The sequence below is a fragment of the Lederbergia sp. B243.17 genome (assembly GCF_057657925.1).
In genome coordinates, this window is record NZ_JBWBKF010000036.1 from 1 (window position 1) to 56767 (window position 56767).

The following is a 56767-nucleotide window of genomic DNA, read 5'->3' on the forward strand; positions in this document are numbered from 1 at the left end:
CAATAATATCTTCTCCATCTCTCCAAGCCCCCAGCTAAGTTATCTTGAAGCACAAGCATAACTTAACAGGAGTGATATTTGATAGAAGAGTGTTTATTCCTGTTTAGCAAGAACTGTTAACTTTAGTTTAGCAGTCACAAAGGGGGAGTCAACGTGTTTTCGTTCATCATAGATAAAGAAATATCCATTGATCTATTACAGCAGCACAATAAGGAAGAGTTATTTGAACTGATTGATGCAAATCGTGAACATCTGAGAAAATGGTTATTGTGGGTTGATAAAAGAACATCAGCGGAAGATTTCGAATCGATCATTCCTATCTGGATACAAAACTACGCAGACAACAACGGTTTTGATGCCGGCATTAGATACAACGGAAAACTGGTTGGAATGGTAGGACTTCATTATATTGATTGGAAAAATAGTTCAACAAGCATTGGTTATTTTCTTTCTGAAGAAGCTCAAGGCCAAGGCATCATGACGAGGTCAATCTCGGCATTGCTGGATTATCTATTTGGAGCGTTGGACATCAATAGAGTCGAAATTCAATGCGCAATAAATAATCAAAGGAGTATAGCGATTCCAGAAAGATTAGGTTTTGTGAAAGAAGGAATCAAAAGGGATGGTCAATGGCTATATGACCATTACGAAGACTTGGTTACGTATAGCTTATTAAGAAAGGAGTGGAATAATAAATAATAAAGCTCATCTCTTGAGGAGTATTTGAATAAAAAAAGAGTGACCGCACCGCGAGAGACTTGATGTAGATCTCCTATCGCCTACTAGGAGAATAAAAGCATAAGGGGGAGAAGGGATGGAAACAACAAATTGGCAACGACAAGATGTAACACAGCATTACCTGGAACAGGTTCGGGGTGGAATCCCATTTGGGGCTGAGCAAGCAAAAATCATGCTGCAAGTGATTAACCATTTTATCCGAGAACCAAAAAAAATTATGGATCTGGGATGTGGAAACGGTTTTTTAGCGGAGATTTTGCTTACATCCTATCCAGAAGCTTCCGCTGTACTACTGGATCATTCGGAACCAATGATTCAACATGCACGTGTCCATATGAAAGATTATATAGATCGTTGTGAAATTAATCTTGATGATTTTAGTCAAGGCATTGGGAAGTATGTTGAACCTGGGACAGTGGACTGCGTTGTTTCTGGATTTGCTATTCACCATCTTTCGAATCCGAAGAAAAAGAAATTGTATCAAGAAATATACGAAATCTTAGCTCCAGGCGGCATTTTCATAAATATTGAACATACGGCCTCAGCCTCACCGGAATTGGAAAGATTGTATGATGAACTTTTTATAGACCATCTTTCCATGCATAACAAAAAGGACAGGCAAGAAGTAGCTTTGGAGTATGATAATCGGTCAGATAAAAAGGATAATTTGCTAGAGAGGGTTGATATACAGGTCAATTGGCTGAGGGAAATCGGTTTTAAGCATTCGGATTGTTATTTTAAGTGGATGGAACTTGCCGTTTTTGGTGGGGTGAAATAATAGAATAAGGGAGGGCGCTGTTATGAGAAAAAAACTCGGGTGCTTGCACGCACATTATACGAATATCGAACACATAGAAGCTGCATTTTCCTCCTATGACATTGAACTGATTCACTTTGTCGATCCTGCGTTAATGGCTCGGGTATTGGCTGACGAAACCTTTCATGAGCAGGATGCTCAAACTAAAGTTAAAGAGCAAATCGAATGGATCGCCCAATCTAATGTTGATGCGATTCTCATAACATGCACAAACTATATTGCGCTTCTACAGAAAGGGCAGCTCCCTGGATCAGTCCCGATATTTAAAATCGATGAACCTTACTTTGAGGCAATAAGCAGCATCGAAAAACCGCAAAAACTTCTCTTTACGAATCCGGCAACTGTCAAAGGAACGATGGAACGGCTGCGGAACTATGCGCAAGCACGCGAAAAGTCACCGGAAATAGAGACGGTTGTGATCGAGAATACGTTTGAATTGATCATGCAAGGACAGCAGCAAGAATATAACGAAGAACTATACATGTATCTTCACCGCCTCATGAAAAATGAAAAAAGGATCGTTTCTGTTGCCCAGTTGTCCATGGTGCAGGCTTCACGCCAAGTTGCGGAGAATATATCTACTCCCATTTTAAACCCGCTAGACCCATTAGTGGCTTCCATCGTGAATGAATTAGATCTAGATAGGCTTTAGTATGCTAGCGGGATCCTCTCTAGCTTCAAAAGGTCAGTGCTTTGAGCAATCAAGGCATTGGCCTTTTTCCCCTCGAGAAGAGATAAAGTATAGATTTATCGAAACAAGAAATTTTAATGGGGGAGGGATAATTAAATTCTGTCAGCAATGCTTCTGCCAAAAAGGTGTTTTCTTTACATAGTCTTTAGCGGGGCGAAAGAATAGAATAAAGCCATAGGACATTTATCATAGATTATTTGAGAGGGGAAGAGTTCTATGGCAGAAAAAGGTTTTCGTGCCAAGGTTCAAAAGTTTGGCAGCTATTTGAGCGGTATGATCATGCCGAATATCGGTGCGTTCATCGCTTGGGGTATCATCACAGCTTTATTTATCCCTGATGGGTATTTACCGAATGAGCATCTAGCGTCGCTTGTCGATCCGATGATCAAATACCTGCTACCGCTATTGATTGGTTTTACGGGCGGCCGTATGGTGTATGACATTAGAGGTGGCGTAATCGGTGCAACGGCAACGATGGGGGTAATCGTCGGTGCTGATATTCCGATGTTTTTAGGCGCTATGGTAATGGGACCGCTTGCCGGTTATTTGATTAAGCAAATTGACAGATTGTTTTTGGATAAAATCCGTTCCGGCTTTGAAATGCTCTACAATAACTTCTCGGCTGGAATTTTGGCGGCCATCCTTGCCATCATTGCTGCGCTCGGAATCGGTCCGGTCGTGGAAGCGCTAAACCAGGCGCTTGCAGCGGGTGTACAGGCAATCATTGATGCACATATGCTTCCGCTTGCCAATATCATCATCGAGCCCGCTAAAATCTTATTCTTGAACAATGCGATCAATCATGGTATCTTGAGCCCGATTGGCATTGAACAAGCATCTCAGACAGGGAAATCAATTCTATTCCTTTTGGAAGCAAATCCTGGGCCAGGTTTGGGCATCTTGCTCGCCTTTGCGATTTTCGGAAAAGGCATGTCCAAAAGTTCAGCATCCGGTGCTGCTGTCATTCATTTTCTCGGGGGTATCCATGAAATTTACTTCCCGTATGTGCTGATGAAACCGGCACTGATTCTTGCAGCGATCGGCGGCGGTATCAGCGGAGTGTTCACACTCAACCTTTTCCATGCCGGTTTGGTTGCTCCTGCTTCGCCTGGAAGTATCCTTGCCGTTCTGGCAATGACTGAAAAAGGAAGCTATGTCGGCGTCATTGCTGGAATTTTGGTTGCGACGATCGTTTCATTCGTCATCGCGGCGATTATTCTTAAATCCAGCAAAGAGACAGAAGAGGACTTGACTGCAGCAGCTGGGAAAATGGAAGAAATGAAGGGTAAGAAAAGCTCGGTTGCGGAGACACTCACTGCAACTCCGTCTCAATCAGTACCAGTAAAAAGCAATGATGAAATACAAAAAGTTATTTTCGCCTGTGACGCTGGTATGGGATCAAGTGCGATGGGCGCTTCATTGCTGAAGAATAAATTCAAGAAGGCTGATATTGATATATTTGTTACAAATAAAGCGATCAACGACATCCCGGACGATGCCGATATCGTTATCACCCATAAAGACTTAACAGATCGTGCGAAGGCAAAACTGCCAACAGCCGAACATATTTCTGTTGAGAATTTCTTAAACAGCCCTAAGTACGACGAATTGGTGGAGCGGCTAAAAAAGTAAACGGCTAACGGCCTTTTGGTAAAGAGGTGAACAGTTTGTACTTATCTGCCCGTCAACGAAAGATTCTGGAGCTGCTTCTTCCCGAATATGCCGAGTCGACAATCAAGGAAATAGCCGAACTCCTTAAAGTCAGTGAGCGGACGGCACATCGCGATATAAATGGCCTCGAAAAAACGCTGGAGCCGTTCCATCTGAGTTTGGAACGGAAACCGGGGGTCGGCATCAGGATAACAGGCAGCCATGACAACCGAAGAAACTTGAAAGAGTGCATGTCTTCGGTTGTCCCGACGGATTACACACATGAAGAGCGGCAGGCGGTCATTTTATTATCGCTTTACGAAGCGGCGGATCCAATCAAACTGTTCACCTTGGCAAGTGAATTAAAGGTAACTGCCGCAACCATCAGCAATGACCTCGACCATTTGGAAAGCGTCATTGCCGCTTATCATCTTCATCTAAGCCGGAAAAGAGGTTCGGGAATTGCACTGGTGGGCACAGAGGCGAACAAACGGCGTGCCATCAGCCAGCTCATAACGAATCATGTCGATCCTTATGAATATGTTTCACTCGTTAAAGATCAATCGGGGAATGAGCAGCAGCCGATGAATATCGTTTCCGAGCGATTATTGAGCCTTGTTGATCCTGACAAGCTCTCGATCATCGAGAGCAAAGTAAAGCTCGTCCGTGATGAACTGCCGCATGATTTGGCTGACAACGCGTATATCGGGCTGATTGTCCATTTGGCACTTGCGATCGAACGGATACAAAATGGCGACAGGATCAAGTTCGATGAAGAATATCTCGAACAGCTTATTCTCACGAAGGAATATGCCGCAGCAAGCCGGCTAATAAAAGAGCTGGAAAAGGCATTTGCGATTGATATCCCTGATGATGAAGTCGGCTATATCACCATGCATCTTATCGGATCTAAGCTTCAGGTGAATGAAAACTATGTGATTGAAGAATCGAGTGTGGATACGGCTCTTCAGGCAAAGGAATTGATCTATTATGTGGAGCGGCAGCTGCATGTTGATCTAAGTGGAAATGCGGCGCTGCTGAACGATCTGGTAGCACATTTGAAACCTGCAATCTATCGGCTCCGCCAGGGGATGGTAATCCGGAATCCCCTTTTAGAAGATATTAAGCGGGATTATAACGACCTGTTTGAAATTCTCAAAGCCGGGGTGAAAGAGGCATTTCCGGATTTATCTTTTCCGGAGGACGAGATTGGCTATCTTGTCCTCCATTTTGCCTCAGCTCTTTTGAATGATCAGTCGAATATGAATGCCAGGGTTCTGGTGATTTGTTCCAGCGGGATTGGAACAGCCAAAATTTTGGCATCACGCTTAAAACAGAAATTTCCTGAGATCAACCAAATCGAGAATCACTCTTTATTTGAGCTGGAAAAGGTACAGGATCAATACGATCTGGTCATTTCGACCATCCCATTGCCCCGCTATCCCGGCAGATATGTCCGTGTTTCTCCGATGCTGACGGATTCGGAGGAAGAGCAGGTGAAAAATGCATTGCGTCATCTTCGGTTGACCCGCCAGCTGCAAAATTGGAATGCGAATTTGCCTGACGATCATATCGCGGAAAGCCAGGATTTTGTTGTGACATTGAGATCGATGCATGAGCAGCTCAGAATCTTTTTGAATGTGCTTGCCTCTTTTCGTGTCACGAAAGTCATAGGGCGCAAGCCGATGAAAAGGATACTAATGGATGCCTGCATGGAACTAAAATCAACGAACGTCGTCTTCGATGCTGAAAATGTATATAAAAGTTTGGCAAAAAGGGAAGAGATAAGTGGACTTGGCATTCCCGATTCCTCTATTGTGTTTCAGCATGCACGATCGGAGGATGTGCGGCTGCCGTTTTTCTCCATTTATTCGTTGGAACACAGTTTGTCTGTACTGGGCATGGATGGGCAGACGATGGATGCTGATACTGTGCTATTGATGCTCGCCCCTGCTGACGCGGACGAGGCAACGATCGGCGTGCTGAGTTTTCTTAGCAGCATGATCGTACAAGATGAAAAAAGCATCAAGCTATTTGAAGAGGCCGATGAAAAAGCGATTAAACAATATCTCTCTGAACAGTTTTATAAGCAAATGAATCAAAATGCGTAATAAAGGAGTGCATCTAGTGATGGCAAAAGAAATACTTAGCAAAGACAATGTAGTATTACATGCAGCGGTAAAAGGAAAAGAAGAGGCAATCCGGTTCACGGGTGATATTCTTGTCCGAAACGGTTATGTGAAGGAAAGCTACATTGAAAAAATGCTTGAACGGGAAACCATCACATCTACTTATATGGGGAATCATGTGGCCATCCCGCATGGTACAGAAGATTCCAAGCAAGAGGTAATCGAGACAGGCCTTTCCGTTGTTACGGTTCCGGATGGAGTCGATTTCGGGAACGGAAATATTGTAAAGGTATTGATCGGGATTGCCGGAAAAGGCGATGATCATTTGGAGATCCTCTCGAAGATCGCTATCGTCCTGTCAGAGGAGGAGAACATCGAGAAGATTGTCAGCAGCACGTCCAAGGAAGAAATCCTCAGCATTTTTGAAGAGGTGAACTGAGATGTTGGCAGTCCATTTCGGCGCTGGCAATATTGGGCGCGGCTTTATCGGCAATTTGCTTTATGAGTCCGGCTACCATACGACGTTCATTGATGTGAATGAAAAAGTGATCGAAGCATTGAATGAACGCCGGCAATATAATGTGGTCCTTGCTGCGGAAAACAGTGAAACGATCACCGTGAAGAATGTGTCCGGCATTAACAGCATGAACGATCCAGACAAAGTGGTAGAAGCAATTAAGGAGGCGGACATCGTCACGACAGCGATTGGTCCCAATATCCTGCCGGTTATTTCTGGATTGCTGGCGAAAGGGCTACGTGCACGACTGTCCGCAAATGATTCCAAATTAAACATCATTGCTTGTGAAAATATGGTGGGCGGCAGTTCCCTGCTAAAAGAGAAGGTGTACGAGCATCTTTCCGAAGACGAAAAGCAGCTCTTTGACGAGCGTTTCGGTTTTCCGGATGCAGCGGTGGACAGGATAGTACCGAATCAGACGAATGAAGACATTCTGCAGGTTTCCGTCGAGCCGTATTACGAATGGGTCGTTGAAAAAACCGCAATGAAAGGAAACATTCCTGAAATCGACGGCATCACATATGTAGACGATTTGAAACCGTATATTGAACGGAAACTGTTCACTGTCAATACTGGCCATGCGGCAGCCGCCTATATCGGCCGGTACCTAGGCTTCAGCACGATTGATGAGGCGATGAAGGACGAGCGGGTGGAGCGGATCATTCAAGGGGCACTCCAAGAATCCGGAGATGCACTGATCGAGACGTATCACTTTGACCGGGAACAGCACCAGAACTATATCAGCAAAATTATCGGGCGTTTTAAAAACCCATACATCTCCGACGAAGTGACAAGGGTAGGAAGAGGGCCAATCCGAAAACTCGGAAAAAATGACCGCTTGATTCGTCCGGCCACTATGTATAATGAGGCGACAGGAAAACTTCCGCATTATTTGGCAAAAACGATTGCCGCTGTTCTGGAGTATCAGAACCCAGAAGATGAGGAAGCAGTCAGATTGCAAACAATGATTAAGGAAAAAGGGGCTTCCGCTGCATTGCAGACGGTTGCCGAATTGGACGCTAACAGTCCTTTGATAACTATCGTTCAGGAAGAAACAGCAAAACTCAACGAACTTAAGTGATCAGAAGGAGTTGGAAAGAGTGAACAAAGAGGGCCAGGAAAAGTTTGCCGAATTTATTCTAAACAGGGTACAGGAAGGCAAAGAAAACGAAGCAAAAGAAATACTGGCAGAAAACTTCAGGAAGCAAGATGAAGGCCGGTTTACAAAAGAAGACATCGAGCAGTTTGTGCCCAAAATGATGGGCATTTTGAAAGAGGATAAGATAGAAGAGGTAATAGCGGTGTCGAAGAAGTTTTCCGGAGATTTCTCACAATCATAAGTTCGTACATGAGCTAACAAAAAGTCACCTTGGAGACCAGGGTGACTTTTGCTTTGTTCATTTTAAAAACATCTTAATCTTTTTCAGTGCACCCTTCGTATTCGGATAGCGAAACGGGATATCAAATTTGGTTGTTTGCTTGAGGACGCTTTTTTGATGGGAAAAAGTATCAAAGCTGCTTTTCCCATGATAGGATCCCATCCCGCTATGGCCGACGCCGCCGAACGGCAGATGGGGCGAGGTGAAGTGGTAGATCGTATCGTTAATGCAGCCGCCGCCGAAGGAAACAGTTTGGAGAATTTCTTCTTCTAACTTTTTGTTGCTCGTAAACAGATAGAGGGAGAGGGGCTTTTGCTGGCTTCTCACCTTATCGATCACTTCTCGGCTTTCCTTGTACTCAAGCACTGGGAGGATAGGCCCGAAGATCTCTTCCTGCATGATCGGCGCGTCCCAGGTGATGCCGGTCAGTACAGTTGGTGAAATGGATAAGCTGCTTGTGTCATGCTGTCCGCCTGTCGAAATATTTCCATCCGGAAGGAAAGAGATGAGGCGCTCAAAATGCGGCTTGGAGATAAGATGGGTATAATCCGGATTGACAAGCGGGCTCGGTCCATACAGTTCCATGATCGCTTTGTTCAGTTCTTGCAAGAACTGTTCTTTGCAGTTTTTGTGGACATAGACATAATCCGGTGCAATGCATGTCTGGCCAGCGTTGGTGAATTTTCCCCAGGCGATTCGTTTTGCAGCCAGCCCCATATTGGCATCCTCATGAACGATGCATGGACTCTTTCCGCCCAGTTCGAGCGTGACAGGAGTCAGGTGCTTGCTGGCAGCTTCCATTACGATCTTCCCGACGTTGACACTGCCGGTGAAGAAAATATAATCAAACGGCTGCTGTAAAAGTGCCTGACTCGTCTTCGCATCTCCTTCAACGACAGCAATGTACTCCTCCGGAAAGGTCTCCTTCAGCATGCGGGAAAGAAGGGCAGACGTAGCAGGTGTCAGCTCCGATGGCTTGATGACAGCGCAGTTGCCGGCAGCGATGGCACCGATCAACGGCGCTACCGCCAGCTGGAATGGATAATTCCAGGGTGATATGATCAGTGAAACCCCATATGGCTCTTTATACAATAGGCTTTTGGAACCGAGGTGGGTAAGCGGGGTCCGTACTCTTTTCGTCTTGGCCCATTTTCGCAAATATTTCATGACATAGCGGATTTCAGCAAGCATGATTCCGATTTCTGTTGTATACGCTTCGAATTCGCCTTTATGCAGATCGCTATAGAGCGCTTTGATCAATCCCTGTTCATGCTTCTCGATCACCATGCGCAAATCTGAGAGTGACTTTAAACGGAAGTCGATATTTTTTGTTCGGTTTGTCAGGAAAAATTTCTTTTGGGCAGAGACGATTTCGGAGCATTTATGCATCTGGTTCACCTCTCTACAGCTTGTAGTTCACTAAAATTCTTTTGAAAAGGCAGCCTTTCCAAAAGAAAGAGCTGCCTTTTCCATAGATGGAGCAGTGACGGACTCGCACGCTAAAAGTGTCTTTTTTGCCTTGGCTATGGTTGGTCATCGGTCATGGATAACAAGGTGAACGGGAAGCGGTGATCGGTTTGGCTTCTCATTGTAATTTTGTTTCCGCTCCATGCTATGCCTTGGAAAGGAGTCTCACCTTTCCAAGGTTAAAAATATTTTTCATCATCAAAGTCCAATGTGATCGAGTAATTGCGGGCGTTGATCAGGTTGGAAAGCTTATTCGCCTCTTTTTCCAGCTGAAGAGAGGCCTGACGGTATTCCTCCGGTTCAAACATCGCCACTTGATAGAAGGTCGATTTATCGCTGTATCCATACTGGATCTCTTCTTTCTTCGCAGCTCCCAGCTCCTTATACAGCCGGGCTTTTGCCCGCAGCTGTGAAGCGAGTTCAATGGCCTCAACAATGGGCAGCTCTTCCTGTTTGAAAATGATCGTATGGTCGATGTTGGCACGATACATCAATTTATCGAGTGTCCGGGAGTCCAATCTCACTTCCTCCAGCTCGCTTTCCACTTGGGGAAGTGTTCTTGCGCCTGTTTTCGGTTCCTCCCCCTTCTCGATAATGACAAATGCGACTCGATGGATCTCTTCTTCCAGCTCGCGGATTCTTTTTGTGAGAATGCTTTTGAGCTTAACGGCTTCCGCCAAGGTGATTTTCGCCATTCTAACCTTCCTCCCTTGGGCTGCAATCTAGTAAAATAAGTATACCATGATTTTGGCGGGTGGAAGGGAACAGGCTTGGCTTTCTCTCTTATGAACATTTTGTGACATATATTGACGAAGTACATGCTTTTTTATATACTTATCAAGTCGAATTTTTTAAGCGGGTGTAGTTTAGTGGTAAAACCTCAGCCTTCCAAGCTGATGATGTGAGTTCGATTCTCATCACCCGCTCCATTACATACCTTTATGATCCCAACGCAGTACTTCGGACGTCCGTTTCCGCAGTGCTGCGTTTTATTATGGATTCATCCCGCCGGAGGCACGGATGATGGCCTGCTCGCTATATCCGCCGTTGATTTGTATGAACATCTCGGCCAGTGAACTAAGAAGTTTCTCTCCTTTGTCGGCAGGGAAGCCGGGTGGAAGGAAAACAACCTGGATTACATCTTTTGCTTCGGTGTCAACGAGCGTTTGAGATGAGTCCGCACTAGGAGAGCCGACTACACCTTGATGATCCGTCAGGACGATCAGGTTTTCCGCATCTATTTCTGTTTCTTCAGAGGATAGATAGACTTCGCCCGGTTTGCCTTTTCGTACGAGGAGTTGATTTCCTGCAACTTTTGCCCTATCATAGAGGCCGATTGGCAGCCTGTAGGTCAGGGAGAAGAAACGAGTAACATCTGCTGCGGAATGGAGCGGCGTTAAATAGGTCTGCTGTTCAATCCTTTTTAATAATGATTCAGCCATCGGCGTAGAAGAGGCAGGATCTGCGCCAAGCTCTTTATAAATTTCTCGCCACTCGATGATTTCAGGAAACTGCTCTGCTCCTTTTTCTTCAAGATCAAAATAAAGCAGCTCCTGGAAAAACTGCAGTCTTCCTTTCAGCATTTGCGGGGATTCCTCGACCGTAATTCCTTCATAAATAAGGAGGCCGAGTGTTAGCTGGGGGAATTCAGCTTCGAGCTGCGGATCAAATAAAATTTCCATTGACACATCACCTCCGTAGTAACTTAAAATAGTTTAACATAAGGGGAGGACAACCGGCAGTTTGGACACTGAAGGAGGATCAGCAATGAATTATGACAGATTGAAACAAGAGATACTTTCATACGCCAAAGAAATCGGCATTGATCAAATCGGCTTTGCCGGGGCCCATCCTTTCAGTGAAATGAAGAATTTATTGCTCCGGCAGCAAGCATTAGGATATGCGTCAGGCTTTGAGGAAAAGGACATTGATAAGCGGACAGATCCCGCTCTCATTTTCGATGGTCCGCGCTCGATCATCGCGATTGCTCTCGCCTACCCATCGAAAATGAAAAACGCACCACAAGGAAAAAGGGGAGAGCGCCGCGGCATTTTCTGCCGGGCATCCTGGGGCGTCGATTACCATGTGCTTGTAAAGGAAAAACTCGAGCTGCTTGCTGCGTTCATTGACAGCAAAGTCGAAGGTGCACGTTTCAAAATCATGGTCGATACGGGAGAACTGGTGGACCGTGCCGTTGCTGAACGTGCGGGGATCGGCTGGAGCGGGAAAAACTGCGCGATCATTTCTCCGGAGCTCGGTTCTTATATGTATTTGGGGGAAATGATTACGAACCTTCCGTTTGCCGCTGATGAACCAATTGAGGACCAGTGCGGTGAATGTACAAAATGCCTGGATGTCTGCCCGACAGGCGCACTTGTACAGGGAGGCCAGCTGAATGCCCAGCGCTGTATTGCCTTTTTAACGCAGACGAAGGGTTTTCTGCCGGATGAATTTCGGACAAAAATCGGCAACCGCGTATACGGCTGTGATACATGCCAGACGATCTGTCCAAAAAATAAGGGGATTGATTTTCACAATCATCCGCAGATGGAGCCGGATCCTGAAGTGGTTAAGCCTCTCTTGCAGCCATTGCTTACGATTACGAACCGCGAGTTCAAAGAAAAGTATGGGAAGCTTTCAGGCTCCTGGAGAGGGAAAAAACCGATCCAGCGGAATGCCATCCTCGCCCTTGCCCACTTTAAGGAAAAGGAGGCGGTCCCTGATCTGATTGGCGTGCTCCGGGAAGACGTCCGCCCTGTAATCAGAGGGACGGCAGCTTGGGCGCTCGGTAAAATCGGGGGCCAGGAAGCTGAAAAAGCTTTATTGGCCGCCAAAAAGGTGGAGAAAGAGGAAGAGGTCCTTGAAGAAATCGACAAAGGACTGGCATTCTTCAAAGTGAACGCATAAAAACAAGCCTCCTGGAATCAGGAGGCTTGTCCGTTTATATTAGTCGTTTTCGCGTTGTTTCGCTCTAGCTTCTCCGCCTTTTTCACCAATTTCTTGGTAAAATTCTTTGTCATGATTTTCAGCGGTAGCTTCTCCGCCTTTGCGGCCGATTTCTTCGTAAAATTCTTTGTCATGGTTTCTTGCAGTTGCTTCTCCGCCCTTGCGTCCTGCTTCTTCTACCGTCATTTTACCGTTATTGTTTTTGTCAGCCATTTCGAATTCCTCCTTGTGAAATCTGTTTTGTATGTCGTGCATAGTTATGTGTTCCCGCTCTGCAGAGTTTAAAACATCTGCGCTCGATCGGGATGGAATACAGCCTGATTTCTGCATATGCATAAGAGGGAGGAGGGAGCGATTTTGAGAAAACAGTTGCTGGAGATGGCGGAAGAGAGGGTCGCTCAGCTGACCGGTGAAAAGAGCGCAAAGGAAGAGAGGATAATCAGAAAGCTTGATTCGCTTGGAAAGCGGAAGGCGGAAATTGTAAAGGCGGCTGCTGCCGGAAGGGTAAGCGGAAGCAAGAGCAGCGGCAACACGACGGATCTCCGTTACCATGTACATTATCAATACATCATCAAGCAGGGGGAGCAGATCTATATAGAGGAAGAGATAGAAGAGCGCCTCGCATCTTATGAAAATGGGCTTCTTATTAAAGACTTCGAGGTCATGCCGGTTGCTGCGGCAAAAGTAAATCTCTTGGAGCATGACTTTGAAAGATCAGAGAGCACTCGTGTGCAGTATGTATATGATAGGCTGAGGGCTGTCCAATACGCTGAAAAATGGTGGAATGATTACAACCCGGCATACGTAAAATTCGATGTAGACTGCACCAATTATATTTCTCAATGTCTTCATGCAGGAGGAGCCCCAATGACAGGGTACCCAGCAAGGGGAAAGGGCTGGTGGATCCGCAATAAAAACTGGAGCTACAGCTGGTCGGTTGCTAACGCCCTGAAAACCTATCTTCAGCAAGCGAGTACAGGCCTGCGGGCAAGGCAGGTTGACAATCCGCAAGAACTGCAGCTCGGGGATGTCATCTGCTATGATTTTCAAGGGGATGGTCGCTTTGACCATAACACGATCGTAACTGCAAAAGATGCGGAAAGTATGCCGCTTGTCAACGCTCACACGACAAACAGCAGGATGCGATATTGGGCCTATGAGGACTCAACCGCTTATACACCTAATATCCAATACCGCTTTTATTCCATCGTAGATGACAGCTGAACTTTTGGTGTATAATGGCACGGTGGAGAAAAAAGAGGTGAACAAACATCATGCCAAATCACATCGTCCTGTATCAGCCGCTTATACCGGCGAATACGGGCAATATTTCACGGACTTGCGCAGGAACGGGCACGACGCTGCACTTAATCCGTCCGCTCGGCTTTTCGACGGATGACAAGATGCTGAAGCGGGCTGGCCTCGATTATTGGGAGCATGTCCATATACAATACCATGATTCACTCGAGGACTTCTTTAAGGAGACGGAAGGCGGGGAGTATTACCTGATCACCAAATTCGGGGAGAAGTACTATGACTCGTTTGATTTTGCCGACTCTGGGCGGGACCACTATTTCATTTTCGGAAAAGAAACAACTGGCCTCCCGGATGAGCTGGTTGAGGAAAAGGCGGATCGCTGTCTCCGGATCCCGATGAACGATCATATCCGTTCATTGAACCTGTCCAATACGGCCGCGATCCTTCTATATGAGGCGCTCCGGCAGCAAGGATTTTCCGGACTTCATTAATCAAAGTAAAAAAATCCCCCGGCAACGAAGCCGGGGGATTTTTTTGATTATTTTTTGTAGACACCAGGCTTATCTTCACGGCCGGAAGTGAAAATGGCTGACAGAAAAGCGATGCAAACACCTATAACAAGGATCGTTCTCATTTGTATATGTAAGCCTCCTTTAGTTCAATCGGACCTAACGCGGCCACAAAGCGTGGTCCGGATTTAGTTTGTTCGGATGTTGTCCTGCTCTTCATTATAGCCCATTTTTTTAGAAATGTGAACGAAGTGCCGCGAGATTCGCTAAAAATATGGCGGCAGCGTGAAAGTATGTTGCCGTTCTTTACTGGACAGGGATCCGCGGAATCATTCATGTTTGGTTGTCCACCTGCATAATGTTAATTAAACATCTCTCCAACCAGAGATCAGGGAGGTTCCTATGGATATCTTAAAAAGAATTGAACAATATCGCACAGAAGAAGAGCAGATGAAATGGGAAGGCACTTTTGCTGATTACTTAAACATGCTGGAAGAAAAGCCATGGGTCGCTCAATCTGCCCACTCTCGGATTTACCAGATGATCAAGGATGCAGGTGTGGAAGAGGTGAATGGCAGAAAAACATACCGCTTTTTTAACCAAGAACTGTTTGGCCTGGAAGAAGCACTTGAAAAGCTGGTCGAGGAATACTTTCATCCTTCCGCCAAAAGACTGGACGTCCGCAAACGGATTCTGCTTTTGATGGGACCGGTCAGCGGGGGAAAGTCGACCCTTGTCACAATGCTGAAACGAGGCCTTGAGGCATATGCCCGAACTGAACGGGGAGCCGTATACGCCATTAAAGGCTGTCCGATGCATGAAGACCCGCTTCACCTGATTCCGCTTCACCTACGTGATGAATTTCACCGGCAATACGGTATCCGGATTGAGGGCAACCTGTCTCCGCTTAATACGATGCGGCTTGAACAGGAATACGGCGGGAGACCGGAAGATGTTCTGGTTGAGCGCATTTTTTTCTCCGAAGACAAACGGGTCGGAATCGGCACGTTCAGCCCATCTGATCCGAAGTCCCAGGATATAGCCGATTTAACTGGAAGCATCGACTTTTCGACGATAGCCGAGTACGGCTCTGAATCGGACCCTCGGGCATACAGATTTGACGGGGAATTGAATAAAGCGAACCGCGGCCTGATGGAGTTTCAAGAAATGCTGAAATGCGACGAGAAATTCCTCTGGCATCTCCTGTCACTGACACAGGAAGGGAATTTCAAAGCCGGACGCTTTGCCTTGATTTCAGCCGATGAGCTGATCGTCGCCCATACGAACGAAACGGAATACCGCTCTTTCATCTCCAATAAAAAGAACGAGGCGCTTCATTCGAGAATTATTGTCATGCCCGTTCCCTATAATTTAAAGGTCTCCCAAGAAGAGCGGATTTATGAAAAAATGATCCAGGAGAGCGATGTTGCAGATGTGCATATCGCGCCTCACACACTGCGGGTCGCTGCGATGTTCACCATCTTGACGAGGCTAAGAGAGCCAAAGCGCGGGGATATAGATCTGCTGAAGAAAATGCGCCTGTACGACGGGGAAAATGTCGAAGGCTTCAATTCGGCTGATGTGGAGGAGTTAAAGAAGGAATATCAGGAAGAAGGGATGAGCGGAATCGACCCGCGCTATGTGATCAACCGAATCTCTTCAACGATCATCCGCAAGGAAATTACATCGATAAACGCGCTGGACGTATTGCGCTCGCTGAAAGAAGGTCTTGATCAGCACCCGTCCATCACCCAAGAGCTGCGTGAAAAATATTTAAACTATATTTCACTTGCCCGCAAGGAATATGATGAAATGGCGAAAAAAGAAGTTCAGAAGGCGTTCGTCTACTCCTATGAGGAATCCGCTAAGACACTGATGGACAATTATTTGGACAATGTCGAGGCTTACTGCAATAAGTCAAAGCTTCATGATCCGCTTACAGGTGAAGAAATCAGTCCGGACGAAAAACTGATGCGCTCCATCGAAGAGCAAATCGGCATTTCGGAAAACGCCAAAAAGGCGTTCCGCGAAGAGATACTGATCAGAATTTCAGCACTCGCGCGGAAAGGGAAACGCTTTGACTACAGATCCCACGATCGGCTGAGGGAAGCAATCCAGAAGAAATTATTCGCCGACTTGAAAGACGTCGTGAAAATCACGACATCCGCGACAACACCGGATGAGCAGCAGCTGAAAAAGATCAACGAAGTGGTTGCCCGCCTGATTGATGAACATGGCTATAATTCAACTTCGGCAAACGATCTGCTGCGGTATGTCGGCAGCCTGCTCAATCGCTGAAATCAAAAAGCGAGTATGGAATCCCGCTGGATTTCATGCTCGTTTTTCTTCCCGGAAGCTTGTCCGGTATGTAAATTATTTGTACATTTCCAACCGCTCATGCATAGGATAAAGTAAGGCAAGCAAGGTTGGTACAAAAGGAAAACAGCCGTCGCCTCATCGTATGCTGAAATACAGGAATGGGTGACAAATTTTATTAAGGGGGGCGTGAGGATGTCGGATTCAAAAAAGCACCAGTTTGTCATATCCCAGGATGATTGGTCCCTCCATCGAAAAGGGCATGATGATCAGCAGCGTCATCAGGAAAAGGTTCAGGAGGCAATCCGCAATAACCTGCCCGACTTGATCACAGAAGAAAGCATCATCATGTCTGACGGCCGGGACGTTGTAAAAATTCCGATCCGATCACTGGATGAATATAAAATTAGGTACAACTATGACAAAAACAAGCATGTCGGCCAGGGAGAAGGGGACAGCCAGGTCGGCGATGTGGTGGCAAGGGACGGATCTGAGCAGAAAGGGCCTGGAAAAGGGCAAGGTGCGGGTGACAAGGCAGGAGAGGATTATTATGAAGCGGAAGTCTCCTTGCTGGAGCTCGAGGAAGCGCTGTTCAAGGAATTGGCATTGCCCAATTTGAAAAGAAAAGAGCAGGACGCAAACCAGGTCGACCATATTGAATACAATGATATCCGAAAAACGGGGCTGATGGGCAATGTCGACAAAAAACGGACGATGATGTCAGCTTTCAAACGTAATGCCATTTTGGGAGAACCAAAATTCCACCCGATTTACCCGGAGGACTTGAAATTCAGGACCTGGAATGAAATCCAAAAACCGGAATCAAACGCTGTCGTCCTCGCAATGATGGACACGAGCGGATCGATGGGGCTTTGGGAAAAATACATGGCCCGCAGCTTTTTCTTTTGGATGACTCGGTTCCTGCGGACGAAATATGAGCGGGTATCGATCGAGTTCATCGCCCACCATACGGAGGCGAAAGTTGTTTCCGAGGAAGACTTTTTCTCCAAAGGCGAAAGCGGAGGAACGATCTGTTCTTCTGTCTACAGAAAGGCCCTTCAGTTGATTGAGGAAAAATACGATCCTTCCCGCTACAATATCTATCCTTTCCACTTCTCCGACGGAGACAATCTGACGTCCGACAATGCAAGATGTGTGAAACTCGTCAAAGAACTAATGGATGTTTCCAACATGTTCGGTTATGGCGAAGTGAACCAATACCAGCGAAATTCCACTTTAATGTCAGCCTACAAACATATTAAAGATGAGAAATTTTATTATTATATCCTTAAACAAAAAGCAGACGTTTTTCATGCGATGAAAAGCTTCTTCCATAAAGAAACAGACCGCCGTGTCGTTTAATTTGAATTGAGCCGGAGCTGCAAAGCCGGGCTCTTTTTTTTGTGCACTAATTAAGAAAAAATGTTACGTAAATATTCGGAATTCGGACTTGACAATAGGAAAAAGAATCAGTAAAGTTTGAATTAATATGACGGGTTTCCACATCATCAACGATTTATCGTCATACAATAGGAGAAAGGAGCCGGGTAAAAATTTTTTAAATTGATTCGTAAGCGCTTTCATTATTTAAGGAAGGTGATAGCATGCTGAATGCGGTTGGACAATTTTCTGCCGAAGAAAAACTGCAGTCATTCATGGAGAGAATCGAACGCGGGGAAAAAATCGAAGCGGATGATTGGATGCCTGATGAATACCGTATGGCCCTGATCAAGTTGATTTCCATGCACGGAATCAGTGAAATTATGGGGGCTCTCCCTGAAAAAGAGTGGGTGCCGAAAGCTCCGACGCTCCGCCGGAAACTTGGAATAATGGCTAAGGTACAGGATGAAATGGGGCATGGGCAGCTGCTTCTGCGGGTCGCAGAAGACTTGATGGCACCGCTTGGGAAAGACCGGGAGAGCCTGATTAGCGATCTGCTGAATGGAGATTTAAAGTTTCATAATGTATTCCATATGGAAGCAAAAACATGGGCGGATGCCGGGTTAATCGGATGGCTTGTTGATGGTGCAGCGATCATGACGCAGACAAACATGCTTGGGGCGTCTTATGGACCATATGCTAGGGCACTGCAGCGGATATGTGCAGAGGAAGTGTTCCATGCCCAGCACGGTGAGTCGATTATCATGGCCTTGGCCGAGGGAACGGATGAACAGCGGGCGATGATTCAGGATGCGATCAATCGCTGGTGGCCTTCCCTGCTAATGTTTTTTGGACCGGCTTCGGCAGCGACAACTGGTTCTTCCAAGCAGGATATCACAATTAAATATAAAATCAGGACAAAGACGAATGAGGAGCTCAGGCAGGATTTTCTTTCAAAGTATTTGCCGCGGGTTTTTTCCCTTGGCCTGACTGTGCCGGATGATTCACTCCGTTTTGACGAAGAATCAGGCAAATGGAAATACCGGGAGCCGGACTGGGCGGAATTCAAGCAGATCATTTCCAACAACGGCCCGAAATCCAAGAGCAGGCTGGCGTTGAGGAGGATTGCGTTTGAGCATAACGCTTGGGTGCGGGAGGCGCTCGGGACTTGATGGGGAAAGGAGAGGAGGATATGGAGGAAGCACAGGGACGGGGGTTTTACGAAGTCTACGAAGTGTTCAGCAAGCGGAATTATAAAAATGATTTCCAGCACCAGTTCAGCCTGCTGGCTCCGAATGAGGAGATTGCTTTCGTCATGGCACAGGAGAACTTCCTGAGAAGGGAGCCTGCAGTTGACATATGGGTGGTGAAACGTTCGGATATCAGAATGGCTTCGCCTGAAGAGCGGCAATCCCTGGCGAGACTGGACAATAAGGAATACCGGCTGACGAAAGGATACGGCTATTTGAAAAAGAAGTGGAGGAAATACGAGCAAGGGATGCTTGATGAAAAAGAAATCATGTCATGGGGTGATCATCAGGATGGAAAAGGTCATGTCGCCGCTGGAGGCAAACAAGAGAGCTGACTATCGTACCGCGCTTGTTGAACTGCTGTATCAGCTCGCTGATGATGATTTCCTTATCTCATTCAGGGGTTCGGAATGGCTCGGGCTTGCACCGCATATTGAAGAGGATGTTGCATTCTCCTCCATTAATCAGAACACGATGGGCCATGCGGCGATTTATTATAATTTGCTGGAGGAACTTGGGGAGGGGGATGCAGATTCGCTTGCGCACGGCCGGTCTGGCAAGGTTCGGAAAAACGCAATCCTCACAGAGCTTGTGAACGGTACCGGAACGTATCTTGAAGAGCCGCGGTTTGATTGGGCCTTTGCTGTTGTCCGTCACTTTTTCTATGACCTGCAGAAGAAGCGGAAGCTTGAAATGCTGAAGAACTGTTCATATGAACCGCTCGCCCAGGCGGCCGTCAATATTAATATGGAGCAATACTACCATGTCATGCATTGGCGCGTTTGGTTTGAACAGCTGGCAGCTGGCAAAGGAGAGGCAGGAACAAGGATGGAGAAAGCGGTGGCAAGGGTATGGCCGCTGCTGGATGACCTGCTGTCTTTCGGCCCGTACAGCAGAGAAATGGCTGATGCGGGTCTGATCATAGGCGAAGAACCGCTGCGTTCCTCGTTTGAAGCGGAATGCAAGCGGATTTTTGAAGAAGCGGGCCTTCCGGATCCCGGGCCGTTCACATTCACTGCCGAAAAAGGCAGAGAAGGGAAGCACACGAAAGACCTGGAGGACGCATTGCTGACACTTGGCGAAGTGTACCAGTCTGATCCGCTGGCAGCATGGTAAAGGCGGTGAACATCATGGAGACAATCAATAAGGAAACAGTCCTTGCAGCATTGTCGGGCGTTAAGGACCCGGAAATTCCATCGGTCAGTATTGTAGATCTTGGAATGATCGAGAGAGTAGAAGTCGAAGAGAGTCATATCCACATTCAAGCGCTCCCAACTTTTATGGGCTGTCCGGCACTGGATATTATCCGGAATAATATGGAGGAGGCGCTTAAGGAACTAGCTCCGGCGTATGAAATACAGGTTGATTTTGTCCTGCATCCGCCTTGGACATCCGGAAGAATCAGTGAGGAGGGGAGGCAGAGGCTGAAAGAATTCGGCATTGCCCCGCCGCCTGTGTTTGAAACAGAACTGGAACTATGGCGTGTCGAGTGTCCATATTGTGCTTCGCCTTATACAACGGTGGAGAATCTATTTGGTCCGACAGCCTGCAGAAGCATTCTATACTGCAAATCTTGCAAAAATCCATTTGAAGCGATGAGGCCGGTTTCCGACCTCATGTAGAGAGGAGAGCAAGCACTGATGTACAAAATGATCGCATTGTTTAAAAAACCGGAGGATCCGGAAAAGTTTGATGAACATTATTTCGGCACTCATATGCCGCTGACAGAGAAGATTCCGGGCCTCCGGGAAGCGAGGGTGACAAAATTCACCGGGGATAGTCCCTACTACTTGATGTGTGAAATGGTGTACGACAGCAAGGAGGCATTCAAAGAAGCATCCAAAACGGAGGAATCGAAAGCTTCCGGAAAAGATGTAATGCAGTTTGCTGGAAAATTGGTTACATTCCTGTTTGGCGAAGAGGCAAATGGCTGAGTATCGGTTTATCGAATCGGAGACAAAGGACGGAATCGGTTTCGTCCGGCTGAACCGGACCAAGGTGCTGAATGCGCTCAATCGGGAGATGGTCAGCGAGGTGCTTCATGCTTTTGAGAATTTTGACCGTGATGAGAGAATCCAGGTTATCGTCCTTTCGGGCAACGGGAGGTCATTCGCTGCAGGTGCTGATATCGGCGAGATGGCAAAAGATACGCCCGTTAAAATGGAACGACTCAATCAATTTGCCGATTGGGATCGGCTTGGTCTGGTAAAAAAACCGGTTATCGGTGCAGTCCACGGCTTTTGCCTTGGCGGCGGTTTTGAACTGGCACTCGTCTGTGATCTCCTGATCGGCGCTGAAGGGACAAAATTCGGTTTTCCTGAGGTCAATCTTGGTGTCATGCCTGGAGCAGGAGGAACGCAAAGGCTGACAAGGCTGATCGGCAAGACGAAAGCACTTGAATGGCTATGGACCGGGGAAATGAAAAGTCCGGAAGAAGCTCTGGCAGCAGGTATTCTTCTGAAAGTTGTACCTGAGGAATTGCTGATGGAGGAAACGATCCGCTTTGCCGAAAAGCTGATGAAGAAGCCGCCGCTTTCCCTGCGGCTGATCAAAGAAGCGGTATTGAAAGCGGAGGATGTTTCTTTATTGGAAGGGATGCAATTCGAACGGAAGAATTTTTATCTATTGTTTTCCTCAGAGGACCAAAAAGAAGGCATGAAGGCATTTATGGAAAAGAGAGAGCCCAGGTACAGCGGGAGATAAGGAGGATGGCCATGTATGAGACGATTCAATATGAAGTCAAAGGGGGAAGGGCGATCATCACCCTGAACCGGCCGGATTCCTTGAATGCGTTCAACCGGGACATGGGAAAGGAACTGCTTTCCGGACTGAAAGCGGCAGGTAAATCGGGTGATGTGAGGAGCATATTGCTGACTGGAGCAGGCAGGGCCTTCTGTGCGGGCCAGGACCTGGAGGAAGTAACCGAGGATATGGACCATGGCCAAGTGTTGCGGGAACAGTATAATCCGATCATCCAGGCAATGGCCGAGATGCCGAAACCGATTGTCGCAGCAGTAAATGGAGCTGCGGCAGGTGCAGGCTTCAGCCTCGCGCTTGCCGCCGATTTCCGTCTTCTATCAGAGCATGCGAGTTTCGGTTGTGCATTCATCCATATCGGTCTTGTGCCGGACTCTGGCAGCTTCTATTATCTGCCGAAATTTCTCGGTTATGCTAAAGCACTCGAAGTCATGATGCTCGGCGAACGGATCAAGGCGGAGGAAGCGCTGAAGCTGGGATTGGCGACAAAGCTAATTCCAACTAAGGACTGGGATACCGAAGTTGCCGAATTTACAGAACGGCTGGCGGCTATGCCGACGAAAGCACTCTCTTTGATCAAGAAAAACATGCAGAAAACATGGGCAATGCCACTTGGAGATGTACTTACTGAAGAAGCCTATTCCCAGCGGACCGCTGGATTAACGGCAGACCACTATGAGGGGGTAGCGGCATTTCTTCAGAAAAGGGCGCCTGTATTCCGCGGGGAATAAACAATATCGGGGAGGGGGCGAAGGCTTGGAAGTTGCTGTGATCGGCGCCGGCCTAATGGGCAGGGGTATCGCATATGCCGCTGCTGCAGGGGGAATGAAGGTAAGCTTATTCGATCTTCATCCGGAAGCGCTTGAAAAGGCGAGCCAAGAAATCGGCATGCTTTTCAAAAAAGCGGTCAGCCGCGGGAAGATGGATGAAAATGAGGCCAAAGAGGGTATGGGCCGGCTCACCTTCACGTCCGGATTGGAGGATGCTCTGCGAGGAGCAGTACTTGCGATTGAGGCGGTGCCGGAAAGGTTGGACATAAAAAGGGACGTTTTTGAAAAGATGGACAGAGCGGCGGAGAGTGATTGCATATTTGCGACAAACACTTCAACGATGAGTCCGACTGAAATCGCGTCTTTTACAAACCGTCCTGAGAAAGTGATTGCGATGCATTTTTTTAATCCAGTCCATAAAATGCCGCTCGTTGAAATTGTAAAAGGCCTGTCGACGTCCGAGGAAACGGCTGAGACTGTCAGGAAGGCGGCAACACAAATGGGCAAAGAAACAGTCGTTGTCAATGAATTTCCGGGATTTGTAACGAGCAGGATCAGTGCATTGGTCGGGAACGAGGCATTTCATATGCTGCAGGAAGGGGTAGCTTCTGCTGAGGAAATCGACAAGGCGGTGAGACTCGGGCTGAACTATCCGATGGGGCCGTTTGAGCTTGGCGATCTTGTCGGCTTGGACACGCGGCTTCATAACCTACAATATTTGCATCGCACGCTCGGAGAAAAATACCGCCCGGCGCCTCTGCTTATACAGTATGTAAAGGCGGGGTTGCTCGGCAGGAAAACCGGCCGGGGCGTCTATGATTACTCGGCTGAAGAAGGTAGTGAACAGGGGTGAATACATGCGGGATGCAGTCATTGTCGACGCAGTAAGGACGCCGATCGGCAGATACAACGGCCAGCTGAAAGAGATCAGGCCGGATGACCTGGGGGCTGCCGTGATTCGTGCGCTCATCAACCGGAATCCCCAAGTTCCGCCAGAGCAGATAGAGGATGTAGTTCTTGGCTGTGCCAACCAGGCAGGTGAAGATAATCGGAATGTGGCCAGGATGTCGGCATTGCTTGCAGGCCTCCCGGTCGAAACAGCAGGAACGACAATCAACCGCCTATGCGGTTCGGGGTTGGATGCAGTCATTTACGCGGCAAGGGCAATCAACGGAGGGGAAGGCGACATCTTCATAGCGGGTGGAACAGAAAGCATGACGCGTGCACCTTTTGTGATGGGCAAGCCCGGTACCGGCTTTCCGCGCGGCAACCAGGAATTATTTGATACGACCATAGGATGGAGATTCATCAATCCTCATCTGCAGGAGCAGTACGGCACGGATTCGATGCCGGAAACCGCGGAAAATGTCGCCGGGCGATACAGAATTTCACGAGAGGAGCAGGATGCCTTTGCGTACGGCAGCCAGATGAAAGCGAAAAACGCGATCGATCTGGGCTCTCTTTCTGAAGAAATTGTTCCTGTCTCATTTAAGGACCGAAAGGGAAGGGAAGTGATTATCGACAAAGATGAGCATCCCCGACCCGATACAACAATGGAGAAGCTGGCCTCATTGAAGCCGCTTTTCAAAGCTGGCACCGTGACAGCGGGGAACGCAGCTGGTATCAATGATGGCGCTTCGGCCTTGCTGCTGATGAGCAAAGAAAAGGCGGAGGAGCTTGGCCTTGTACCTTTGGCAAGATACAGGACGTCCGCAGTCTCAGGCGTTGAGCCGGCGGTCATGGGAATCGGCCCTGTGGCTGCAGCAAGGAAAGCGCTGAAGCGTGCTGGTCTGGAGGCAAAGGATCTCGATCTCGTCGAACTGAATGAAGCCTTTGCTTCACAAGCGATTGCCTGTATACAGGAGCTCGGCCTTGACCCTGCTCGCGTCAATGTGAATGGCGGCTCCATTGCATATGGCCATCCGCTAGGGGCAAGCGGTGCTAGAATTTTGACTTCTTTGGTCTACGAAATGAAAAGAAGAGGTGCAAAGCGGGGAATGGCCACAATGTGCATTGGGGTTGGCCAAGGAATCGCTTTGATTGTTGAAAACATAGAGGAAAGAACTGACTTTCGCCGCTAACAAGATTACAATCGAAACAGAAGCGAAAGGCAGGGGGAAAAATGAACAGCGGACCAAATACGAGATCAATGATTTTTACCTTATTCGGTGATTACATCAGGCATTATGGAGATGAAATTTGGATTGGAACATTAATCAGGCTGCTTAAGGAGTTCGGCCATAATGAGGCGTCCGTCCGGGCAGCAATCTCCAGAATGTATAAGCAAGGGTGGCTGGAATCGCATAAAGAGGGCAACAGGAGCTTCTATCGGTTGTCCGGACGCGGCAGGGAGAGGATGGCGGAGGCTGGAGAGCGGATATTCAAGCTCCATCCAGAAGTATGGGATGGCAAATGGCGGATGCTTCTTTACTCCATTCCCGAAAAGAAAAGGAAGTTCCGTGATGATTTGAAAAAGGAGCTGGAATGGAGCGGTTACGCTCCGTTATCATCGGGTTGCTGGATTTCTCCCAATGACTTGACGGCCAGTACAACGGCTCTGGTAGAGAAGTATGGGATCCAGCCGTATGTACATCTCTTTACAGCAACTTATGAAGGGCCGGGGGAGAATGAGGACATGGTCAGAAGGTGCTGGGATCTTGAACAATTGTCCCTCCGGTATGAAGGCTTCCTTCAAGAATTCGGCAGCAGATTTGAGAAAACGAAAGAAGACATTGCTGCCGGGAAAGCGGGCAAAGCAGAATGCTTCGTTGAGAAGTCGATGCTTGTCCATGAATACAGGAAGTTCTTGTTTATCGATCCGGGCCTGCCAGCGGAGCTCCTTCCCGCTAGTTGGGCAGGAAATGAGGCGTTTGAGTTATTTTCCATCTATTACGATGTGCTCGCAGAACCTGCAGTCGCCTTCTATGAGGAGATTTATGCGGAAGGCAACCTTCTGAGAAAAGAGGAAAGGGGCGCTGACGTATTGCGCCATCCGTTCATGGAATCAGAAACCGAAGGAGAAAAGGTGCATGAATAACCGTTTGACAGAACTTCTCGGAATTGAGATGCCGATTCTGCTGGGAGGCATGGGCAATATTAGCTCACCTGTTTTGGCCGCAGCTGTTTCCAATGCCGGCGGTCTTGGGACGATCGGGGCCGGGACGAGGCGAGCCGAGGAAGTCCGTCCACTTGTCACGGAGCTGAAAAACAGCACAGAGCGTCCGTTCGCTCTTAATATTGCCCTCAGTGTGAATGATGACACAGAACGACTGCTTGGGATGGCAGTAGAGCTTGAAGTTCCCGTCATTTCCTTGTCTGCAGGGAACCCCGCACCGTATGTTGCCAAACTACAACAGCATGGCATAAAAGTGCTCGCAGTTTGCGGCACGGTCAGGCATGCCATGAAGGCGGAGCAGGCAGGCGTTGATGTTATAGTGGCCGAAGGTGTGGAAGCAGCAGGCATCACTGCCCCCCATGAAATTACTTCGATGGCTCTTATTCCACAGGTTGCCAAGGCTGTATCGATTCCAATCGTCGCCGCAGGAGGCATAGCGGACGGTAAAGGGATGCTCGCTGCCATGGCGCTCGGAGCGGATGGTGTACAGATGGGGACGAGGCTCGTCGCCGTGAAGGAATCGCCGGTATCGGAAGTGTATAAACGAAGACTGATAGAAGCCAAGGATACAGACACCGTCCTTGTTGGCAGACCGTTTGGTACTGCCAGAAGAGTATTAAAGGGTTCTTACACGCAAACCTTATTACAGCTTGAATCCCGTGGGTACACACAACAGCAATATAATGAAGCGACAAGTGAATTGATACATTGGCGCGGAGCTATGGAGGGAGATGAGGCAGCAGGCTTCATGAACGGGGGGCAGATTGCCGGCCTCATATCTGACATTCCGTCTGTAAGCGAGCTTTTCAGTGAAATGGCCAGTGAATGCAAGAGCCGATTGGAAACTATTAGCCGCATGCTGTGAAGAAGTATTGAAAGCGCTTCAATTATCAAAACATTTAAAACTTATTGACTATGTCCTTTGGTCAGTGTACCATTACGATAAAATATGGCCGGAAAATATCGAAAAATCCGGCATGTATATTAAAGGGGGAAAATGTAATGAGGATCAGTTGGAGAAAAAATGCTATTGCAATCCTAAGCGCGGCCATGCTGCTCGCAGCGTGCGGTACCTCTTCATCAGGCGGAGACACTGGACCAAAGAAGTCAGGAAGCGAGAGTGACCCGGTGTCGGAAGCAGCAAAAAAGTATAAAATCGGCGTGACGCAAATTGTCGAGCATCCTTCCTTGAATGCAGCTTTCGATGGTTTCAAAAAGGCATTGGAAGAGGCAGGGTTGGAAGTGGAGTATGATGTTCAGAATGCACAGGGCGATAACTCGCAAAATACGACTATCGCAAACAATCTTGTCAGCTCTGGGGTGGATTTGATCTTTGCAAACTCAACACCGAGCGCTCAGGCGGCAGCCAGTGCTACAAGTGATATCCCGATTATTTTTACGTCCGTGACTGATGCGGTCGGAGCAGAACTTGTTAAATCGAATGAAGAACCGGGAGGCAATGTTACCGGAACAGTCGATACGCATCCGGACGCAATTCCGAATACGATGAAATTCCTGAAAGACGAACTTGGAGCAAAAAAGGTCGGCATGGTTTTCAACTCGGGTGAGCAAAATTCACGCACTCAGGTTGATTCGGTCAAGGAATTGCTCGGAACGATGGATATGGAGGTAGTGGAAGCCTCGGTCGCTTCGTCCGCAGACGTAAAGCAGGCAACTGAATCACTTGTAGGCAAGGTTGACTCGTTGTATATCATTACCGATAACACGGTCGTATCTGCATTGGAATCAGTCGTTTCAGTCGCAAATGACAACAAGCTGCCGATGATGGTCGGCGAATTCGATTCCGTGAAGCGAGGCGGCTTAGGGGCTTATGGATTTGAATATTTCGACATCGGTTATGAAGCCGGACAAATGGCTGTTAAGATTTTGAAAGGTGAAAGCAAGCCTGCTGACATGCCTGTCCAAAACCCGCAAAACTTGAAACTTGTCATGAACGAAGAAACAGCAAAAGCACTCGGTCTTGAAATCAAAGAAGGCTGGAATGCTGAACTAGACTAAATAGGAGATGATCCCAGATGTTTGCAGCTGTGTTCGGCTCCGTTGAGCAAGGAATCATCTATGCAATCATGGCTCTTGGAGTATACTTATCATTCCGGGTGCTAGATTTCCCAGATCTGACAGTGGACGGAAGTTTTGTCACAGGGGCTGCTGTAGCTGCCACGATGATATATTTCGGATATCATCCGGCAGCTGCAACAGCAGCAGCTCTAGTTGTCGGGTTTCTGGCAGGCAGTGTGACAGGGTTGTTGCATACGAAAGGCAAGATTAACCCGCTCCTGTCCGGTATTTTAATGATGATTGCCCTCTATTCCATCAACCTGCGGATTATGGGCTTCACGTCGGAAAACTCCGTCGGGCGCCCGAATATTCCGTTGATGAATGCGGAAACACTCTTTTCAAAATTCAATGCCTTTTGGAGTTCACTTGGCATCGACCAATCAATCAATTCCTTTTTGTCGATGATCGGAATCCAGTTCCTTCCTTCAACATGGGGAACGTTATTCTTGATGCTAATCATCACTATACTTATTAAATTGGCGGCAGACTGGTTTTTGCAGACGGAAGTTGGGTTGGCCATCCGGGCAACAGGCAACAACAAAAGGATGATCAGAAGCTTCTCTGCGAACACCGACACGCTTGTTATTTTGGGCTTGGGAATATCAAACGGCCTTGTCGCTTTCTCAGGAGCATTGATCGCCCAGTACGGAAAGTTTGCCGATATCGGACTCGGAATCGGGATGATCATCATTGGGCTAGCCTCGGTCATTATCGGAGAAGCCATTTTCGGTACGAAAACAATCATGCGTACGACGCTGGCTGTCGTGACCGGTGCGATTATTTACCGGATTATCCTTGGGCTGGCACTAAGGATCAAACTGCTCGATACAGGCGACATGAAATTGATAACAGCCGTCATTGTCATCTTTGCTCTCGTTGCACCGCAAATCATCGATAAGCGGCGGGAGAAAAGAAGAAAGGCGAAGCGGCATGCTGAAAGGCTCGCTGCGATTGCAACAGCCGGAGAGAAGGATGGTGAGCCGATTGCTCAAGCTCGCGCAGATTAATAAGGTTTTCAATGAATTTACACCTGATGAAAAAATAGCCTTGGATCATATCAATCTCGAATTAGAGAAAGGCGATTTTGTCACAGTAATCGGGAGCAACGGGGCGGGGAAATCCACGCTTATGAACATGATATCCGGAGCGCTGACCCCTGATGCGGGTACGGTTGCGATTGATGGCAGCGATGTAACAAAACTGCCCGAATACAAACGATCCATGCTGATCGGCCGCGTATTCCAGGACCCGATGGCAGGCACGGCTCCATCCATGACAATTGAGGAGAACCTGGCCATCGCCTATTCGAGGAAAAGAAAGCGAAGCCTGCGGATCGGCGTCGATAAAAAGCGCCGGGAATTTTTCAAGGAGTCGCTGGAAACACTTCATCTGAACTTGGAAAACAGGCTTAATGCCAAAGTCGGCATGCTTTCAGGCGGAGAACGCCAAGCGCTGTCCCTGCTGATGGCGACCTTCACCCAGCCGTCGATTCTGCTGCTGGATGAGCATACTGCCGCACTCGATCCGTCCAGGGCTGAGCTGATCACCAATCTGACGGAACAGCTCGTGAAAAAGGATGGCTTGACGACATTGATGGTTACGCACAATATGCAGCAGGCGCTTGACCTTGGCAACCGCCTGATCATGATGGACAAAGGGCAGATCATCTTGGAAGTGGACGCAAAGGAGAAGAAGGATTTGACGATAGCTAAATTGATGGCTGAATTCCAGAGGATCCGCGGCGAAAAACTGAACAGCGACAAAGCCTTGCTATCTGTTTAGCCCGTTAACGTGGAGGTGCATCAGATGAAACCAGGAATGGAGATCGGGCAAACTTCCGAGATTCGGATTCGAGTGACGCCCGATATGTTTGCCCAGTTTGAAGGCAATGTTATCCATGAAGCTTATTCTACCGTGTCAATGGTTTACCATATGGAGTGGGCTGCCAGGCAAATCATCTTGCCTTATTTAGAAGACCATGAGGAAGGAATCGGCGGGGCTGTGGCTGTAAAGCATATCGCCCCGTCGGCAGTTCATTCCATTGTTCATATTCGAGCGACGTTGACAGATCTGAAAGACAACATTGTTGTAACGAAAACAGAAGCATGGAATGAAATCGGGATGATCGGCGAAGGGGAAGTCACGCAGGTCATTTTGCCAAAAGGACGGATCATGGATAAATTGGCAAAAAGCAAAAAGAAAGAAGAAAGCCAAAGCTAGAGAGGAGAGATGATTTGTGGACTTTTTTACTGAAATGACTGAACATGAACAAGTCGTCTTCTGTAATGACCCTGACACCGGTTTAAAGGCCATAATTGCAATACATAATACAACACTTGGCCCAGCAACAGGGGGATGCCGCATGTATCCGTACGAATCGGTGGAGCAGGCACTCTACGACGTACTCAGACTGTCAAAGGGAATGACATATAAATGTGCTGCAGCGGATGTCGACTTTGGCGGCGGAAAATCGGTAATCATCGGCGATCCGAGAAAAGATAAATCACCCGAATTGTTCAGAGCCTTCGGCAGATTTGTAGAATCGTTGAACGGCCGCTTTTATACAGGGACGGATATGGGAACAGCACCAGCTGATTTTGTCCATGCAATGAAGGAGACAAATTGTATTGTTGGCGTGCCGGAGGAATACGGAGGCGGCGGAGATTCATCGATTCCAACCGCGCTTGGAGTGATTAACGGCATTAAAGCAACGAATCAATTTGTAAGCGGTTCCAATGAATTAGGGGATAAAACTTATGCCATTCAAGGCTTGGGAAAAGTAGGTTTTAAAGTGGCAGAGCATCTGCTCGGTGAAGGGGCCGATTTGTATGTGACCGATTTGAATGACAGTGCTGTGGCTGAATTGTTGGAACGGGGAAGGGAAATAGGAGCCGGAAGCATCAGGGCAGTCTCCGGGGAAGAGATTTACCGTGTGGAGGCTGACTTATTCGTCCCCTGTGCAATGGGCAGCGTCATCAACGATGAAACAATAGATATGTTCAAAGTTAGAGCGATTGCAGGCTCAGCCAATAACCAGCTTCAAGAGGACCGGCACTGCAAAGCACTCCAGAATCGAGGTATCGTCTATGCACCTGATTACATCGTAAACGCAGGAGGGCTGATCCAAGTTTCGGATGAGCTATATGGCGCCAATAAGCAGAGGGTACTGCAAAAAACGGAAGCGATCTATAATACGCTGCTCGAAATATTTAGGAGAGCAGATAATGAAAGCGTTTCCACATCAGAGGCAGCTGATCGTTTCTGTGAACAAAGAATTGAAATGCGAAAGGCAGGGAACAGTTTCTTTGCGAGAAAGCGCCCGCCGAAATGGCAAGTGCGCTATTAGGCAATTTACCATATCACTGAGGGGGCATCAGGATGCAAACATGGGAGAAGATTTGTTATCTCGATGGAAGTGGTGATCTTGTCAATGACGCGATCAAAGAGGAACTTACTGAGAATTGGGTAAAGAAACTGTACATGAAATTACTGGAGGCCAGGCTTTTTGATCGGAAGGCCATCAGCCTGCAGCGACAAGGGAGATTAGGTACTTATGCTCCATTTGAAGGGCAGGAGGCGGCACAGGTCGGAAGCGCGCTTGCTCTTAAGGAGAATGACTGGCTGTTTCCGACATACCGGGACCATGCGGCTACTATGACATTCGGACATTCACTGACAACGATTTTGCTTTATTGGAACGGAAGAGTGGAAGGGTGCATTCCGCCGGACGGAAAAAGGATTTTCCCTCCTGCTGTCCCGATTGCGACCCAGCTTCCTCATGCGGCCGGCGCAGCAATGGCTGAACAGTATAAGGGAACTAACAATGCTGCCATTGCTTATTTTGGCGATGGGGCCACCTCAGAAGGGGATTTTCATGAGGGAATGAACTTCGCCAGTGTCTTCCAGGCACCAGTTGTCTTCTTCAATCAGAACAACCAGTTTGCGATTTCCGTCCCGATTGAGAAGCAGATGCATTCAAAAACGATTGCCCAAAAAGCAATAGCATATGATATGCCGGGCGTCCGGCTTGATGGAAATGATATTTTTGCCGTCTATTTTGAAACAAAAAAGGCATTGGAGCGGGCTCGGTCAGGCGGAGGACCGACATTGATCGAGGCTGTGACATGGCGGTATGGTGCCCATACAACGGCAGATGATCCCGGTAAGTATCGTGATCAATCCTTAAGCGAGAAAAAGCGGGAAGAGGGAGACCCCCTGCTGAGAATTGAACGATATATGAAGAAAAACGGCATCTGGGATGAAGAGTGGGCGGAGCGGATCAATCAAGAGGCGGGGGAGACGATTGAAAAAGCCGTAGCCGAAATGGAGGCATATCCTCCCGCAGACGTAAAGGATTTATTTGACCATGTTTTTGAAGAGAATCCATGGCCGATTCAAGAACAGAAAGCAGAGTACCTTCAATTCTTGGGAGGTGGCAGGCAATGAGCATGGCAGCACTGACTTCACAAAAATTGACGCTAGTCCAAGCGGTAACAGATGGGCTGCGGACGATGCTCCGAGAGCGAAAAGAAGTACTGCTCCTCGGAGAAGATATCGGAAAAAATGGCGGAGTTTTCAGAGCAACGGAAGGTCTGCAGGAGGAATTCGGAGAACACCGTGTCATTGATACTCCTTTGAGTGAAGCGGGTATAGTCGGAAGTGCGATCGGCATGGCTGTAAATGGATTGCTGCCTGTTGTCGAAATGCAATTCCTCGGTTTCATTTACCCGGCGTTCGAGCAAGTGATGACGCATGCGACAAGGATCCGGATGAGGACAAAAAGCTCGTTCACCGTCCCTCTTGTTATCCGGGCTCCTTATGGAGCGGGCATCCGGGCTCCTGAAATCCATTCCGACAGTGTTGAGGCCCTGTTCACACATATGCCTGGCATAAAAGTCGTCTGTCCCTCGAACCCTTATGACGCGAAAGGGCTTCTGATCGCCAGCATCGAAGATCCGGACCCGGTTTTATTCCTGGAGTCGATGCGTTCCTACCGAGCTTTCAGGGATGATGTGCCTTCCGAAAAATATACAGTCGAAATCGGAAAGGCGAATGTTCTTCAGGAGGGGAGCGACGTGACCGTCATTGCCTGGGGTGCGATGGTCCCGGTTGCGATGAAGGCGGCAGATTCGATGGAAAAGAAAGGGATCAGCTGCGAGGTGATTGATCTTCGCACACTTTTCCCGCTTGACCGGGAAACAATAGCCGCGTCCGTTCAAAAGACTGGCCGTGCTGTTATTGTTCATGAAGCTCAAATGACCAATGGTCTTGGTTCCGAAATCATTGCACTCATTCAGGAAACCTCTTTCCTATACTTGAAGGCACCGATCGGGCGAGTTGCCGGGTTTGACGTCCCTGTCCCGTTTTATACATTGGAAGAGCATTATTTGCCAAATCCGGAAAGGCTTGAGCTGGCGATTGAAAAGGCTGTGACTTTTTGATGGAGAGGTGAGCATGAATGGTCGAAGTGAAATTGCATGATATCGGGGAAGGGATGACTGAAGGAGAAGTCCTTCATTACCTCGTGGAGGTTGGGGAAAAAGTGAAAAGCGATCAGCCGCTTGTGGAAGTCCAGACAGATAAAATGACAGCGGAACTGCCCTCCCCGGCAGAGGGAACCGTGAAAGAAATAAAAGTACCTGTCGGTGAAAATGTGGCTGTCGGAACCACGCTGCTGATCATTGAGCAGGAGAATACTCGGACGTCCGCCAGGAAAGAAACGGGAATTTCCGCTTCAGAAGAGAAGAAAGCTCGCGCTCCATTCCTCTATACTGCTCCAGTGGGCAGAGGTGAAATGATTCTGGCCGCTCCTTACACAAGGAAAATCGCCCGTGAGTTGGGTGTGAATATCGAAGAAGTCAACGGAACGGGACCAGGCGGCAGAATCCTTGACGAAGACATACACCGGCATTTGCTGCAGCGAGGGCAAAATGATGAGAAGCCTGAAAGAAAGAGTCAGGTAACTAGGGAAAAGATTATTGAAGAAGAAATCCCGTTCACAGGAAGAAGAAAACAGATTGCAGCAAAGATGACGAAATCTCTTTTCACGATTCCGCATGTGACCCATTTCGAAGAAGCGGACGTCACGGATCTACTCATTCTCGTCAAGGAACTGAAGGAGGAGGAAGGGGAACGATTGTCCATTGCTGCATTCTTTATTAAAGCAGTCCAGCTCTCCCTGAAGGATTTTCCGGTTTTCAATTCGGTGCTCGATGAAGAAAATGGGGTAATCCGCCTGAAACGGGAGTACAATATCGGGCTTGCTGTCGATGCGGAAGAAGGACTGATCGTCCCGGTAATCGGAAACGTGGAAACCAAATCGGTCAAAACCATTCATGAGGAAATGAAAATGCTGATTGAAAAAGCGAAAACGAACAGCCTGGGGTCAAAAGACATCCGGGGTGGTACGTTTACTATCAGCAATGTAGGGCCGCTCGGCAGCATTGCCGCCACCCCGATTATCAATTACCCGGAAACAGGGTTAATGGCTTTTCACAAAGCAAAAAAACGTCCTGCTGTTGTAAATGATGAAATTGCCATCCGTTCGATTATGAACATTTCCATGTCATTCGACCATCGTGTGGCTGATGGCGGGACAGCGGTTGCTTTTACAAACCGTTTCGTCTCTCTTATCGAGAACCCGAAGAAAATGCTATTGGAGTTGACGTAATATGGTGGTAGGTGAATTGGTGCAGGAGAGGGATTTAATCGTCATTGGAGGTGGACCTGCCGGATATACAGCTGCCATTCGGGCTGCACAGCTTGGCAGGGAAGTGACCCTGATCGAGCAAAAACATCTCGGCGGGACCTGCCTTCACTCCGGCTGCATCCCTTCAAAGACACTTGCACACGCTGCAGCACAGAAAGCAAAACTCCGAACGCTTGGGGAGATGGGGATTTCGGCCGGGGATGCCCTCTTTGATTTGAGCTCTTTTCAGTCCTATACGAGCCGGGTAATCGCCAGGCTTGAAAAAGGGATTGAATCGCTCTGCGCCGCCAATGAAATTGAAATTGTCCATGGCCAGGCCGCTTTCCTCGATGAATATAGAATCGGAGTGGAGAATGGTCATCAATTTGAGACTTTTCGCGGCAGGCAAATCATTATTGCGACTGGTGCATCTCCGCTGCAGCAAGCGGGAGGCCAGTCCTTGACTTCCTATACGCTTTTCCAACCGGAGCGAATACCGGAGCGGCTGGTATTGGCAGGCTTGAATTACATAACAATCGAAGCTGCCTTCGCTTATCAGTCTCTCGGCTGTGAGGTTACAATCGCAGAAGGGAAAGGCGCAGAGTCGGAAATGGATGAGGAGGTAGCGCGGGAACTGAAGAGGGTGATGAAAAAAAGGAAGATCGCCTTTTTCCCTGACTGCTCTAACATCGCGTGGACAGAAGGGACCTGCAGGATTACAGATCGCAATGGGAAAGAGCATCATATTGCCGACTGTGAATTCTTCCGGGAAGAACATTGGAAAGGGAATACCGGCTCCCTTTCACTGGAACGGGTTGGCATCCGTATGAACGAACTAGGTTTTATCGAGGTTGATGGGTTTTGCAGAACAAGTCTGGAACATGTTTTTGCTGCAGGTGATGTAACTGGAGGACCGCTTTTGGCCGTAATAGGCATTAAACAGGGGAAGGCTGCAGCTGAAATTGCCAGCGGGGAAAAAACGGAAGTCGATATGATGTGGATGCCTGCCGTTATACATTCTGATCCACCCATTGCTTTTGCCGGTTTTACTGAAGAAAAGGCAAAGGAGGCTGGTTTTGAATTACGAATTGGCAAATATCCGCTTCAATCGAATGGTTTTGCCATGCTGTCATCTCGGCAGGAAGGGTTCGTTAAGCTCATATTCGATGTGGAAACAGATCGTTTGCTGGGAGCCCATATGATTGGCGAAGGTGCGGTTGAATTCAGCTCCACCTTTGCTCTCGGTCTTGAAATGGGAGCGAGAGATGAGGATCTTTCTTTCCCGCACTATCCGCACCCGAGCCTGAACGAAGCTTTGCTTGAAGCTGTAGAAGGCAGCAGAGGAAGGGCCATCCACCAGCCTCCAGAAAAAAAGAAGAGAAGAGAAAAGGTCTGAGCAGCTGCTCAGACCTTTTCTTGTAGAAGCTTCTCCACGATCAATGCGGCACGAACACGAGCTGGATGGCAAATAATACAGCGAAAATGTAAAGAATCGGATGGACCTGGCGCCATTTGCCTGTGGCAATCTTCATCAGCGGATAGGAAATGAAGCCTAAAGCAATCCCTGTTGCGATACTAGAAGTAAGCGGCATGCTTAAAATGATGAGGAATGCTGGAAACGACTCATCGACTTCCTTCCAGTTGATTTCCGAAACGGCACTAATCATCAGACTTCCGACGATAATGAGTGCGGGAGCGGTAATGGCAGATAAGCCTGAAACTGCCGCAACGAGAGGGCTGAAAAACGCCGCTGCGATAAAGAGGACGGAAACCGTAAGTGTTGTCAGCCCTGTCCGCCCCCCGGCTGCCACGCCGGACGTTGATTCGATATAGGCGCTTGTTGGACTTGTACCGAACAAAGCACCTGCAGTCGTTGCAATCGAATCGGATAGCAGTGCCTGACGAGCGCGGGGAAGCTTATTCCCTTTCATCAGCCCGGCTTGCTCTGCCACTCCAATCATCGTTCCGGTCGTATCAAAGATGGTAACGAGCAAAAATGCGAAGACTACGGCATACAGTCCATGGTTGTAAACGTCTGCGAATGCCTGAATCGGATTGCTGACAATGATGCCTTCAGGGAGGTGCGGGAGTTTTACAAATCCGTCGTCGAACGATAAAAACCCTCCAAAGTACGCCACAATTCCGGTTATGATCATGCCGAAGAAAAGTGCGCCATGTACGCCTCTAGCCATCAGTATAAGGGTGACTGCGAGCCCCAATAATGCCAGCAGGACCTTAGGGTCGTGAAGGTCGCCGAGGCTGACCAAATTATCAGGATGAGCCACTATCAGCCCTGTCAAGCGCATGCCGATGAAAGCGACAAATAGTCCGATTCCTGCAGTAATCCCATGTTTTAAGTTGGACGGGATTGACTCAATCAAATATTTGCGGAAAGACGTCAGCGACAAGATAAGGAAGATAATTCCTGTCACAAAAACGGCGGAGAACGCAGTTGCGTATGTAATACCCCCATGGGTGCCGACGACTGAATAGGCAAAATATGCATTCATGCCCATTCCCGGAGCTATAGCAATCGGATAGTTGGCGGCTAGCGCCATCCATAGCGTGCCGACGACCGTTGCAATGATTGTTGCGGTGAAAACCTGATCAAACGGGACACCTGCATCTTTTAAAATGATCGGATTGACGATCACAATATAGACCATTGTAAGAAAAGTCGTAAGACCAGCCATCAGTTCCGTTTTCACATTGGTATGATTCTCTTTTAATTTAAACATAAAATACCCTCCAAAAAGCCGAACCTTTTATGAATCCAGATTTTATATTATTCGTATCATACCCGGAATGCAAGCAAAAGATGATGGAATTGACATGTGGCCGGGAATCAGAAGGTGTGTACGGTCCTATTGTTAGGGGTATGGCAAAGGTAAATCTATCATCGGGAGGATGATGCCATGAGTCGGCAATTGCTCACGCTTGGAGCGTCACTAACGGGGATTGCAACCGCTGTGCTGACTGCTGCAATCTGGAGAAAAAACAGAGGAGGCCAGTCTTCTCTTTTTGCTTTAAAAAAGATAGAGCTAGACGGAAAAATTCTCCTTGAGTGGGAGGATACTGGAGCATTATACCGCATCTATAAAGAAGGGGAACGGATGTATGAAGGAAGGGGGCCGTGCTGGTGCGATGAAAGTCCAGGTGGGGGAGAGATTGTTCGATATGAAGTTGAGTGTCTTGGAGAGAAGCGGAGCGAGAGAGCAATTGTTCAAGTAATGCGAAAGCAATCACATCCGGACGACGACGATCCGCTCGCTTCGGCCTTTGCGAATACGATCGTCACGGAAAACCGGATAATTATTTTTTGGGAGCCGATAGATGGGCTTGATGAATATCAAGTATACAAGAACGGCAATTTCATAAAAACGATAAAAGAAGCGCAGTTCATTGATGAAGAAGTAGGTGAGGGAGAAAATCTATACACATTTGCTGCCGAAAGACCTATCAAGAAATCGGAAATTCAGCTGGCGGAGGAGAAATATACCTTGGCAAAAGCGTTTGGGCTATTAAAAAAACGAACAAAAGAGAAAGCCTCAATGGAAAGATTTTACGTAATGAAAAAAATAGGGCCGAGACAGGGGCTTTTCTCCGGAAAGAAAGCGAAAGTAGACGGAAATGTCCAGTTCCGCTACACGACCTTTCTCCCGGAAAAGTGGCTGAAAAACCCTAACTTCTTCTCAATGAAACGATATTTCCAAGGTGATGGCAGGGGATTCGAACCGGATCATCCGCGTTTCAGAACAAGAGTCGATATTATATGCAGTGATTCAGATATTCATATGAGGAAGGAAATTAACAAAACGAAGGCGTTTGACTGGATTCGCAGATTCCACGAAGCAGGCAGGGCTGATGACAGCCAAATCGTGCTGGACAACCCTCTTACTGATGAAAAAGGGGCAACTTTCATCCTTCGGCACACGGCGGGCAACCCGTTGACAGTGTCTCCGGACATTGATTATATCGTAAAGGCAGCTTTTCTCCGGAATGGCTTGTTCGATGTTTCGGGGAAGCATGATCAATCGCCTAATCATGAAGTTTATATCAAAAGAGGAAATATGGACTGGGAGCCGATCCATCAGGCTGACAGCAAAGGGCTTGCTTGGATGGCAGAACCGCTTGCAAGCCAGTATTGGCGGATTTCCAATCTTGAATAAAAAAAGGACAAGACCGGTTTTCCGGTATTGTCCTTTTTGGTCATGATAGGTCTAGGGGCAGCACATTTCGTTGGCTAGCTGCGGGCGATAGGGGCTCGAGGTCGCTTCGGAAAAGACCAGGTGGATTGGAAATCATCCACCCAGTCTTTTCCTCCAGCGCTTGTCGCCCCTAATCAATCGCCCTCCGCTTTTCTTTGTCCAGCTCCGTCTGCCAGCGACTAGCAGATTTCGGGATTCTTCCTACGATAAGTCAACATCGGCTCCTTCGTCGCCGTGTTTCCTTTATCTCGTCAGAATCCCTCCAATCTGTACGTCGCTAAACGGCAGCCTCCGCTTTTCTTTTGTCCAGCTGCGGGCGATAGGGGCTCGAGGTCGCTTCGGAAAAGACCAGGTGGATTGGAAATCATCCACCCAGTCTTTTCCTCCAGCGCTTGTCGCCCCTGATCAATCGCCCTCCGCTTTTCTTTATAAAAACCTTTTTCTAATAGCTGGTGAGGGGAGCATGCAGGATTCTTTTTTGCCGAACCATTTGTAGCGGTTTTTGGCAAGGATGTTGTAGGCGATGTTTCGGATAGGGGCAGGGATGATGATGAAGGCGTACAGTAGTTTCCATTTGCCTGAGAGCCGCTTGCAGATTCTGAGGGCGGCGGTGGATTTTGTGTAGACTTGCCCGTTTTCAATTAGGATCATGCTGTTGAGGTCAACTGGGACTTTGTGTTTTTTGAGCAGGGCTTTGCCCGCATCGCTTTGCAGGGACGTAAAATGGAAATAGCCATGCGGGTCATGCTTGATGATAAATTGAACACTTGCATCGCAGAAGTTGCAGACACCATCGAATAAAATGACCGGGTTCATATACATTCCCTCCTGCCGTTTTGATATACTCTCTGTTTTTCCTTTATTCCACCTAATAAAACACGAGCTTTATAATCAAAGCTCGTTACATGAATAGAATCAGTATGGAATAAATACCTGCAGACAGCAATGCTGAAATCGGCAGGGTGATGACCCAGGTGATGAGCATCCGCTTCGCTGTGTCCCATTTTACCCCTTTTACTCTGTGGGACGCCCCTACTCCGAGAATCGAAGAAGAGATGACATGGGTGGTGGAGACAGGCAAATGGATGAACGTTGCGCCAAAGATGATGAACGCAGAGCTTAGGTCTGCTGCCACGCCGTTTACCGGACGGATTTTCATAATTTTTCCGCCAACCGTCTGGATGATTTTCCAGCCGCCGACAGATGTACCGATACCCATTGCCGTCGCACACGAGAATTGGACCCATAGCGGAATGTCCGTGCTTGTATGGAGGTTGTTGGCAATGAGCGCCATCGTGATGATTCCCATCGCTTTCTGGGCGTCGTTCGTGCCATGTGTGTAGGACTGGATGGCTGCTGTAGCGATTTGCATATAGCGGAATCGCTTATTCGTTTTTGCCAAATTAAGATTTTTAAACACCAGCTTGAAAATCGTATAAATCGTATAACCGAGAACAAATGCAATTACTGGAGAAAAAATCAGCGCCTGGAAGATTTTTAGGAATCCTTTCAGGTTGATCGCATCAAAGCCGGCGGATACGACCGCTGCCCCGGCGATTGAGCCGATCAGCGCATGCGAGGAACTGCTTGGTATCCCGAAGTACCAAGTGATCAGGTTCCAAGCGATGGCTGATAATAGGGCGGCCATGATGACAACCGACCCATTCTGCAATGTGAATGGGTTGACGATATCCTTCGTAATCGTCTGTGCTACCCCCGTGAACGTCATCGCTCCAAGAAAATTCATGGAAGCCGCCATCAGAATGGCCACCCGCGGACGCAGTGCTTTTGTCGAGACGGATGTGGCAATTGCATTGGCGGTATCATGAAAGCCATTAATGAAGTCAAAGGCCAAAGCAGCGATGACAATCAGGATGGTAATCAGTAGTGCGTGATCCATGTTGAAAGACTCCCTTAAGCGTTTTTCATAACGATGCTTTCAAGTGTGTTGGCGACGCCTTGGCAATGGTCTGCAATGTCTTCGAGGTCTTCATACACTTCTTTGTATTTGATCAGTTTAATCGGATCAGTTTCAACGGAGAACAGATGCTTGATGCTTTCACGCAGGACATCGTCACACTTCGACTCGTAGTCCTTGATTTTGATGGCATGCGGACGGACGTCAGGCAGCTTTTTGCTGAAGATGAGGCCAATAGCAATTTCTATTTCATCCACGCATTTGCGGATCGCATCAACGAATGTATACATGTACTCATCTGCGTGTACAATCGAATACATATCGAACAATGCCGCAGTATGTTCCATTCCATCAAGTACATCGTCCATGCTCATGGATAGGGCAAGGATGTCTTCCCGCTCAATTGGCGTGATAAAAGAATTGTTCAGTTCCATGATGATTTCATGCACAAAGGAATCACCGATTGTTTCGAATTCTTTCATTTTAGCAGCGAAAGCTTTTGTGTCTTCCTTGCTATTCAACTTGAAATCGGCAAAATAATTTGCGCTCTCTTTTAAATTCGCTGCAATGCTTTCCAATAATGCCGCAAATTTATCTTTTTTGTTCTTAAATGCCACTTTTTTGACCTCCTGATTGGATTGCTATGTTTTGGTTGCCGAAAATAGCTAAGCCTGTACGGCGTACTACCAAACGATAACATTTTACCTTAAAAAGAGGAAATGTGAAACAAAGAAACATCGGAGCATTTCGTTTATTTTACCCAAGCTGCCACAATATAGGCCCATTTATCGAAAAGAAAACGAATTCAATGCAATTTGTTCGCCCCGTGCTGCCGGGATAGCTACAATGGAAGAATAAGGAGGGTGAAGATGATGCTGAATAATCTAAAGTACGAATTGCGCCTTCATAACGGGGTCGGGATGCCTTATGTCGGTCTTGGGGTATACAAAATCGATGATTTAGCCGAAGCGTATCAATCCGTTGCGGATGCCATTGATATCGGCTACAGGTCGATTGATACAGCCCGTATCTATAATAATGAAGAGGCAGTAGGGCGTGCTGTGAAGGATTCGGCTATTGCTCGGCAGGACCTGTTCATTACGACGAAGGTATGGAATGACGATCAAGGATACGACTCTACATTGAGAGCGTTTGAATCAAGCATGGAGAAGCTCCAGCTGGATTACCTGGATTTGTATCTCATCCATTGGCCGGGAGAGACGAAGTTTCTAGACACATGGCGTGCCTTGGAAAGGCTTTATGAAGAAAAAGTAATCCGAGCCATCGGCGTCAGCAATTTTCATATCCATCATTTGGAAAAGCTTGCGGCAACCAGCAATGAAAAGCCTGTCATCAATCAGATTGAGTTGCATCCTCGACTTACGCAGGAAGAGATCCGCAAGTATTGTGCCGAGAGGGAGATTGCGATTGAAGCATGGTCGCCGCTTGGACGGGGCAGGCTGCTTGATGAGCCGACCATCAGCCATATTGCGGCGAAACACGGAAAGACAAGTGCGCAAGTAATTCTGCGCTGGCATCTCCAGCATGGAATCGTCGTCATTCCAAAATCCATTCACAAGGAACGGATCAAGGAAAATGCGGACCTTTTTGATTTCGAACTTTCATTGACGGAAATGCAGGACATCGACGCTCTGAATTTGAATGAACGGTTCGGCTCTAATCCTGAAAATGTTTTATTCTGAGGGAAAATAACCCCGAAAAATATCATCCAAGAATGGAGCGGCCACCTCGACCTTTTCCAATGTAAAAGGATGCGTGAGTTCCAGCTTCCTTGCGTGAAGGGCGGGGCGAGGGAACATAGGACGGCCTCCGTATAGCACATCGCCTGCAAGCGGATGGCCGATTGACTGGAGATGAACACGGATTTGATGGGTCCTTCCGGTATCGAGCTTGCAGGAAATGAGGCTGATTTTTCCTCGTGGAAATGGTTTCAGCACTTTGACGTGAGTAACCGCATCCTGTCCTCCAGGGGAGACCCGTCTTCTGGTCGGGTGATGGCGGTCGCGCCCGATCGGTTTGTCGATTGTTATGGTTTGATCTATCATGACACCATCAGCCAGCGCCATATAGGTGCGGCTGATTTTTCTTTCTGTCAGCATTCTGTCGAGTATGGTCTGGCTCAGCGCATGTTTTGCGAACAGCACTGCACCGGTCGTGTCCTTGTCGAGGCGATGAATATGGCGGATTTTGCGATTGTCCCCGTGTCCGCGCAAGTAATGGGCGACTGCGTTGGCGAGAGTTTGTTTTTGCTCCGGACTGTTCGGATGAGTGGACATTCCGCCCAGCTTATTGGCGATCAGAAGGTGTTCATCTTCAAAGAGGATTTCCAGGGGGCAGGGAAAAGAAGGGATTGTTTCTTCTTCATTTTCCAAGCGGATCGACAAGCAGTCCCCAGCCGACAGAGGTTTTCGCCAATCGAGGCTCTTTCCTCCTACTTCAACCGCTTTCTCCATCCTTAGCTCATGTACGAGCTTCTTCGGTGCTTTCCAAACGGTTTTAAACAACTCTTCCGGCGTTAGACCATCCCATGACTCCACTACATTTATTGTGATTGTTTTCACTGTCACTTCACTTCCAATTTACATGTATTTCCCATTTAAAGCGGGACTTATGGTGTGGTATACTTCGCATATAAGATATCATTTTACTTACAATTGTTACAGCTTCAAGGGGGACGGGCGCATGGTCATCAAGTATGCTCAATCAAGGGTACAAGAACAAGAAATTGAGGTATCGATTACATACTGTTTTACAGAAATATTTCCTCGATTTTTTACAAAAGAGGAGATCAATGAGCTGAAAAGGTTCGGAATACTCCAATTGCAGTACGATCAACTGACAAGAGACAGCGCTTGCAGGATACAGGCTGCACTAACTGTTCTTATCTCTATCATCGAAATGAATGATCCGAAAGAAAGAATGGAATACAGGGCTGTCTACCAAACAAACATAAAAATTCTTGAGCGCCAAGGTCTCTGCTTCCCGTTCCCGTTTGAACGTTTTGCCGGCGGTGTCTCTGCGGTTTGCAAAGAAATTCTCACAACAACAGCAACTCAATATGTAATGTAAAGAAATTGGCCTGCGATTCGATATCGCGGCCAATTTCTGTTTAGTAAGGGAAGTTATTTCACATTGTCAGAAAGCCAGGCCTTAAATTCCGCCTCGTCATGATACCCGACAGTTCTTGCTGTCTCTTTCCCGTTTTCAAAACGGACAAGGGTAGGTGTATATTCAATGGCGTATTGATTCCATCCTTCGTTGAATTCAAGCAAATTAAACTGTTGTATATCAATGCCCATTTCCTTGGCGAGAGGCATCAAAACAGGGGTTGTTCTTTTGCAGTGTTCGCAAGTAGGGCTGAAAAAGTAGACTGTGAAATCTTCTTTGTTCTCAATCTTTTTTTCCAGTTCATCCGGCAGGATAATATTCTGGTAATTCGGATCATCGAGCTGATCGATGGTTGCTGGATCGAGATTCTGCTTGCCATATGGATTTCCTTCCACTTTTTGTGATTGTTGCACTTTCGTCACTACGGCAATCGCAGCAAACAAGACGATGATGATTGAAAAGAATATAAGTGCTTTCTTCAATTTGTTTCCTCCTTGGAACGGTGCTTGATCAACAGCATGCTCGTAATGAAAATGAGAATAAAGCCAACCAGCGCCAGGAATGGGATAGTAATAAAGCCCATCCAGTTTATGTATTGACCAGTGCATGAGACTTGTCCGCAGGCAGGCATCTTCTGTGCAAATAAAGGCAGTTTTTGAATCAAATAGTGGTATAAGGATACAAACATGCCGATGCCTGACAGAGCAGCGGTGTATTTTGCTGCATGCCGATCTTTTTTAACTGCCGCGATTGCCAGAATTACAGCGTTCGGGTACATGAGAATTCTTTGATACCAGCATAGCTCGCAAGGGACATATTGTTTGATCTCTGAGAAATAAAGACTGCCGAAAAGAGCTACCAAAGAAACGCCCCAAGCAAAAAACAGCAGGTTTTCTACAGATATTCTCGATTTACTTGTCATCCGCATCGCTCCATTCTTCATTAATTAGAGCTTGAAAACTTGCTCCTATTATCCCTCGATTATAGTATGAAGAAAGAACAATGTAAAACGGAGAAAACTTTATTCACAAAGATGTTGAAATAGAAGAGAGGGGAAAGGGAAACATGTCAAAGCCGCTTGATTTATCACAATTTGAGAAGAAAATGGTCGTCCGTCCCTTGCAGCATAAAGATATCGACGCAATTATCAACATGCAGACCATTTGCTTTCCGGGAATGATACCTTGGACGAAAGCACAGCTGGAGAGCCATTTGCGCATCTTCCCTGAAGGACAGATTGTTGCCGAATATGACGGAGATCTTATTGGTTCCTGTTCGAGTTTGATAATCAACTTTGATGAATATGATGAGAGGCATTCCTGGGATGATGTGACCGAAAAAGGGTTTATAACGAATCATGATCCGAACGGTTACAATCTCTACGGAATCGAAGTGATGGTGCATCCCGACTACAGAAGAATGAAGGTCGGGCATAGGCTGTACGAGGCAAGGAAAGAATTGGCCCGGGAAAAGAATTTGAAGAGTATCATCATCGGAGGCAGGATCCCGAATTATTATAAGCACGCTGAAGAAATGACCCCGCGGCAATATGTCGATGCTGTTTCGAAGCACCAGATTTATGATCCTGTCCTCTCATTCCAGCTGATCAACGGATTTACACTGATGCGGATCAATCCGAATTATTTGCCGGATGATAAGCAGTCTAATAAGTACGCGACATTGATGGAATGGAATAACGTGGATTATGTACAGCTGAGCAAGCGCCATTATAAGACGAGCCATCCTGTCCGGATTTGTGCCGTGCAATATATGATGAGGCAAATTGATTCGTTCTCTGATTTTGCGAGCCAAGTCGAGTATTTTACTGATGTGGCGTCTGATGCCTCTTCCGACTTTGTTGTATTCCCTGAGATTTTCACGACACAGCTGCTTTCCTTCCTGGATGAGAAATCCCCTTCGCAGGCGATTCGCCGGTTGTCCGAGTATACGGAGGAGTATATCGAATTGTTTACCGATCTTGCGGTCCGTTATAACGTCAACATTATTGGCGGATCCCATTTTGTCGAGGAAGGGGACGGCCTCTACAACATTTCGTATTTGTTCAGGCGTGACGGTACGATTGAAAAGCAATATAAAATTCATGTTACACCGAATGAAAAGCTGTGGTGGGGGGTAAGCCAAGGCGATCGCGTTCATGTATTTGATACCGACTGCGGAAAAATTGCCATCCTGATCTGTTATGATATAGAGTTTCCGGAGCTGGCGAGAATTGCGGTTGATCAAGGAGCGAATATCATTTTCACGCCATTTTGCACCGATGACAGACATGGGTATTTGCGTGTCCGTTACTGTGCGCAAGCAAGGGCCGTTGAAAATCAGGTGTATACGGTTATTTCCGGCACAGTCGGCAATTTGCCGCAAACAGAAAACATGGATATCCAATATGCTCAATCGGCGATTCTTGCACCATCTGATTTTGAATTTGCGCGTGATGGTATTGTCGGAGAGACCAATTCCAATATCGAAATGGTAGTAATTGGTGACGTCGACCTAGAGATTCTACGGCGCCAAAGACAGAATGGCACGGTCACCCATTTAAAAGACAGGCGAACAGACCTTTATGAAGTACTCTATAAAAAGCGGCCATCTCAGCCTTAAGTCGCAGAAGGGCTTCAGCCGAATTGCGAATGGCGAGAAAAACAGATTGCTGTATAATGAACTCAGAAGACAGGAGGAGGGATGTCATGACAAATGAGCACCTTCCTGAACAGGCAAACTTGAAAATTTTAAAGGAAATTGCTGAACTTTTAAATGAAGAAACCGACTTGGATGCAATCCTAACCGGTGTGCTGAATAAACTGCTGCAGGTAACAGGGGTGCAAACAGGTTGGATATTCCTTTTGGACGTCGAAAACGGTCACCGTCTGGCTGCTTACCAGAATATCCCGCCGGCTCTTGCATATAAGCAGTGCAGCCCTTTGCGGGAGGGGAGCTGCTGGTGTGTAGATGGCATCCGGGACGGAAATTTGACAAAGGCTGCAAATATTATTGAGTGCAGAAGAATTGAAAAGGCGATTGAGCAAAAGAAAGGTGCCACGGATGGTATCGCGTTCCATGCGACCATTCCGCTCACGTCAGGGGAAGAGGTATTTGGCCTCCTGAATGTAGCGGCACCTGAGAAGAAGGAATTCGATCCAACTGAGCTTGCCTTGCTGGAATCGATCGCCTTGCAGATCGGCTCGGCGATCAAGCGGGTCCGTCTTACAAAGAAGGAACAAGAAGTGGCGTTGATTGAAGAAAGGAACCGCCTTGCAAGGGATCTGCACGATTCGGTCAATCAACTGCTGTTTTCTCTGACGCTGACAGCGAGAGCAGGAGCTGAAATGACTGAGGATCCGGGAACAAAGGACACGTTCCGGGATATTCAGGGTCTTGCTCAAGAGGCCCTGATGGAGATGCGGGCCCTGATTTGGCAGTTAAAGCCGAATGGGCTGGAGAAGGGTCTGGTGCAAGCGATCAAGGCGTATGGGGAGATGCTCGGCTTGTCCGTAAATGTCCAACTTTCCGGTGTGCTGGCACTTCCTTCTAAGGTAGAAGAAATCGTGTGGCGGATCAGCCAGGAAGCACTGAACAATACGAAAAAGCATTCCGGCGAGGACGAGATTTTTCTTTCGCTCGATATTTCAGGGCGTACAGTCCGTCTTGCTGTTAGAGATAAAGGCTGCGGTTTTAAACATACGAAAACAAGGGTAATTCCGACAATCGGGATTGAGGGAATGAGAAAGAGGGCGGAAAGCGTCGGCGGTACATTCACGCTGAGTTCTGCCCCTGGGCAAGGAACAGAAATCATTGCAGAATTGCCCTTTTAGGAGAGGTGAGGGACATGACCATCCGGCTGTTGATCGCTGATGACCATCATGTAGTCCGGCGTGGCCTGGCGATGTTTTTGAAAACGCAAAAAGATATGGAAATCATCGGTGAAGCGCAAAACGGGCTTGAAGCGGTTGGGCTGGCGAGTGAATTACGGCCGGATGTGGTCTTGATGGATCTCGTCATGCCTGTCATGGACGGCATCAAGGCAACGGCTGAAATCAAAGCTGCGAGTCCGGAGATTCAAATCATGATCTTGACGAGCTTTGCGGATGAGGATCATGTGCTGCCTGCGATTGAAGCAGGAGCATCGGGCTATCAACTGAAAGATATCGAACCGGATGATCTTGCTGCCGCCATCCGCAAGCTTGTCAGCGGTGAAAATATCCTGCATCCGAAAGCAACAACAATGCTGATGTCCCGTGTCAACGCAAAGGAGCAGACACACAATCCGATTGATGCGTTGACGAACCGTGAGAAGGAAGTGCTGAGAATCATCGCAAAAGGGATGAGCAATAAGGAGATCGCAGCCACACTCGGGATAACGGAAAAAACAGTCAAGACTCATGTATCAAATATTTTTTCTAAGTTAGGTGTGGCGGACCGGACGCAAGCGGCCCTTTATGCCGTCAAATCCGGATTCACCGGCGAGTGAACAACTGGGGAAGAAGCAAAGGAGCGGGTTTAGCGTGAATGTATTAATTATCAACGGAGGAATGCCGAAAGGCGGGAATACGGAGCTGCTGACAAAATACTTGTCAAGGAATTACGGATTCTCCGCATATTATTTAAGTGAAGGCAATATCCCGGTTATGACAGGCGATCCTGAGCAGTGGGAGCTGCCCGCTGTAAAGGAATTCATTCAGAAGGTTGAAGAAGCGGACGGCATCATTCTAATTTCTCCAGAATATCATGGCGGCATGACCGGTGCTTTGAAAAATGCGCTTGATTTCTTGACGAGCCAGCAGCTGGCCCATAAACCGACGGCATTGCTGGCGACAGCAGGCGGCGGCAAAGGCGGTATTAACTGTTTGAACAATATGAGAACCGTCATGCGCGGGTTCTATGCAAACGTGATTCCCCGCCAGTTGATCCTTGACCCTGATTGCTTCAATTACCCAGATTTTACTCTGTGGGATGAAGCGAAAGGGAAAGTAGAAGAACTTGCGAAGGAACTGATCATGTATGTCAAAGTTGCCGAGCAGCTGAAGCCTTCAATACATTAATAAACGGAAGCCGGGATCCGGCTTCCGTTTTTATTTTTCACAGGATTACACAGAATACGACGGCGTTGTCTCCATATGGAGAGGATGTGCCGTTTTTTCGTTCGCATAATCAATATAGCGCAGCAAATTGAATAGTTGCCGTTCGATCAAGGAATAATCATTTGAGAACTGATAGGCTTTCATGAACCGCTCGATCCGTTTGGAGAGCATATGATCCTTCGTCCGTACCATTAAAATAAGCAGATTATCCCACTCGGACCGGTGTGTGTAGTAAAGTGCCCGGTCATAATCCAGATGATTGATGCGAATCCCTCCTTTTGGAGTTGATTTTAGTATATGTAATTGTCAGCAGGATTGTCGTTGTAAATCTTGTCACCCGAACGTAAACTTGCCTCATGTTCTTTCCGTTTCCCACATACATTGTGGAGAGAAGGAGGGGCAGATGATGAATAATCAAATGGATCAGCTTCAGTATGCGATTGCGGAAATCACTGAAATTGCAACCGGCCTTGGACTGGATTTTTATCCGATGCGCTATGAAATTTGCCCGGCTGATATTATTTATACGTTTGGCGCTTACGGAATGCCGACCCGTTTTTCCCATTGGAGCTTCGGCAAGCAGTTTTTCAAAATGAAAATGCATTATGACTTCGGGTTAAGCAAAATATATGAGCTAGTGATCAATTCAAATCCTTGCTATGCCTTTTTGCTCGATTCGAATTCCCTCATACAGAACAAACTGATTGTCGCACATGTGTTGGCGCATTGCGACTTTTTCAAAAACAATGTCAGGTTCCGCAATACAAAGCGGGACATGGTGGAGAGTATGGCTGCGACGGCAGAACGGGTCCGTCAATATGAAATCGAGTACGGCAAGCAAGAAGTGGAAAGCTTTTTGGATGCGGTCCTGGCTATTGAGGAACATATTGATCCTTCTTTGATTAAACCGGAATCTGGTTGGGACGACGATGAGGAATGGGAAGAGGATGAACAGCAGCGGCCAACGGAATATGATGACTTATGGTCGCTTGATGACGCACAAGCCAGAAAGCCGGAAAGAAAGCGGAGAAGGAAGCGTTTCCCTCCCCAGCCGGAAAAGGATCTCGTTTTATTTATTGAGCAGCATAGCCGGGAGTTGACGGACTGGCAGAGGGATATTATGACTATGGTCAGGGAAGAAATGCTGTATTTCTGGCCGCAGCTTGAAACAAAAATCATGAATGAAGGCTGGGCCTCTTATTGGCATCAGCGGATCTTGCGGGAGCTTGACCTGACAAGCGACGAGACGATTGAGTTTGCCAAGCTGAATGCAGGCGTTGTTCAGCCGTCCAGAACGGGCATTAATCCGTATTACTTGGGCCTGAAAATTTTTGAAGACATCGAAGAGCGGTGGAATAATCCCGACGAAGAAATGATCAAGCAAGGGGTTCAGCCGAATTCCGGACGGGAAAAGATGTTTGAGGTAAGGGAAATTGAATCTGATATTTCCTTTTTGCGAAATTACCTGACGAAAGATCTTGTTCTCCGTGAGGATCTTTACCTGTTTCAAAAGCAGGGGCGTGATTATAAGATCATTGATAAGGAATGGAAACAAGTGAGAGATCAGCTCGTAAATATGCGCGTCAATGGCGGTTTTCCTTATATTATGGTCGTGGACGGAGATTATATGAAGAACGGGGAACTGTATTTGAAGCACAACTTTGAAGGTATCGAGCTCGATTTGAAATATTTAGAGAAGGTTTTGCCCTATATCCATCAGCTCTGGGGAAGGCCAGTCCATCTTGAGAGCGTGGTGGAGAACAGATTATTGCTGTTTACTTATGAAGGAAGAAACGTACAAAGGAAATTTCTTTGATGCTTTCATGAAGCATGCCGTGTTCCGGCGTGCCTTTTTTATGTTTAGAGAATTCAACAGGAGGAAATAGTGAAACTAACATGCAGGGGAGGGATACCATGTACTTGGACAGCTATGTAAACCAGAATATCCAGATCAAATTTAGAAACCTGCCAGAGGATCTGACCGGTCCGATGACGGGTATTTATAAGCCTGAAGATTGGTATACGGTTAAACTGATTCAGGCTGAGAATATGGGCATATGGGTTGAGAATCCATGCTATAAGCGAACAGTGATTGAGAATGATGGAACGGAGATACCGCTGGAGGAGCAGAAGGAAGAAACATGCACAACCAACTTTATGATTCGCTGGGAGCATATTAGTTCGGTGATAACTTTGCCGAATGCGAAGCCGAATGTCGTCGACAAAGAAACAATGCTAATTGGATTCCATGCGTAGGAAGAATAGAAGACGCTTTATGGCCAAGCCATAAAGCGTCTTATCTTGTGAGCAGCTGCAAGATGACGACAACTCCGAATGCAGCGTAGCCGACCACTCGGATCTGTGCTTTTTTGTCCTTCGAGAAAGAGTCCAGCACCCTTGTCAAAATATCGAGAAATAAAAGAGATCCCAATATTACTACAATAAAAATGATGATGGACTTGTTGGCTGCGATATACATATCAAGCATGCGATTAATGAACAACATCCAGACAAAGCCTAAAAAACCATGCACAACAGCTGAGTAAATCATCTTCAATACAGTCATTTTCATCCTCCCCAGAGCATCATACCATTTTTGGAGAGAGGTGGGGAGGAAATGGTGGGCCGGACTTCCTTGTTTCCATAACAAAAAAACTGCCCGAGCGGCCGGGTTCCGGCCCTGCGAACAGTCGTGGGTTTCAAGCAAGCATTTTTTTGATTTCTTCCTGCTCTACCACTTCCCGTGGAAAAAGCTGATAGATTTCAATCAGCTGCTCATGCACATCTTCCAAATCCTGCGGCTGGATAAATGTATACTCAAAATATGCCGAGCCGCCATCGGTCTGAAGCAGCATCAAAATCTCCTGAGGGATATTCGTATTGCCGGTATCTTCGTCACCCCAAAAAAAGTCCCGGTTTCCCAAATCTTTTTGGCTGATAAACAATGTGCCTTCTTTATTTTTTTTGCGGGCTTCACTGGCAAATAGAAGGAAGTCCTCAAATGATTGGGCATATACCATTGCTTTCACTCCTTTATCCTATTTGGCAGCAGCAGATACCTTCTGCCACTTTCATACTTCCTCAAAATGTCCTTAAATAAACGGAGGGACCGTTTTTCACCAGATAATTCGTGGAAAGAGAATGAATGAGGTGATTTACATGGACAATGAGCTCAAATATGCCCAGCAGCATTTGGCGAACGAGCGAACTTATCTTGCCTGGATGCGGACTGGTATTTCCGTTGTGGGTGTAGGCTTTTTATCGGTAACGCTCCATTTCAATTTTGGCAAAAGGGTCAGCGAGACGACGGATCTTATTTCAATTGCAATGATGATTTTATCTCTGATGATCGGTATTTTCATTTTGCTGCTAGGCACATTCAGCTACATCAGCAAGCGGAAACATATCAACGAGAATACATTCCGCTCATCTCAAACAATGATCGCCATTATTTCGCTTGCCGTCAGTATTTTGATGTTGCTTCTAGGCACCTATTTCATCACCGTCATCTACTGATCATTGTCATGCATATGTTCGAATACATATGAAAAAAGCGGGGGTGAAGAGAGTGGAAATTGTTGATCTGCATTGTGATACGCTGCTGAAGCTTTGGGAGAGAAAAGGGAATATCCAGTTTGAAGGTGCACCTGAATTGGATGCCAATCTGTCTAGGCTGAAAGCAGGGAAGGTGAAGGTGCAATGCTTTGCTGTCTTCGTCCCACCTGAAGTAAAGTCGGATGATCAATTCACGGCGGCATTGGAACAGATTCAATATTTTTACGACCATATTCTTGCAGACCATACAGGAGTCGTACAGATAGAGACTTGGCCGGGAATTAAGGCGCTTGGGGAGCAGCAAATTGGTGCATTTCTTTCACTTGAAGGCGTTGACTGCATCGGCAACGATATTGGGAAGCTGCATCGCCTTGTCGAGCTCGGTATCCGTTCAGTCAGCCTGACTTGGAACTTTGCGAACTTGGCTGCGGACGGTTGTTTGGAAAGACGGTCGGGAGGATTGACGCAGTTCGGCAGGGAAGTCGTCTCCGCATTGAACGAACGCCATGTGTTTACCGATGTGTCACATGCAAGCGAAGCGGCCTTTTGGGAGACGATTGAGCTGGCCGATTACCTGATAGCAAGCCATTCAAATGCCAAAGCGCTATGTGAACACCCCCGAAATCTGAGTGATGCCCAGGCAAAAGCGCTGTTTGATAAAGACGCCATGATTCATGTCATGTTTTATCCGCCATTTATTAACTCTGGCGGAAAGGCAAGCATTAAAGATGTCCTTCGGCATATCGATCACCTGTGCAGTCTTGGAGGAGTCAAGCATATCGGTTTCGGCTCGGATTTTGACGGGATTTCACACCATGTTACAGGGCTTGAAAATGCAGCATCCTATCAAAACCTGATCAATGAATTGCTGAAATTCTATTCAGAAGAACAGGTCCGCGGCTTTGCTTCGGAAAATTTTATCGGGCTTCTGCCGCCTGAATGGAAACGAAAAAAATAAAACCCTAAATATCTATTCTTTCTCTCCGATAATACCAAAGAGTAGCACTTTTGCATATGAGAGGAAGAGTGGCTTTTGAGTAGAAAAAAAAGAGAAAAAATGAAGAATCAGCTGACGATGAAATTAGGCTTGATCATTACAGGGATATTAGTGTTCTGTACTGTTATGATTTCCGTGTCCATGTACCGGGCAAATTATCAGGAAATCAAAAAGGCGGCAGGTATAGAGGCATTCGGCTGTGCAAATATTACAACAGCGCTAATCGATCCCTCGGATGTCCAAAAGATTCTGGGCGGTGACAGCTCTGTATCAGGGAAAGTCGGCGATGAAATCAGCTGGACTGTTGATCATAAGCAGATTTTTGCCGGCCAGTATATCATCGATCCTGATGGAAAACTGCTCGCAGGGGATAAAAATATCCTTGACCAAGGTTTTGCCGTGGGTGACACTTTCTACGTCGATAAAGAAGCGATCGAGCAACTGCTCGAAACAAGGTCGCCATCTTATTCAAATGTCTATTCTTTTGGAGGGATGAAGCGGCTGACAGGCTATGCACCTATTTTTGCCGATCACGATCCATCCAAAGAGATCATCGCTATCAGTGCCATTGATTTTGAGGCAGGGATACTGCATGACAGAACTTGGGAAATGGTGAAAGGAAGTTTATTGTTCGCTATTGTCCCAATTATCATTGCAGGTATTTTGACAATACTTCTGATCAAAAAATCAACCGATCCGCTTAATCAGATTATCGTATATGCGAGGAGAGTCGCTAACGGTGATTTGACGGCGGAAGATCTGCAACTGAAAAAACAGGATGAAATCGGCCAATTGGCAACTGACCTTAATAGTATGGTCGGCCATCTTCGGGAAGTGATTGGAAGTGTATCCTCCAGCTCGGCTGAAGTTGCTTCCACATCAGAGCAATTATCGTCAGGGACGGAGGAAATCTCAGCGGCTGCTGAACGGAACACCGAGAGCATTACAAATGTGAAGGCCGGCTCCGAGAAACAGCTGAATATTGTCCAAAAGACGAACGAAACACTTTTTGCCATATCCGGAAGAACAGAAGAAATCAGCTTGAAGGCGCAATGGCTGAACGATGACTCTGGGGTGACACTTAAGAAAGCACAGGGTGGCCACGAAGCGATCGACCAGGCTGTTGCCCATATGGGAACGATCAATGATCGGACGATCGACCTGTCACGCTCGATGGGGGTCCTGTCAGCGAAATCGGAAGAAATCGACCATATATTGACGGTTATAGCGAACATCTCGAAACAGACAAATCTTCTCGCTTTGAATGCGGCGATTGAAGCGTCAAGGGCAGGGGAGCATGGCCAGGGCTTTGCCGTTGTGGCTGCGGAAATCCGCAAACTGGCTGAACAGTCCGCTCTATCAACCGACCAGATCGGCGCTTTGATCCATGAAATCCAGGAGAGCATGCTGGATGCAGCACGCATAACGGATGAGAGTGTAAAGACCGTAGAAACGGGCAGGGATATGATTGAGAATGCCGGTTTAGCCTTCAATGATATTATGGGGTCAATTACGGCAGTATCCGGGGAAATTAGTGAAATTTACAAGGGAATTGGTCTGATCAACGATAATATTCAGGAAATCGTTTCGGCGATGGGGACAATAGAAGAAGTTGCGGCGGACAATGCCAATAAAACGGTTTTAATCGCAGCCCAGTCGGAGGAACAGACAGCTTCGATAGAAGAAATTACCTCCTTGATGATTTCCTTGTCAAAAATGGCCGAGGAACTGAAGGCGAAAGTGAATTATTTCAAGCTGAGCCAATAAAAAAACTTGGGAGATTTTTCTCCCAAGTTTTTTTAATCCTTTTTCTCTAGCGCCGCTTTCAAGGCTTCGGCCAGCGGATTGGTGAATGTTTCATCAGGTGAGTATTTTTTCAGTAGCTGTTTCTCTTCCCGCTTTGAAACCGCCTTTTTCTGCTTGTCGGCTTTTTCGACTACATTGCAACGTCTGCACTGGAAGTAGAGGCCCGCAGAACCTTGATGCATTTCCATTTTTTTATGGCATTGCGGACATCGCTTATTGCTGAGCTTTGGATCCTTTCTTTTCCTGTACCCGCATTCGCGGTTGGAACAGACGAGGATCCGTCCGTCTTTTCCTTTCACTTCTTTCATAAGTGAGGAACATTCAGGGCATTTTGAGCCCGTCAGGTTATGGGCCTTGTATTTTTTGTCGCTTTGCTTGATCTCTGTCACGAGCTGTTTCGCCTGCTTGCGGATATTGCGGAGGAAGGCTTCAGGATTGCCTTTTCCTCTGGCGATTTTCTCCAGCTCATCCTCCCATTTCGCCGTCAGCTCTGGCGATTTCAACTCATCATTAACCAGCTCGATCAGCTGTTTTCCTTTCGCAGTCGGGTGAAGCCTGTTGCTCTGGCGGTCGATCGCTTCTGAACCGAGCAGCCGTTCAATAATGTCCGCTCGTGTTGCCGGTGTGCCAAGCTGGTATTTTTCCATTTTTGCAAGCAGATCGGCTTCCGTATACCTTTGAGGCGGTTCGGTCATTTTTTTCTCGGCAAATGCTTCCTGGACGGTTAAGGTCTGGCCCTGTTTCAAATGGATCATCCTCTTTGGAAGATGCCCGTCGTCCTCTTTTCCGAGCACCGCTTTATAGCCGAGGTCTATGATGATCGATTCTTTAGTGGAAAATGTCTCTCCCGCGATGTTGAAGACCGCCTGGATCGTCTCATAACGGTAGGCAGGATAAAACATCGATAGAAAACGGCGTACAATCAGGTCATAGAGCTTCCGTTCATCGGGTGAGAGATTGCCTGGGACCGGTCGTTCATCGGTCGGGATGATTGCATGGTGATCGGTGACCTTCTCATTGGAGAAGACACGCTTCAACGTCACCTTTCCATTTTTCCTGAGGGCAGGAGCTGTTTCCTCTTTATAAAGGCCTTTCAATGACTGCAAGCGATCGAGCATGGTGTTCTCCATATCGGTCGTCAGGTATCGGGAATCTGTTCTCGGATAGGTGACAAGCTTATGCTGTTCGTACAGCCCTTGTAAAACATTCGATGTTTTCTTCGCTGAGAAACCAAACTTGCGGTTGGCATCGCGCTGCAATTCCGTCAAATCATAGGGAAGAGGCGGCTGATCGCTTTTTTCCTTCCTTGTGACAGAGACGATGTCAGCTGTTTCGCCTTTTACTTTTTCAACGATTTTTTCAGCGGTTGCGGCATCAAAGATCCGTTTCTCGCCATTTTTTTCCCATGTCGCATCGAGAAGGCCAGCCTTGGCATGGATAATGCTGTATTCTTTCGGTGTAAATGCCTGAATTTCTTTTTCTCGCTCTAATATCATGGCAAGTGTCGGGGTCTGAACTCTGCCTGCGGACAACGGGTCATCGTATTTTACCGTCAGTGCGCGTGTAACATTCAATCCAATCAGCCAGTCAGCCTCCGAGCGGC

The 56767-nt window shown here is 47.4% G+C and carries 59 protein-coding genes, 1 tRNA gene and 1 pseudogene (1 of these 61 cut by a window edge); 46 read left to right on the forward strand and 15 right to left on the reverse strand.

Going from position 1 to position 56767, the window contains the following annotated elements; genetic code table 11:
• Window positions 1–153 precede the first annotated feature (153 nt).
• From AC0TWI_RS06075 to AC0TWI_RS06110, 8 genes are all read left to right on the forward strand, one after another.
• The gene (locus AC0TWI_RS06075; RefSeq protein ID WP_488125447.1) at window positions 154–699 is read left to right on the forward strand and encodes a GNAT family N-acetyltransferase; all 546 of its coding nucleotides are present in this window, start codon (window positions 154–156) and stop codon (window positions 697–699) included.
• 115 nt (window positions 700–814) lie between these two features.
• A complete protein-coding gene (locus AC0TWI_RS06080) occupies window positions 815–1516 on the forward strand; it encodes a class I SAM-dependent methyltransferase (RefSeq protein WP_488125448.1) in 702 nt (233 codons plus the stop codon).
• 22 nt (window positions 1517–1538) lie between these two features.
• Window positions 1539–2207 (forward strand): hypothetical protein, encoded by a 669-nt coding sequence (locus tag AC0TWI_RS06085; protein WP_488125449.1) that lies wholly within the window; start codon window positions 1539–1541, stop codon window positions 2205–2207.
• A 255-nt stretch (window positions 2208–2462) separates the two neighbouring features.
• On the forward strand, window positions 2463–3878 hold the full coding sequence (locus AC0TWI_RS06090) for a PTS mannitol transporter subunit IIBC (protein WP_488125450.1): 1416 nt from the start codon (window positions 2463–2465) through the stop codon (window positions 3876–3878).
• A gap of 35 nt (window positions 3879–3913) precedes the next feature.
• The gene (locus AC0TWI_RS06095) at window positions 3914–6007 is read left to right on the forward strand and encodes a BglG family transcription antiterminator (RefSeq protein ID WP_488125451.1); all 2094 of its coding nucleotides are present in this window, start codon (window positions 3914–3916) and stop codon (window positions 6005–6007) included.
• A 19-nt stretch (window positions 6008–6026) separates the two neighbouring features.
• Window positions 6027–6464: a PTS mannitol transporter subunit IIA gene (locus AC0TWI_RS06100; RefSeq protein WP_488125452.1), complete on the forward strand. Its 438-nt coding sequence runs from the start codon at window positions 6027–6029 to the stop codon at window positions 6462–6464.
• A 1-nt stretch (window position 6465) separates the two neighbouring features.
• Entirely contained in the window at window positions 6466–7623 is a 1158-nt protein-coding gene (locus AC0TWI_RS06105) for a mannitol-1-phosphate 5-dehydrogenase (protein ID WP_488125453.1), read from the forward strand.
• Window positions 7624–7642: 19 nt separating this feature from the next.
• On the forward strand, window positions 7643–7882 hold the full coding sequence (locus AC0TWI_RS06110) for a hypothetical protein (RefSeq protein WP_488125454.1): 240 nt from the start codon (window positions 7643–7645) through the stop codon (window positions 7880–7882).
• A gap of 57 nt (window positions 7883–7939) precedes the next feature.
• Here the strand turns inward: AC0TWI_RS06110 and AC0TWI_RS06115 are convergent, their stop codons facing one another.
• Together AC0TWI_RS06115 and AC0TWI_RS06120 are read right to left on the reverse strand one after the other, a co-directional pair.
• A complete protein-coding gene (locus AC0TWI_RS06115; RefSeq protein WP_488125455.1) occupies window positions 7940–9310 on the reverse strand; it encodes an aldehyde dehydrogenase in 1371 nt (456 codons plus the stop codon).
• 257 nt (window positions 9311–9567) lie between these two features.
• On the reverse strand, window positions 9568–10083 hold the full coding sequence (locus AC0TWI_RS06120; RefSeq protein ID WP_488125456.1) for a hypothetical protein: 516 nt from the start codon (window positions 10081–10083) through the stop codon (window positions 9568–9570).
• A gap of 160 nt (window positions 10084–10243) precedes the next feature.
• Between AC0TWI_RS06120 and AC0TWI_RS06125 the strand changes: the two genes are divergently transcribed.
• A tRNA-Gly gene (locus AC0TWI_RS06125) sits at window positions 10244–10317 on the forward strand.
• Window positions 10318–10380: 63 nt separating this feature from the next.
• On the opposite strand, the gene AC0TWI_RS06130 is transcribed toward AC0TWI_RS06125, so the two are convergent.
• Window positions 10381–11070, reverse strand: coding sequence for a B3/B4 domain-containing protein (locus AC0TWI_RS06130; RefSeq protein WP_488125457.1), 690 nt, complete (start codon window positions 11068–11070; stop codon window positions 10381–10383).
• Window positions 11071–11155: 85 nt separating this feature from the next.
• Here AC0TWI_RS06130 and queG point away from each other — a divergent pair, with 85 nt between their 5' ends.
• Window positions 11156–12295 (forward strand): tRNA epoxyqueuosine(34) reductase QueG, encoded by a 1140-nt coding sequence (gene queG / locus AC0TWI_RS06135; RefSeq protein ID WP_488125458.1) that lies wholly within the window; start codon window positions 11156–11158, stop codon window positions 12293–12295.
• A 42-nt stretch (window positions 12296–12337) separates the two neighbouring features.
• On the opposite strand, the pseudogene AC0TWI_RS06140 reads toward queG, so the two are convergent.
• Window positions 12338–12547: pseudogene (locus AC0TWI_RS06140) on the reverse strand (KGG domain-containing protein); the annotation flags it as partial.
• A gap of 144 nt (window positions 12548–12691) precedes the next feature.
• On the opposite strand from AC0TWI_RS06140, the gene AC0TWI_RS06145 reads away from it, so the two are divergent.
• The 24 genes from AC0TWI_RS06145 (at window position 12692) to AC0TWI_RS06260 (ending at window position 35851) form a co-directional block, all read left to right on the forward strand.
• Window positions 12692–13558 carry an amidase domain-containing protein gene (locus AC0TWI_RS06145; RefSeq protein WP_488125459.1) on the forward strand — a complete coding sequence of 289 codons (867 nt, stop codon included), beginning with the start codon at window positions 12692–12694 and terminating at the stop codon, window positions 13556–13558.
• Between the two features lie 50 nt (window positions 13559–13608).
• The gene (gene trmL / locus AC0TWI_RS06150) at window positions 13609–14082 is read left to right on the forward strand and encodes a tRNA (uridine(34)/cytosine(34)/5-carboxymethylaminomethyluridine(34)-2'-O)-methyltransferase TrmL (RefSeq protein WP_488125460.1); all 474 of its coding nucleotides are present in this window, start codon (window positions 13609–13611) and stop codon (window positions 14080–14082) included.
• 420 nt (window positions 14083–14502) lie between these two features.
• The gene (locus AC0TWI_RS06155) at window positions 14503–16398 is read left to right on the forward strand and encodes a PrkA family serine protein kinase (protein WP_488125461.1); all 1896 of its coding nucleotides are present in this window, start codon (window positions 14503–14505) and stop codon (window positions 16396–16398) included.
• A 213-nt stretch (window positions 16399–16611) separates the two neighbouring features.
• Window positions 16612–17778, forward strand: coding sequence for a sporulation protein YhbH (gene yhbH / locus AC0TWI_RS06160; RefSeq protein ID WP_488125462.1), 1167 nt, complete (start codon window positions 16612–16614; stop codon window positions 17776–17778).
• A gap of 242 nt (window positions 17779–18020) precedes the next feature.
• Entirely contained in the window at window positions 18021–18968 is a 948-nt protein-coding gene (gene paaA, locus AC0TWI_RS06165) for a 1,2-phenylacetyl-CoA epoxidase subunit PaaA (protein WP_488125463.1), read from the forward strand.
• 20 nt (window positions 18969–18988) lie between these two features.
• The gene (gene paaB / locus AC0TWI_RS06170) at window positions 18989–19381 is read left to right on the forward strand and encodes a 1,2-phenylacetyl-CoA epoxidase subunit PaaB (RefSeq protein ID WP_488125464.1); all 393 of its coding nucleotides are present in this window, start codon (window positions 18989–18991) and stop codon (window positions 19379–19381) included.
• Window positions 19338–20162: a 1,2-phenylacetyl-CoA epoxidase subunit PaaC gene (gene paaC, locus AC0TWI_RS06175; RefSeq protein WP_488125465.1), complete on the forward strand. Its 825-nt coding sequence runs from the start codon at window positions 19338–19340 to the stop codon at window positions 20160–20162. Before paaB ends, paaC begins: the two co-directional genes overlap by 44 nt.
• 14 nt (window positions 20163–20176) lie before the next feature.
• Window positions 20177–20668, forward strand: coding sequence for a 1,2-phenylacetyl-CoA epoxidase subunit PaaD (gene paaD / locus AC0TWI_RS06180; RefSeq protein ID WP_488125466.1), 492 nt, complete (start codon window positions 20177–20179; stop codon window positions 20666–20668).
• Between the two features lie 18 nt (window positions 20669–20686).
• Entirely contained in the window at window positions 20687–20980 is a 294-nt protein-coding gene (locus AC0TWI_RS06185) for an EthD family reductase (RefSeq protein WP_488125467.1), read from the forward strand.
• Window positions 20973–21749 carry an enoyl-CoA hydratase/isomerase family protein gene (locus tag AC0TWI_RS06190; protein WP_488125468.1) on the forward strand — a complete coding sequence of 259 codons (777 nt, stop codon included), beginning with the start codon at window positions 20973–20975 and terminating at the stop codon, window positions 21747–21749. The genes AC0TWI_RS06185 and AC0TWI_RS06190 overlap by 8 nt, the downstream gene beginning before the upstream one ends.
• A gap of 11 nt (window positions 21750–21760) precedes the next feature.
• A complete protein-coding gene (locus AC0TWI_RS06195; RefSeq protein WP_488125469.1) occupies window positions 21761–22534 on the forward strand; it encodes an enoyl-CoA hydratase-related protein in 774 nt (257 codons plus the stop codon).
• A gap of 25 nt (window positions 22535–22559) precedes the next feature.
• A complete protein-coding gene (locus tag AC0TWI_RS06200; protein WP_488125470.1) occupies window positions 22560–23426 on the forward strand; it encodes a 3-hydroxyacyl-CoA dehydrogenase in 867 nt (288 codons plus the stop codon).
• Window positions 23427–23430: 4 nt separating this feature from the next.
• A complete protein-coding gene (locus tag AC0TWI_RS06205) occupies window positions 23431–24654 on the forward strand; it encodes an acetyl-CoA C-acyltransferase (RefSeq protein ID WP_488125522.1) in 1224 nt (407 codons plus the stop codon).
• Window positions 24655–24695: 41 nt separating this feature from the next.
• Window positions 24696–25610, forward strand: a complete 915-nt coding sequence (gene paaX, locus AC0TWI_RS06210) for a phenylacetic acid degradation operon negative regulatory protein PaaX (protein WP_488125471.1) — start codon at window positions 24696–24698, stop codon at window positions 25608–25610.
• Entirely contained in the window at window positions 25603–26553 is a 951-nt protein-coding gene (locus tag AC0TWI_RS06215; protein ID WP_488125472.1) for an NAD(P)H-dependent flavin oxidoreductase, read from the forward strand. Before paaX ends, AC0TWI_RS06215 begins: the two co-directional genes overlap by 8 nt.
• A gap of 137 nt (window positions 26554–26690) precedes the next feature.
• The gene (locus AC0TWI_RS06220; protein ID WP_488125473.1) at window positions 26691–27707 is read left to right on the forward strand and encodes an ABC transporter substrate-binding protein; all 1017 of its coding nucleotides are present in this window, start codon (window positions 26691–26693) and stop codon (window positions 27705–27707) included.
• Between the two features lie 17 nt (window positions 27708–27724).
• Window positions 27725–28774 (forward strand): ABC transporter permease, encoded by a 1050-nt coding sequence (locus AC0TWI_RS06225; protein ID WP_488125474.1) that lies wholly within the window; start codon window positions 27725–27727, stop codon window positions 28772–28774.
• The gene (locus tag AC0TWI_RS06230) at window positions 28752–29549 is read left to right on the forward strand and encodes an ABC transporter ATP-binding protein (RefSeq protein WP_488125523.1); all 798 of its coding nucleotides are present in this window, start codon (window positions 28752–28754) and stop codon (window positions 29547–29549) included. The genes AC0TWI_RS06225 and AC0TWI_RS06230 overlap by 23 nt, the downstream gene beginning before the upstream one ends.
• 24 nt (window positions 29550–29573) lie before the next feature.
• Complete coding sequence (locus tag AC0TWI_RS06235; RefSeq protein WP_488125475.1) at window positions 29574–29987, forward strand: thioesterase family protein; 414 nt, start codon at window positions 29574–29576, stop codon at window positions 29985–29987.
• 34 nt (window positions 29988–30021) lie between these two features.
• Window positions 30022–31113: a Leu/Phe/Val dehydrogenase gene (locus AC0TWI_RS06240; protein WP_488125524.1), complete on the forward strand. Its 1092-nt coding sequence runs from the start codon at window positions 30022–30024 to the stop codon at window positions 31111–31113.
• Window positions 31114–31145: 32 nt separating this feature from the next.
• Window positions 31146–32213 (forward strand): pyruvate dehydrogenase (acetyl-transferring) E1 component subunit alpha, encoded by a 1068-nt coding sequence (gene pdhA, locus AC0TWI_RS06245; protein WP_488125476.1) that lies wholly within the window; start codon window positions 31146–31148, stop codon window positions 32211–32213.
• Window positions 32214–32215: 2 nt separating this feature from the next.
• Window positions 32216–33208, forward strand: a complete 993-nt coding sequence (locus AC0TWI_RS06250) for an alpha-ketoacid dehydrogenase subunit beta (RefSeq protein ID WP_488125525.1) — start codon at window positions 32216–32218, stop codon at window positions 33206–33208.
• A gap of 17 nt (window positions 33209–33225) precedes the next feature.
• Window positions 33226–34437, forward strand: coding sequence for a dihydrolipoamide acetyltransferase family protein (locus AC0TWI_RS06255; RefSeq protein WP_488125477.1), 1212 nt, complete (start codon window positions 33226–33228; stop codon window positions 34435–34437).
• Window position 34438: 1 nt separating this feature from the next.
• Window positions 34439–35851 carry a dihydrolipoyl dehydrogenase family protein gene (locus tag AC0TWI_RS06260; protein ID WP_488125478.1) on the forward strand — a complete coding sequence of 471 codons (1413 nt, stop codon included), beginning with the start codon at window positions 34439–34441 and terminating at the stop codon, window positions 35849–35851.
• Window positions 35852–35891: 40 nt separating this feature from the next.
• Here AC0TWI_RS06260 and AC0TWI_RS06265 read toward each other — a convergent pair whose 3' ends face one another.
• The gene (locus AC0TWI_RS06265) at window positions 35892–37193 is read right to left on the reverse strand and encodes an NCS2 family permease (RefSeq protein WP_488125479.1); all 1302 of its coding nucleotides are present in this window, start codon (window positions 37191–37193) and stop codon (window positions 35892–35894) included.
• Between the two features lie 177 nt (window positions 37194–37370).
• On the opposite strand from AC0TWI_RS06265, the gene AC0TWI_RS06270 reads away from it, so the two are divergent.
• Complete coding sequence (locus AC0TWI_RS06270) at window positions 37371–38624, forward strand: DUF3238 domain-containing protein (RefSeq protein ID WP_488125480.1); 1254 nt, start codon at window positions 37371–37373, stop codon at window positions 38622–38624.
• Window positions 38625–39089: 465 nt separating this feature from the next.
• Here AC0TWI_RS06270 and AC0TWI_RS06275 read toward each other — a convergent pair whose 3' ends face one another.
• The 3 genes from AC0TWI_RS06275 to AC0TWI_RS06285 form a co-directional block, all read right to left on the reverse strand.
• Window positions 39090–39479, reverse strand: a complete 390-nt coding sequence (locus AC0TWI_RS06275) for a thiol-disulfide oxidoreductase DCC family protein (RefSeq protein ID WP_488125481.1) — start codon at window positions 39477–39479, stop codon at window positions 39090–39092.
• Window positions 39480–39564: 85 nt separating this feature from the next.
• On the reverse strand, window positions 39565–40563 hold the full coding sequence (locus AC0TWI_RS06280) for an anion permease (protein WP_488125482.1): 999 nt from the start codon (window positions 40561–40563) through the stop codon (window positions 39565–39567).
• 14 nt (window positions 40564–40577) lie between these two features.
• The gene (locus AC0TWI_RS06285; protein ID WP_488125483.1) at window positions 40578–41198 is read right to left on the reverse strand and encodes a DUF47 domain-containing protein; all 621 of its coding nucleotides are present in this window, start codon (window positions 41196–41198) and stop codon (window positions 40578–40580) included.
• Between the two features lie 255 nt (window positions 41199–41453).
• Between AC0TWI_RS06285 and AC0TWI_RS06290 the strand changes: the two genes are divergently transcribed.
• A complete protein-coding gene (locus AC0TWI_RS06290; RefSeq protein ID WP_488125484.1) occupies window positions 41454–42284 on the forward strand; it encodes an aldo/keto reductase in 831 nt (276 codons plus the stop codon).
• Here the strand turns inward: AC0TWI_RS06290 and AC0TWI_RS06295 are convergent.
• A complete protein-coding gene (locus AC0TWI_RS06295) occupies window positions 42276–43163 on the reverse strand; it encodes an RluA family pseudouridine synthase (RefSeq protein WP_488125485.1) in 888 nt (295 codons plus the stop codon). The genes AC0TWI_RS06290 and AC0TWI_RS06295 overlap by 9 nt on opposite strands.
• A 121-nt stretch (window positions 43164–43284) precedes the next feature.
• On the opposite strand from AC0TWI_RS06295, the gene AC0TWI_RS06300 reads away from it, so the two are divergent.
• The gene (locus AC0TWI_RS06300; protein WP_488125486.1) at window positions 43285–43671 is read left to right on the forward strand and encodes a DUF5365 family protein; all 387 of its coding nucleotides are present in this window, start codon (window positions 43285–43287) and stop codon (window positions 43669–43671) included.
• Window positions 43672–43724: 53 nt separating this feature from the next.
• Here the strand turns inward: AC0TWI_RS06300 and AC0TWI_RS06305 are convergent, their stop codons facing one another.
• Together AC0TWI_RS06305 and AC0TWI_RS06310 are read right to left on the reverse strand one after the other, a co-directional pair.
• The gene (locus AC0TWI_RS06305) at window positions 43725–44192 is read right to left on the reverse strand and encodes a thioredoxin family protein (RefSeq protein WP_488125487.1); all 468 of its coding nucleotides are present in this window, start codon (window positions 44190–44192) and stop codon (window positions 43725–43727) included.
• Window positions 44189–44632, reverse strand: a complete 444-nt coding sequence (locus AC0TWI_RS06310; protein ID WP_488125488.1) for a disulfide oxidoreductase — start codon at window positions 44630–44632, stop codon at window positions 44189–44191. The genes AC0TWI_RS06305 and AC0TWI_RS06310 overlap by 4 nt, the downstream gene beginning before the upstream one ends.
• A gap of 143 nt (window positions 44633–44775) precedes the next feature.
• On the opposite strand from AC0TWI_RS06310, the gene AC0TWI_RS06315 reads away from it, so the two are divergent.
• From AC0TWI_RS06315 to AC0TWI_RS06330, 4 genes are all read left to right on the forward strand, one after another.
• Window positions 44776–46329, forward strand: coding sequence for a GNAT family N-acetyltransferase (locus AC0TWI_RS06315; RefSeq protein WP_488125489.1), 1554 nt, complete (start codon window positions 44776–44778; stop codon window positions 46327–46329).
• An 86-nt stretch (window positions 46330–46415) separates the two neighbouring features.
• Window positions 46416–47540 (forward strand): GAF domain-containing sensor histidine kinase, encoded by a 1125-nt coding sequence (locus AC0TWI_RS06320; protein ID WP_488125490.1) that lies wholly within the window; start codon window positions 46416–46418, stop codon window positions 47538–47540.
• 14 nt (window positions 47541–47554) lie between these two features.
• Entirely contained in the window at window positions 47555–48196 is a 642-nt protein-coding gene (locus AC0TWI_RS06325) for a response regulator (RefSeq protein ID WP_488125491.1), read from the forward strand.
• A gap of 34 nt (window positions 48197–48230) precedes the next feature.
• Entirely contained in the window at window positions 48231–48767 is a 537-nt protein-coding gene (locus tag AC0TWI_RS06330; protein ID WP_488125492.1) for an NADPH-dependent FMN reductase, read from the forward strand.
• A gap of 45 nt (window positions 48768–48812) precedes the next feature.
• Here AC0TWI_RS06330 and AC0TWI_RS06335 read toward each other — a convergent pair whose 3' ends face one another.
• A complete protein-coding gene (locus tag AC0TWI_RS06335; RefSeq protein ID WP_488125526.1) occupies window positions 48813–49070 on the reverse strand; it encodes a YhdB family protein in 258 nt (85 codons plus the stop codon).
• 139 nt (window positions 49071–49209) lie between these two features.
• Here AC0TWI_RS06335 and AC0TWI_RS06340 point away from each other — a divergent pair, with 139 nt between their 5' ends.
• The gene (locus AC0TWI_RS06340; RefSeq protein ID WP_488125493.1) at window positions 49210–50622 is read left to right on the forward strand and encodes a SpoVR family protein; all 1413 of its coding nucleotides are present in this window, start codon (window positions 49210–49212) and stop codon (window positions 50620–50622) included.
• Between the two features lie 98 nt (window positions 50623–50720).
• Window positions 50721–51062 (forward strand): hypothetical protein, encoded by a 342-nt coding sequence (locus tag AC0TWI_RS06345; RefSeq protein WP_488125494.1) that lies wholly within the window; start codon window positions 50721–50723, stop codon window positions 51060–51062.
• A 40-nt stretch (window positions 51063–51102) separates the two neighbouring features.
• Here AC0TWI_RS06345 and AC0TWI_RS06350 read toward each other — a convergent pair whose 3' ends face one another.
• Together AC0TWI_RS06350 and AC0TWI_RS06355 are read right to left on the reverse strand one after the other, a co-directional pair.
• Window positions 51103–51372, reverse strand: a complete 270-nt coding sequence (locus AC0TWI_RS06350; RefSeq protein ID WP_488125495.1) for a hypothetical protein — start codon at window positions 51370–51372, stop codon at window positions 51103–51105.
• Window positions 51373–51505: 133 nt separating this feature from the next.
• Entirely contained in the window at window positions 51506–51826 is a 321-nt protein-coding gene (locus tag AC0TWI_RS06355) for a hypothetical protein (protein WP_488125496.1), read from the reverse strand.
• A 139-nt stretch (window positions 51827–51965) separates the two neighbouring features.
• Between AC0TWI_RS06355 and AC0TWI_RS06360 the strand changes: the two genes are divergently transcribed.
• The 3 genes from AC0TWI_RS06360 (at window position 51966) to AC0TWI_RS06370 (ending at window position 55125) form a co-directional block, all read left to right on the forward strand.
• Window positions 51966–52322, forward strand: a complete 357-nt coding sequence (locus AC0TWI_RS06360; protein WP_488125497.1) for a YidH family protein — start codon at window positions 51966–51968, stop codon at window positions 52320–52322.
• A 52-nt stretch (window positions 52323–52374) separates the two neighbouring features.
• A complete protein-coding gene (locus AC0TWI_RS06365; RefSeq protein ID WP_488125498.1) occupies window positions 52375–53319 on the forward strand; it encodes a dipeptidase in 945 nt (314 codons plus the stop codon).
• 75 nt (window positions 53320–53394) lie between these two features.
• Window positions 53395–55125: a methyl-accepting chemotaxis protein gene (locus tag AC0TWI_RS06370; protein WP_488125499.1), complete on the forward strand. Its 1731-nt coding sequence runs from the start codon at window positions 53395–53397 to the stop codon at window positions 55123–55125.
• Between the two features lie 32 nt (window positions 55126–55157).
• Here AC0TWI_RS06370 and AC0TWI_RS06375 read toward each other — a convergent pair whose 3' ends face one another.
• Window positions 55158–56767: the 3' portion of a DNA topoisomerase III gene (locus AC0TWI_RS06375; protein WP_488125500.1), read on the reverse strand. 481 nt of this gene lie beyond the right edge of the window; only the last 1610 of its 2091 coding nucleotides appear in the window; its start codon lies beyond the right edge, outside the window; it ends in the stop codon at window positions 55158–55160.

Excerpts from the sequence above, each read along its gene's own strand:
- AC0TWI_RS06080 (WP_488125448.1), top strand. The coding sequence starts at position 815 with ATGGAAACAACAAATTGGCAACGACAAGATGTAACACAGCATTACCTG.
- AC0TWI_RS06085 (WP_488125449.1), top strand. The coding sequence starts at position 1,539 with ATGAGAAAAAAACTCGGGTGCTTGCACGCACATTATACGAATATCGAA.
- AC0TWI_RS06090 (WP_488125450.1), top strand. The coding sequence starts at position 2,463 with ATGGCAGAAAAAGGTTTTCGTGCCAAGGTTCAAAAGTTTGGCAGCTAT.
- AC0TWI_RS06100 (WP_488125452.1), top strand. The coding sequence starts at position 6,027 with ATGGCAAAAGAAATACTTAGCAAAGACAATGTAGTATTACATGCAGCG.
- AC0TWI_RS06105 (WP_488125453.1), top strand. The coding sequence starts at position 6,466 with ATGTTGGCAGTCCATTTCGGCGCTGGCAATATTGGGCGCGGCTTTATC.
- AC0TWI_RS06115 (WP_488125455.1), bottom strand. The coding sequence starts at position 9,310 with ATGCATAAATGCTCCGAAATCGTCTCTGCCCAAAAGAAATTTTTCCTG.
- AC0TWI_RS06120 (WP_488125456.1), bottom strand. The coding sequence starts at position 10,083 with ATGGCGAAAATCACCTTGGCGGAAGCCGTTAAGCTCAAAAGCATTCTC.
- AC0TWI_RS06130 (WP_488125457.1), bottom strand. The coding sequence starts at position 11,070 with ATGGAAATTTTATTTGATCCGCAGCTCGAAGCTGAATTCCCCCAGCTA.
- queG (WP_488125458.1), top strand. The coding sequence starts at position 11,156 with ATGAATTATGACAGATTGAAACAAGAGATACTTTCATACGCCAAAGAA.
- trmL (WP_488125460.1), top strand. The coding sequence starts at position 13,609 with ATGCCAAATCACATCGTCCTGTATCAGCCGCTTATACCGGCGAATACG.
- AC0TWI_RS06155 (WP_488125461.1), top strand. The coding sequence starts at position 14,503 with ATGGATATCTTAAAAAGAATTGAACAATATCGCACAGAAGAAGAGCAG.
- yhbH (WP_488125462.1), top strand. The coding sequence starts at position 16,612 with ATGTCGGATTCAAAAAAGCACCAGTTTGTCATATCCCAGGATGATTGG.
- paaA (WP_488125463.1), top strand. The coding sequence starts at position 18,021 with ATGCTGAATGCGGTTGGACAATTTTCTGCCGAAGAAAAACTGCAGTCA.
- paaB (WP_488125464.1), top strand. The coding sequence starts at position 18,989 with ATGGAGGAAGCACAGGGACGGGGGTTTTACGAAGTCTACGAAGTGTTC.
- paaC (WP_488125465.1), top strand. The coding sequence starts at position 19,338 with ATGGAAAAGGTCATGTCGCCGCTGGAGGCAAACAAGAGAGCTGACTAT.
- paaD (WP_488125466.1), top strand. The coding sequence starts at position 20,177 with ATGGAGACAATCAATAAGGAAACAGTCCTTGCAGCATTGTCGGGCGTT.
- AC0TWI_RS06185 (WP_488125467.1), top strand. The coding sequence starts at position 20,687 with ATGTACAAAATGATCGCATTGTTTAAAAAACCGGAGGATCCGGAAAAG.
- AC0TWI_RS06190 (WP_488125468.1), top strand. The coding sequence starts at position 20,973 with ATGGCTGAGTATCGGTTTATCGAATCGGAGACAAAGGACGGAATCGGT.
- AC0TWI_RS06195 (WP_488125469.1), top strand. The coding sequence starts at position 21,761 with ATGTATGAGACGATTCAATATGAAGTCAAAGGGGGAAGGGCGATCATC.
- AC0TWI_RS06205 (WP_488125522.1), top strand. The coding sequence starts at position 23,431 with ATGCGGGATGCAGTCATTGTCGACGCAGTAAGGACGCCGATCGGCAGA.
- paaX (WP_488125471.1), top strand. The coding sequence starts at position 24,696 with ATGAACAGCGGACCAAATACGAGATCAATGATTTTTACCTTATTCGGT.
- AC0TWI_RS06215 (WP_488125472.1), top strand. The coding sequence starts at position 25,603 with ATGAATAACCGTTTGACAGAACTTCTCGGAATTGAGATGCCGATTCTG.
- AC0TWI_RS06220 (WP_488125473.1), top strand. The coding sequence starts at position 26,691 with ATGAGGATCAGTTGGAGAAAAAATGCTATTGCAATCCTAAGCGCGGCC.
- AC0TWI_RS06225 (WP_488125474.1), top strand. The coding sequence starts at position 27,725 with ATGTTTGCAGCTGTGTTCGGCTCCGTTGAGCAAGGAATCATCTATGCA.
- AC0TWI_RS06235 (WP_488125475.1), top strand. The coding sequence starts at position 29,574 with ATGAAACCAGGAATGGAGATCGGGCAAACTTCCGAGATTCGGATTCGA.
- AC0TWI_RS06240 (WP_488125524.1), top strand. The coding sequence starts at position 30,022 with ATGACTGAACATGAACAAGTCGTCTTCTGTAATGACCCTGACACCGGT.
- pdhA (WP_488125476.1), top strand. The coding sequence starts at position 31,146 with ATGCAAACATGGGAGAAGATTTGTTATCTCGATGGAAGTGGTGATCTT.
- AC0TWI_RS06250 (WP_488125525.1), top strand. The coding sequence starts at position 32,216 with ATGGCAGCACTGACTTCACAAAAATTGACGCTAGTCCAAGCGGTAACA.
- AC0TWI_RS06255 (WP_488125477.1), top strand. The coding sequence starts at position 33,226 with ATGGTCGAAGTGAAATTGCATGATATCGGGGAAGGGATGACTGAAGGA.
- AC0TWI_RS06260 (WP_488125478.1), top strand. The coding sequence starts at position 34,439 with ATGGTGGTAGGTGAATTGGTGCAGGAGAGGGATTTAATCGTCATTGGA.
- AC0TWI_RS06265 (WP_488125479.1), bottom strand. The coding sequence starts at position 37,193 with ATGTTTAAATTAAAAGAGAATCATACCAATGTGAAAACGGAACTGATG.
- AC0TWI_RS06270 (WP_488125480.1), top strand. The coding sequence starts at position 37,371 with ATGAGTCGGCAATTGCTCACGCTTGGAGCGTCACTAACGGGGATTGCA.
- AC0TWI_RS06275 (WP_488125481.1), bottom strand. The coding sequence starts at position 39,479 with ATGAACCCGGTCATTTTATTCGATGGTGTCTGCAACTTCTGCGATGCA.
- AC0TWI_RS06280 (WP_488125482.1), bottom strand. The coding sequence starts at position 40,563 with ATGGATCACGCACTACTGATTACCATCCTGATTGTCATCGCTGCTTTG.
- AC0TWI_RS06290 (WP_488125484.1), top strand. The coding sequence starts at position 41,454 with ATGCTGAATAATCTAAAGTACGAATTGCGCCTTCATAACGGGGTCGGG.
- AC0TWI_RS06300 (WP_488125486.1), top strand. The coding sequence starts at position 43,285 with ATGGTCATCAAGTATGCTCAATCAAGGGTACAAGAACAAGAAATTGAG.
- AC0TWI_RS06310 (WP_488125488.1), bottom strand. The coding sequence starts at position 44,632 with ATGACAAGTAAATCGAGAATATCTGTAGAAAACCTGCTGTTTTTTGCT.
- AC0TWI_RS06315 (WP_488125489.1), top strand. The coding sequence starts at position 44,776 with ATGTCAAAGCCGCTTGATTTATCACAATTTGAGAAGAAAATGGTCGTC.
- AC0TWI_RS06320 (WP_488125490.1), top strand. The coding sequence starts at position 46,416 with ATGACAAATGAGCACCTTCCTGAACAGGCAAACTTGAAAATTTTAAAG.
- AC0TWI_RS06325 (WP_488125491.1), top strand. The coding sequence starts at position 47,555 with ATGACCATCCGGCTGTTGATCGCTGATGACCATCATGTAGTCCGGCGT.
- AC0TWI_RS06340 (WP_488125493.1), top strand. The coding sequence starts at position 49,210 with ATGATGAATAATCAAATGGATCAGCTTCAGTATGCGATTGCGGAAATC.
- AC0TWI_RS06345 (WP_488125494.1), top strand. The coding sequence starts at position 50,721 with ATGTACTTGGACAGCTATGTAAACCAGAATATCCAGATCAAATTTAGA.
- AC0TWI_RS06350 (WP_488125495.1), bottom strand. The coding sequence starts at position 51,372 with ATGACTGTATTGAAGATGATTTACTCAGCTGTTGTGCATGGTTTTTTA.
- AC0TWI_RS06355 (WP_488125496.1), bottom strand. The coding sequence starts at position 51,826 with ATGGTATATGCCCAATCATTTGAGGACTTCCTTCTATTTGCCAGTGAA.
- AC0TWI_RS06360 (WP_488125497.1), top strand. The coding sequence starts at position 51,966 with ATGGACAATGAGCTCAAATATGCCCAGCAGCATTTGGCGAACGAGCGA.